This window comes from Legionella lansingensis, assembly GCF_900187355.1.
Lineage (GTDB): Bacteria > Pseudomonadota > Gammaproteobacteria > Legionellales > Legionellaceae > Tatlockia > Tatlockia lansingensis.
The window spans coordinates 2,464,677-2,515,000 of record NZ_LT906451.1 but is presented as its reverse complement, the minus strand read 5'-3'; the positions used below and the strand labels follow the sequence as shown (position 1 = coordinate 2,515,000).

Sequence of the window (50,324 nt, the reverse complement as noted above, 5' to 3'; positions counted from 1 at the left end):
CCCGGAGATAGCTGGTTCTCCCCGAAAGCTATTTAGGTAGCGCCTTGTGGGTGATTGCTGGGGGTAGAGCACTGTTTCGGCTAGGGGGCTGTCATGGCTTACCAAACCGATGCAAACTCCGAATACCGGCCAATTGAACCACAGGAGACACACGGCGGGTGCTAACGTCCGTCGTGAAGAGGGAAACAACCCAGACCGCCAGCTAAGGTCCCGAAGTGATGGTTAAGTGGGAAACGATGTGGGAAGGCATAGACAGCCAGGAGGTTGGCTTAGAAGCAGCCATCCTTTAAAGAAAGCGTAATAGCTCACTGGTCGAGTCGGCCTGCGCGGAAGATGTAACGGGGCTAAAACCATCCACCGAAGCTGCGGATGTGTAGAGATACACGTGGTAGGGGAGCGTTCTGTAGGCTGATGAAGGCAGATTGAGAAGTTTGCTGGAGGTATCAGAAGTGCGAATGCTGACATGAGTAACGATAAAGGGGGTGAAAAACCCTCTCGCCGGAAGTCTGAGGATTCCTGCACGACGTTAATCGGAGCAGGGTGAGTCGGCTCCTAAGGTGAGGCTGAAGAGCGTAGCTGATGGGAACCAGGTTAATATTCCTGGACTTTCTATAAGTGGTGATGTGGGGACGAAGAAGGCTAGGTGAGCCGGGCGGTGGTTGTCCCGGTACTGGCATGTAGGCGGAGAGACCTGGCAAATCCGGTTTCTTGTTAACGCTGAGGTGCTGAGTGGTTCTGACCCTTCGGGGTGCAGAGAAGTCATTGATGCCCTGCTTCCAGGAAAAGCTGCTAGCCATAACTTATAGAGAACCGTACCGCAAACCGACACAGGTAGACAAGTAGAGAATACTAAGGCGCATGAGAGAACTCGGGTGAAGGAACTAGGCAAAATGGTACCGTAACTTCGGGAGAAGGTACGCCTTTTTTGGTGAGTTGCCTGCGCAATGAGCTGAAGAAGGCCGCAGAGACCAGGTGGCTGCGACTGTTTATTAAAAACACAGCACTCTGCCAATTCGAAAGAAGACGTATAGGGTGTGACGCCTGCCCGGTGCCGGAAGGTTAATTGATGGGGTTATCTTCGGAGAAGCTCTTGATCGAAGCCCCGGTAAACGGCGGCCGTAACTATAACGGTCCTAAGGTAGCGAAATTCCTTGTCGGGTAAGTTCCGACCTGCACGAATGGCGTAACGATGGCCACGCTGTCTCCACCCGAGACTCAGTGAAATTGAAATCGCTGTGAAGATGCAGTGTACCCGCGGCTAGACGGAAAGACCCCGTGAACCTTTACTACAGCTTTGCACTGGACTTTGATGATGACTGTGTAGGATAGGTGGGAGGCTAAGAAGTGCGGACGCTAGTTCGCATGGAGCCGACCTTGAAATACCACCCTGTTATTATTGAGGTTCTAACTTGGTCCAGTAATCCTGGATGAGGACAGTGTATGGTGGGTAGTTTGACTGGGGCGGTCTCCTCCCAAAGAGTAACGGAGGAGCACAAAGGTACCCTCGGTACGGTCGGACATCGTACCAAGAGTGTAAAGGCAAAAGGGTGCTTGACTGCGAGACTGACGGGTCGAGCAGGTACGAAAGTAGGTCTTAGTGATCCGGTGGTTCTGAATGGAAGGGCCATCGCTCAACGGATAAAAGGTACTCCGGGGATAACAGGCTGATACCGCCCAAGAGTTCATATCGACGGCGGTGTTTGGCACCTCGATGTCGGCTCATCACATCCTGGGGCTGAAGCAGGTCCCAAGGGTATGGCTGTTCGCCATTTAAAGTGGTACGCGAGCTGGGTTTAGAACGTCGTGAGACAGTTCGGTCCCTATCTGCCGTGGGCGTAGGAAAATTGAGAGGAGCTGCTCCTAGTACGAGAGGACCGGAGTGGACGAACCTCTGGTGTACCGGTTGTGACGCCAGTTGCATTGCCGGGTAGCTAAGTTCGGACGGGATAACCGCTGAAAGCATCTAAGCGGGAAGCCTCCCTCAAGATGAGTTTTCCCCTGAAGCCCGTTGAAGACGACGACGTTGATAGGCGAGGTGTGGAAGCACAGTAATGTGTGAAGCTAACTCGTACTAATTGGCTGATTGTCTTGACCATATAACCTGAATTGCTTTGGGTGTATGGCCAAACAATAAAAGACAGAAGAAAAGCTTGTGTTACCGAATATTATCTTTACCAACCTGACTGGTGATTAAACCAGCAGAATACCGTTTTTCCTGGCGACCATAGCGGTTTGGAACCACCTGACTCCATCTCGAACTCAGTAGTGAAACAGACCAGCGCCGATGATAGTGTGAGGTTTCCTCATGTGAAAGTAGGTCATCGCCAGGGCTTTTTACTAGCGGCCCTCGTGCCGCTTTTTTTTTCCAAAAAATACTTAACAAAGAACACTACTTAGCTTGCGGTGAAAAAAATGAATAATAATGATTCTCAATTTCATTGTTTGTGGTATGCTGCGAGAATAAAAAGAGTACACGAATGAAGCTCGTAAGTTTGTGATAAATACAATAGAATTAATTACCATTACAGGATGTAGAGCAGTATGTTAGTTAGTCGAGTTCATGAATTTATCAGCGCTTTGGTAAGCATTGAACAGCAATTAGGAACAGCAGACAAAGCTTTACTAATAGCCTTTCAAACTAAATATCCTTTATCTAGTAATGTCATTTCAGAGCAAACCCTTCCTGAACGCGATCCGAATGATAGTTTAAGTGAGGAGGAGCTTTGTTGGATTCGAGATCGTTTTGCTGAGCGATGGAAGGAAATAGCTGACAAGCAAGATGACTACACCTTCGATCCTAGAGGTAATAATGTAGAATGGATTCGTTTAGCTAAGGACTTAGCTCTTGAGCTCAAGCAGCAACATTATTTTGTCATACTCATTCCGGTGATTACCAATAAATCCGATCCTGATAATTTTTCTCGTTTGGAGCAAGATCAAGATCCTCGTTCTATTTATCTTTCCGATGATGGAACTTGGCATAGAATTCAGGGGCTCTTTGAAAGATTACAACAACCCGCAGCTGTATTTTTAACTTATGACCATAAAAAAACGAACCCTCGTGCATTGACACTAAAAGAAATGTTTAGAATTCGCTCTAAGAAAGGGGACGAATTAGCCAAACAAATCGACAATGAGATCTATGCCAATTTTTGGGACTATTTGATACGCCGCATTGCACCCACATGGCAACAAAAGGGTAAATGTCCAGAGCATTTGTTGCCTACTCTGCTAGGGGTGATTGAAAGTTATTTTGATGCCAAGGCGACAAGGAGTGATTCAGGAGAGTTTAAAAAGAAATTCGATGCTTTCATTAAGGAATTAGAGTCTTGTCCCTTGCAGGAAATTAATCACTTCTATGGGATAGAAATCTACGGTAAGAAACGTAATTATTACCTAATTGATGCTTTATTGGATTGCTTACAAAGTACTGAAGGCTTGGAAGAAAAGCTTATGGACGTAGCGAGATGGTTATGTCGACGCGATCCAACGCTAATCAGTCAATGTAAAAATTTAATGCCCATATATGAAACATTAAAAGTAGGACAATATTTGGATGTTACACATCTAACTCAATTGGTTTCCAAATTGGATTTAGGAATAGAACCGGTCAGACACAAAGTAAAACAACTGATAAAAGCTCTGCAGCAAACAGGACAAATAACAGAAGAAATTATTCAAAATATAAAGGAGATATATCGTTTACGCTGGGAGCATATTATCGATAGCCCAAAAGATTATCTGCGCAAACAAGATGGCGAAAATCGATCCTGGATTCGCTTAGCGCAGTATTTAGCGGGGGCTGGTTTTATTGATGGTAACTACTATAAACTGCTAATTCCGACCTTAAAACGGGATACTGATCCTGTGACGTTGGAAAATATAACCAGTTATCCTTTGTCTTATTTTATTTTATCCGAAGATCAAACTGAGCTAATTTATCTTCCAAATTGTGTTAGAAATCATCAGTCAAACGGTACTTTTTATTGTTGTACTGCCGATACACCTCGGATGTTATCCACGAAAGAGTTAAGTCGTTTGCCATTCGCAGCAGTGGAAGTGTATGAATATTATTTACAAGTTGTCGCTAACGAGGAAATTGCTCCTCCGATAAGTAAGCGGACAGTTCTTGCATTGAGAGATCTGGTTAATGGGACTTTAAATCCAAAGGCTCTTCGTTTGGGCCATAAGATCACAAAAGATCAAGAAAAAATTGCTGAGGCGTCATATCTTAAATTTGCGGAATTTGTTAATGCTCTGCCTGCTGATGAATTTGCGCGACTTTATGCACATACAGTTGTGTGGCGGGGTCAAAAAAAGCGTGTCTCTGAAATCATCGCAGCCATACAAGATCCTAACGAGGATCCCACTGAGAACTCTGAGGGACGTGAATGCATTGCTGTGGCAAGTCAATTTTTTGCCAAGCTAGTCATTGACTATGATCCTGAAATTAAATTCCGTCTGGATATAGAAGAAGCGCCCTTGGCAGCTCTTAATGAGATGCGTCTTGCTTCGGCTAAACATGTTTTTCGTGATTGGGATCATATTAGTGAAGAAGAGGCTACGAAGCGAGCTCTAAGCATTGTTGTTTCTTTGATGACACATAACTTTAGTTATTTGTGGCTTACTGGGGTTCCGCTTCATATTAGTGGTCATAGCAATACAACGACAGAAACAGGAAGCGAATTGCTGAAAGCCGTACAGTTGGCACTTGAGCTTGGTGACTTAAGTAAAATGCGCTTTATTTATACTTACGTTATCAATCGGATAGTTGAAAAAGCGCTTGCTCAAACGGATTTGAAGACTAAATATACACGTTATGAAGATACGATATCGTGGTTAAAATCGATCAAAGATGAAAGCATGTTTAAACCAGAAAAAAGTCTTTGTTTTGACCCTAAGCTTATTTTGGTTGTTCTTGTACCATCTCTAAGTAAAATTAAGGGCAAAGCCCTTGTAGAAAAATTCCTAGAGAGATTAATCCAAACGCTGCTACAACCGCAAAATGATTGTTTAAAATGGGTACATATTAATATTGAATTTAATAAATTGTTGAATTCTGATGTCTTATCGTTTAAGCATCGACAGGAGATACTTGGTACCTTAAGAAGAACCACTGGCCCTGTAAGTGAGGGTGATTTTATCCAACAGCTTAGCAATTTTTTAGTTCATAGATTATCGGCACTCGGTGTGCGTAATAATACGTCCCAAGGGCTATTTGGGGTGGATCCAGGAGTATACAATCTAAGCTTCAAGGCAATAAAAGGATTGTTGCACAGAAGCCTTTCTATGTCTCATACCATCGATGCGACACAGAAAGACGCCATCAATAAGGTGTTTGCATTATTAAGAGAGTGCATTCAACATCCGGAATTATTTGAGGCTAATTCGGCGTTGTGTGATTATTTAGATTCGTTTGATAAGAAGCGAGTCACTATTCCAAAAGCTGAGAAAAATATAACTGTGCCTGAACTTCCACTTGTTCAACAACTTTTTTAGAAGATAAGTTTATTGATTTAAGGACGTTATCTAATAATTTTTTTAAGGGAAATTCATGGCATGGATTTATTTGATTCTAGCTGGAGCTTTTGAGGTGGTGTGGGCAATAGAATTGAAATATACCGAAGGGTTTTCAAAGCTTTATCCTTCTTTAATAACAGTTTTTGCCATGTTATTAAGTTTTACATTTCTTGCTCAATCATTAAAAGAACTGCCTATTGGAACTGCTTATGCTATTTGGACGGGTATTGGAGCAGTTGGAACAGTACTTTATGGTATTTATTTTCTTGGCGAATCTACTAATTTCACGCGAATTTTCTGTATCGCTCTTATTGTTATTGCGATCATTGGGCTAAAATTTACTAGTCGCTCATAACTTAAAATAGCAGCAGGTGTGGCTACTGGACGAAGATCATTTATTTCATAAATTGTGCTGTGATCCTAACAAAATTCTCATAACGTTTTCGACCTATATCTCCTCTATCAAGAGCTGTAATGATGGCACAACCTGGGGTTTGTTTATGATCACAATTACGAAATTTACATTGTCTAAGAAAAGGCCTGAATTCTCGATATCCTTGCGCTATTTCGCCTAATGGCATATGCCACAGGCCTATTTCTCTTACTCCTGGTGAGTCGATCAGTGCTCCGCCGCTAGGAAGATGATATAGCCGCGAATTACTTGTGGTATGACAGCCTAATTCGGATCCTGAAGAGATCTCTGCAATTTGAATGTTTGATTCATGTGGCAAAATGGCAGCAATTAAGGAAGATTTGCCAACTCCTGACTGTCCAACAAATATGCTGATCTGCCCATTAAGTGCATTTTTCAACGGTTGGTGATGATCGCTCTGCTCCTTACTGGTCAGAATAATGGGGTAACCCAATGGCTGATAAACATTTAATAGCTCTTGTTGGATCGCATCACAAGGTAAATCAATTTTATTCAGTACAATACAAATTTTGAGTTGTAAGGATTCCGCCATGATGAGATAACTATCCAATAGCGTCCAGGATAATTCAGGCTTAGGAGCAACCACCACCATGAGTTGGGTAATGTTCGCAGCAGCGGGTTTAAAATCCCCTCTTTTATCGTGACGGCCAACGATTGATTCACGAGGAAATCGACTAACCACAACGCCTTGGTCAATGCCTTTAGGATGCCAGACAACCCGATCGCCAGCAACGATGGAGTCAATATTAGGACGGATGGAACAGTGAATTCGCTTTCCATCACTATCCTCAATTTCTGCATGTCGACTAAAACGTGTGAGCACTAATCCTTGTAGAGAAGAGGAGTCTGTCTCTGGTGATTGGCGATAGTTGGCTTGCATCTTTTGAATGCGTGCCGATTGCTGTTTATTTACTCGTCTTTTACTCATCGTTAATAAAAATAGTCTATAATTGCCAGCGATCCAAAGAGTTGGCCCTAATGATTTCTTCTGATAATTTTATCATACAAGTTGATTTCTTTGTTCAGTCCTTAATATATTGCATTTGTTAGCGGTTAAACCCGTCAAAACGTGAGGCAAAACCATTAAATGAAAGTGTATTTGGTAGGTGGAGCTGTTCGAGACAAATTATTAGGTTATCCAATCAAAGAACGTGATTGGGTTGTGGTTGGGGCAACTCCTGAACAGCTGTTGCAATTGGGTTATCAGCAAGTTGGACGTGATTTTCCCGTTTTTCTGCACCCCGAAACAAAAGAAGAATATGCTTTAGCCAGGACTGAACGAAAATCGGGTCCAGGGTATTACGGTTTTAAATGTGAGTTTCATCCTCACGTTAGTCTGAAGAATGACTTACTTCGCAGGGATTTAACGATTAATGCGATGGCCATGGATACAGACGGCCATTTGATTGATCCTTATCATGGACAGGCTGATCTACAAGCCAAGATCTTAAGACATGTGTCCCCCGCTTTTACGGAGGACCCTGTGCGTGTTCTGCGTATTGCTCGTTTTGCTGCACGCTATCATCATTTAGGATTTAAATTGGCGGATGAAACACGAGCGTTAATGTACGCTATGGTTAAACGGGGTGAATTGACACATTTGGTGGCTGAACGTGTGTGGCAAGAGTGGTATCGTAGTTTGCAAGAAAAAAATCCTGAAGTCTTTATTACCACCCTTAGAGACTGTGGTGCTCTTAAGATTGTTTTACCCGAGATAGACGCACTTTTTGGTGTGCCAAATTCAGTAAAATATCATGCTGAAATCGATAGCGGTGTCCATAGCCTCATGGCGCTAAACATGGCTGCTGCTCTTTCTTCAGACCCCATGATACGTTTTGCTGCCGTTGTACACGATCTTGGAAAAGCAGCAACCCCAATGAGCAAATGGCCAAGCCATATTCGGCATGAAGTGCGAGGTGTTGCTATTATTAAAGAATTATGTGAGCGCTTGCGCATCCCGGCGGATTATCGTAAGTTTGCCGAAACGGTTTCTCGCTTTCACTTAAGTATTCACCGTTTATTTGAGCTTCGCGCAAAAACCAAGATTAGAGTCCTTGAGCAAGCAGATGCTTTTCGGCGTCCATATTTGTTTGAGAAACTTCTGCTTGCGTGTGAAGCTGATGCCAGAGGACGAGGATTTGCAACAAAAGAGTACAAGCAAGCTGATGGTTGGCGCCATTTACTCAAAGAATGCACAAAAATATCAGCACAAGCATTAATTGCGCAAGGCTATCAAGGTGAAGCGATTAAGGACGCGCTTCATAAACAACGTGTTAGCTGTGCTGAACAAATTTGGAAACAAAATGAAAAACAATGACAATTTAATTTGGATTGATTTAGAAATGACGGGTCTAGATCCTGACAAGGATCATATTATTGAGATTGCCACAGTGGTTACTGATGCACAATTAAACATCTTGGCTGAAGGCCCCATGCTTGCAATCCACCAAGATGAAGCTTTACTTGCTGGTATGGATGAGTGGAACACAAAGCAACATAATCAATCTGGCTTGATAAAGCGAGTCAAAGAGTCACAAATAACTGAAGCAGAAGCGGAGCGCCAAACGCTTGATTTTCTAAAAAATTATTTGGACAAAGGGAAATCACCCATGTGTGGTAACAGCATTTGTCAAGACAGGCGCTTTCTTTATAAATACATGCCTGAATTAGCTGCTTATTTTCATTATCGCAACCTCGATGTGAGTACACTTAAAGAATTAGTAAAACGCTGGCGTCCAAAATTATTAAATGGTGTCATCAAGGAGTCAAAACATTTGGCGCTTGAAGACATCAAAGATTCAATTGCCGAGCTTGTCTATTATCGCCAACATTTTATTGTAGGTAACGACCAATGACTGAACGAGAAAAATTAGTACTGCCTCACGGGGCGGATAAATTATTGCTTCATTCCTGCTGTGCCCCTTGTTCTGGTGAAGTCATGGAGGCATTGCTATTCTCAGAAATCAACTTTTCGATTTTCTTTTACAATCCCAATATTCATCCTGTGCAAGAGTATGAAATAAGAAAGCAAGAGAATATCGCTTTTGCCCAAAAGCACCATATCCCCTTTATTGATGCCGATTATGATAAAGACAATTGGTTTGCGCGCATTAAAGGACTTGAATGGGAACCAGAGCGAGGTAAGCGTTGTACGGTTTGCTTCGATATGCGCTTTGAGCGCACCGCTCTTTACGCCTATGAGTATGGCTTTTCACTGATTAGTAGCTCCCTTGGGATCTCACGTTGGAAGGATATGAACCAAATTAACGATGCGGGGATCCGCGCGGCTAATCGATACCCAAATATGGAATACTGGACTTATAATTGGCGTAAGAATGGTGGTTCTGAACGCATGTATCAAATTGCTAAACGTGAAAATTTTTATAAGCAAGAATACTGTGGTTGCGTTTACTCCTTACGCGATACCAATTTGTGGCGCAAACAGAATGAACGAGAACGCATAAAGATAGGGATCAATTATTATGGGTCCGATGATTGCGAAAACCAGGAGAAGGAATGATTTTTGGTCAACAAGAAGAGGAAGAACATAGCCATTCACATGCTCATGGCCATCATCATGCTCCCGTCGAATTCAGTCGCGCGTTTTTGATTGCCATTATTGCTAATGGTGTATTTGTTCTCTTGCAAATTGTCTTTGCTTATATTGCCAATTCAACCAGTTTGCTTGCTGATGCCGTACATAATCTTGGGGATGTTCTAAGCTTGGTTCTAGCCTGGATTGCTAATAATTTATTAAAGAGGATTCCCACCAACCATACCACTTATGGCATGAAAAAAACGTCTATTCTTGCAGCTCTGGCTAACGGTGTACTTTTGGTGTTTAGCTGCGGGGTTATTGTCACCGAGGCGATGTATAAATTATTTTCACCAACAGACGTACAAGCGATCTCGGTAATCATTGTTGCCAGCATTGGTATTTTAGTCAATGGTGCAACTGCTGCCTTGTTTTTACGTGGCTCAGATGACTTGAATATTCGAGCAGCTTTCCTTCATTTGGTATATGATGCCTTAATTTCTGTTGGTGTGGTCGTTTCCGCAACCATTCTGTACTTTACCCACTGGCATTGGATAGATCCCGTGGTTGGTCTACTGATTGCTGTACTCATCATGAAAGGCACCTGGGCTCTATTTGCTGATAGCTTCAAGCTGATTATTGATGCCGTACCACGTGGTATCTCGTGGATGAAGGTTCGTGAATCTCTACAAGCTGTGCCTGGTGTCATAGAAGTTCATGATCTACATATTTGGGCTATAAGTACGAAGGAAAATGCTCTATCAGTGCATCTCTTGATGCCCGCAGAGCCACTAACAGATGAAGCTAGACAATCTATAGTAAAGATGCTCCATGATAAATATCAGATTCATCATGCGACTATTCAAGTAGAGCGTAACCTCGATTTTTGTGAGGATGCGTGCAAGCCGATATTGGAATAGTGGCAAAGCCCCATCTCGAAGGCCTTGTGCCGAGACTTCAAGACAGCGCTTCGCGCTTCCTCAGTCCGAACGATTCAAGCGTAGACTGGATCAAACGCATTTTTCAGTCTAAATTTTGTGAGGATCTCTCAGCCTCCTTCCGCGCCACCCCTCGTTTGAGATCGTTATCTGTCAAAATTAGTAGTACCGATTGATTAACCGTAATGTTGTTCTTTTTGGATACTTAATACCAACCCTTGCCGATATGCTTCACAAGCTCCAGGTTGATCATTGAGTTTTTCTAGTAGTTTCCCAAGCTCGGCATAAGCCTCTGGTGTTTGTCTTAGGCTAATGCTTTTTTCAAAGTAGCCCCTGGCTTTACCCCAAAGATGATTAGTTACACTTAAACGTCCAAGAGAGAGATAAAGGATGGATGAATCAGGATTTTTTTTAATCAAGGATTCAGCATAGATTAGAGGTGCATCGCCTAATTTGAGTTGGCCATATAAACCTATCAATTTTTCATTGAATTCCTTTTTTAAGCATTGATGTAGTATGTGCTCGGCTTTGGCATTTTCCCCTTGTGTGATTAGAAAGGAGGAATACACAGCCATGAGTTCTGGATCATAAACTAATGCCTTAGGTAATTTAGCAACCATCGTGGTTAAAGCTTTCGGATCGGAGGCTCTTGCAAGCTCTAACATGGCTTGAAGATAAGTGTTATGACGCAATTTTTCAAAATCCTCGCCTGAAATCACATGGTTTTTCTTTAATTCTGGTAACAAAGCGATTAATTGAGGCCAATCTTTAATTTCTTTGTAAAGACGCATTAATAATTTTAAAACATAGGGGTGTTGGGGGGCTAAATCTTGCAAATGCCTGAGCGTAGCTAAGGCTTGTTCCCATTGTTTGTTGGCAAGTTGCAATTGTGCCTGTGTTAATTCGACAGCAATTTTTGCGTCGGGCATGGATTGCTGGGCTTCACGCAGATAGTTATCGCGTAATTTGTTATCTCCCATTTCCTGGGCGGCACGTGCTGCAGTTAGATAATTCAGCAAAGGGGAATCAGTATCCGGGAGCGCTTTAATTAGGTGATTTTTAGCCTGCATCCAGTAGCCTTCGCTAAATTCAATTAAACCTTTTTGTGTTTTGGCTTGTGCTTTTTGCATGCGACGTTTGGCTTGCCAATCCCGTAAGGCGGCAGGACTTTTGATGACTTTTGCCAGGATTAATAAGAGCGCATGCAGTAAAAAAAAGATAAGAATTAAGCCTACTATTGCTACCCATAATGTTGTCTCTACAGTCCAATGATTGAGGGCAATGAGAAGGTATCCAGGATCGCGATTCAATTGAATCCCAACCAATACCGATGCAAGTAAAACTAAAAAAACAATCAATAGCCGTATCATTACTGATTATCTCCTTCCTTGGGCATAGATAATGTTGGAGAATGGTTACTCTCTATAACTTGGTTAAGTAGAGGAAGTGATTTATTGATGACAGGTCGCGACAATAGCAGCTTTTTCTGTTGTAGGTTTTGCAATTGCGTAAGTAAAGCTTGCGTGGGTGTAGCATCCACATCAAAAGCACGCTTGATGTTCTTTATGGCTTGTGTAAGAGCAGATTGATAAACAGCAGGGTTATTTTGCAAAATAGCCCATTGCGCTTCTTCCAAATTCATACGGATTGTTTCTTGCAGCATCGCTTGATGTAGTGGGGATAATAAGGGTTGAATACTTCCATCATGACGTCTAATGACGACCAATTTTTCGAGAGAATTAATGCTTGCACGCAATTGCTCTTTCCAGTCGGAGGAGCCCTGTTTCAGACCGTTTTGAGCCATATCAGGTTGCATGCTATTTAACGGTTGTTTTAAAGGCAATTTAGCGACCATGTCTTGTGCTGCATCAAGCTTACTCAAAAGACCAGTAATATCCGTCTTAGGTAGGGCTTGTAATTGCGCTATTTCTTGGGCAATGGCTTGGCGGACGGCAAAAAGCTGCTGACCGGATACATTCGTGAGCAAATCGTCAGCGGCTTTTAACATGGCAATGGTTGTTTGTTGATCATCGCTCCAGTGAGCGTTGATCTGTGCTAATTCTAGATAATAACGTGCTTTTAGCAAAAGCCAGTCTTCTTTTTTATACAGACGTTGCTGCATGGCGATTTGCAACCCTTTTTCGACAGTTTTGAGTTGATTTTGTAGCTTGGCCTGTGCTTGTTTTAAGCTTGTCACACTGTCTTCAATGCCTTGTGTCTGCAGTTGTTGCTGTCTGAGTGTATCCAATTCTGAAATAACGTTTTGAGTCTTTTCTGTTATTACTTCTTTTAAGTCACGGTTAGCCTTCAGACTGTAGAGGGAACAAAAAAGAGCAATTACTGCCAAGATGATTGCAACAGTAACAAGGGTATGAAAGGAAAAACCTTTGGTTGATGGTGTAGTGGCAATGGGAGCTGCTGGTTGAGTAACTTCCACTTTAGTTTTTGGCGAAGTTGGTGTTGGTTTTACAGAGGATTTTTTTTGTTGTTCTTCATTGCTATTTGCCATGAACTAGTCCTTGGTTGAAATGATGAAGCGTATCTATGATGGCCTCTGGTTTACTCACAATGATTTGTTGCATCCCTAGTAATGAGGCGGCTTTGGCCAAGCGCTTACTAATCACCAAACAGGGAGTAGTACAAAGCCAGCGATAAGCCGGTTCCCCAAACATGGCGAATATGTTTTGCATGGCTTGCTCACTTGTAAACAGTATAATATCGACGGCTTGTTCTTGCCACAAGGAATAAAGGTATTCCTTATCATGCTTGGGCATGATGCGTTTGTAAACCTCTAAGATACTTAACTGAGCACCCCGTTGAGTCAGGGTGTCTGCAATCAGGCCTCTACCTTCCTTACCTTTAACTAATAGAATATTTTTACCTTCTATTTTCTGTAGCGAGGGTAGTGTTAGTAAGGATTCGCTATTTGATTCTTCAGGAATGTCTGTGACTCCAACGCTGTATTGCCGAAGAGCATTAGCCGTACCCTGACCAACGGCTATCACATGATGAATCGTTGATGGCCAATGAATGTCTCGTTGCAACAATCTACTGAAACAATAAGCAACAGCATTGGCACTGATGAAAATGGCTTGTTCGAAATGTGTTAACACAGGGAGTAAAAACTCTACTCCTTCAATGGCGAGGGCAGGACATTCAATAGCAGTGCCGCCGGCGTTTTCAATGGCATAACTTAATGTCTTACCCTGAGGCAATGGCCGAGTGTTTAATATACGTAAACCTTGCAATGCATGGCTCATCATGACTCACAAAGCAATTTTTTAGCGCCTTTCGCGAGCAACGCCTGAACACAATGATCAGCTAGCAACATGGCTTCAGATTGTGAACCTCGTTGACTATCTTCGATGACTGTTTTGCCATCGAGACTCAATACTCTCGCGCGTAAAAAGACGTCTTGTTTATCAAGTGGCTTGCAGTAGACAGCAAGAGGAACATGACAATTCCCGCCTAAAAGGGCATTGACATGGCGTTCAGCACGCACACAAAGTGATGATAAAGGATCATTCACAGTAGCAAGGAGCTGTTGCAAAGCGACATCATCCTCTCGGCATTCGATTCCCAGCGCTCCTTGTCCGCAGGCGGGGATCATCACTTCTTCACTTAAAATTTCACTAATGACTGCTTCCATACCCAAACGCTCTAGACCTGCAAGTGCGAGCACAATAGCGTCGTATTCTCCATTATTTAGCTTCTCGAGGCGAGTATTTACATTGCCTCTCAAAGGTTTAATGGCTAGATCAGGACGAAAGGCCAAGAGCTGGGATTGTCGCCTTAGGCTTGTTGTACCAATCACAGCTCCTTTAGGTAATTCTTGTAATTTTTTATGATCCTTTGAAATCAGTGTGTCTGAAGGTTTGTGCCGTTCACTAATGACATTAAGACACAAACCCCCGGGAAAAGTGGCTGGAACATCTTTCATTGAATGCACAGCAATATCTGCTCGCTTATCAAGCAGAGCTTCTTCGAGTTCTTTAACAAATAATCCCTTGCCCCCGATGGCTTGTAATTTATCTTTTTGAAATTTATCGCCTGAAGTCACCATAGGCACTAATTCAATCCTTATTGCGGGGTGGAATTCTTTGATTTTGCCAGCGATAAAATTAGCCTGCCATAATGCAAGTGGACTTTTTCTCGTGGCAATACGTATTGTCTCTATGGTCATCATTATCTCTCAGTTACTTTGTGCCGCGATCATAGCACTAATTGACGCTCAAGAAACGGGCAAAAGTAGCTTATCCTTAAGCTCAGCTATACAATATAGTTATCAAGGACGTTCTGAAAATTTCAGGCATGAAAAACTTAAAAAAAATTATCAATTACCTCGATAATTCGATGCAGCGTAGTCTGTCCAATGCTGCGCATCAACTCGTTGCTGTAGGGGCAATTGCATTCTTTGGCTTTCCCTTGCTTTATTGGATATGGACAGAATGGTTCCCCCAGCCTTATGAAACGCTTTGGCTGCGTTTAGTAGGGAGCTTACTTGGTTTAGGTTTGATGTTAACCCCTTATTGGCCTAATGTGAGTAAGCCTTATCTTCCGGGCTATTGGTTTTTGACCATTTTATACACCCTTTCCTTCTTTTTTGCTTTCTCATTTTTAATGAATCAGGCCAGCGTGATTTCGGCAATGTCTTTGTTGTGTAGTGTTTTTTTACTTGTTTTATTGGTTGATCTGCTTAGTCTAATCGTGATTTTAGTCTTGGGATGGGGATTGGCTTTAATTTGTTATTATGTTGTTTCACCAGAACTTTATTTCGGTGAAGAACATGTTGAAATGACCCTTGTTTTGTTCTTCGTAATCATTGCAGGTTCTACGGTAAATTATAAAACGACGATGTTGCAACAGCAGCGTTTGGCGGGGATGGCAGCTGCAGCTGGTATGATAGCTCATGAACTGCGAACGCCTCTATTGGGGATCAAAAGTGGTGCAAAAGCAATGGCTCACTATTTGCCACAATTGTTTAAGGGGTATCAATTGGCAAAGGAGCATGGGCTATTAAACGTCACTATTAGGGAGAGTCGGTTACAGCAATTGGAAGAAATCAGTGATCGAATCATTTGTGAGATTAATTATGCAAATACCATCATTGATATGTTGTTAATTAAAGCCGGCCGCGAAAATTCTTTGCAGAATTGTATCTTAGAGTCGTGTTCAATGGCTGAATGTTTAACAGAAGCTATGAGTCGGTATCCTTTCAAGTCTCCGCACGAACGTTCCTTAATTACCTGGCAAGGGGATTTTAGTTTCACTGGCTCAAAATTATTGATGCAGCATGTTCTTTTTAATCTTTTAAAAAATGCTCTATATGTTATTGCTACTGCTCAAAAAGGAGAAATCAGTATATGGACTGAAAGAGGTGAGAAGTTTAATATCCTTTACTTCAGAGACTCGGCCAAGGGGATGACCTCCCAGCAACTCTCTAGATTGTTCAATCATTTTTACACAACAACGTTTATGGGGACTGGAATAGGCCTATCATTTTGTAAATTAGTAATGGATCGTTTTGGTGGCGATATTCGTTGTGAATCAGAGGAAGGAAGTTATACACAATTTGCCTTATTATTTCCTGCAATGGATTAACTCTAGGGAACGTCCCTAGTCATCTTTGGTGCGATTAAAAGTGCGGTTTTTTTAATTTAAGGTTTAATTCCCAATAATTCTCGACGTCCCGCGGCTTGACCGCGGGGCGTCGACCAAGAAAACCGCACTTTTAATCGCACCCGTCATTCTTGATTTATTTTGGAAAAAAATATACTCATGTTATTTTATAAAGATAAATGCTTGTTTGATCGATAGTTAATCCAAACTTTTGCATATAGGAACGCCGCTCAGGAGGAGCTATGCAACATTTCTCTATACCAACCTGCTATTTTCCGAGCACGGCCTTGTTTATCGACGATAGCCGTGATTTTTTATTAAATTTTGTATTGCAATTGGATGAAGGCCTGGCTTATCGTGTTTTTGACTCTCCTTTTGATGCACTGGAATGTATCCATAAGAATGGCTGTGAACTTGACATGCTTAGTCAACGCTGTCTGACTGAATATACTGAAGCCCAAAATTGCCCATTAACTAATCATACAGTGAATCTAAATTTAGCGGCGATCCATGCTGAAGTATATAATCCTCGGCGGTTTTCCGAGATTTCAGTCGTTGTTGTGGATTATGCTATGCCTGGAATGGATGGCATTGAGTTTTGTCGTCGTATTGACAATACAAAAATCAAAAAAATTCTTTTGACGGGGCAAGCAGACGAAAAGCTTGCTATTGAAGCCTTTAATGAAGGATTAATTCATCGCTATATTCAAAAAAGTGATCCCCATGCATCTGAATTGATTACTAAGAGTATTTATGATCTGCAACTGCAGTATTTTCAGGTTATGTCAGATACGATTGTGCGCATGTTGTCAGTCACATCCCCAAGTTGTTTATATGATAAAAAATTTGCGGAATTTTTTTTGCAATTGTGTCAGGAAAGAAGAATTGTTGAATATTATTTGGCTGATAATTCAGGGAGCTTTTTGCTGTTAGATGAAGATGCCAATGTGAGTTTCCTTATCGTCAAAAGTGAATCGGATATGCAATTACACTATGATTTAGCTCTAGATAATGGTGCTAGTGATGAAGTGCTTGATCAACTTGCTAATGGTGAAAAGATTCCTTGCTTTTGGCAAGCAAATACCCAAACTCCTGCGTGGGATGATTGGTCAAGTTGCTTGGTTCCTGCTCAGCGTTTTGTTTCTGATGAAGTCTACTTCTATGCCTACGCATCGGGACCTGCTCTATTTGAAGTACAACAGAATAAAATCCGTTCTTATCATCACCATCTGGAAGAATTAGATGCTGAGGAATTGCTTCTTGTTTAGATCCAATCGTAGATAAACTGGAAATACACTCTACTTGTCGGTATGATTTTTCAATTCCGAAGTAAAAAGGTTAGATATGCATTTTCGTGTATTGGCATTGCTCTTTTTTGCAGCAGCATCCCTCTATGCTAGTGAGGATTTTGATCGTCAGCAGATTGAGCAACGAATTAAACCTATTGGTAGAGTAAATATAGAAGGACAAAAAACATCTGTGCCTAGTTCCACACCACCTAAAGAAGAAACTCAAACTGTCGCGCAAACGGCTAAAGACGAGCCTCCAGGGAAAGCAACCTATGAGCGCTATTGTTCGGTTTGTCATCGAGATGGGGTTGCTGGGGCACCAAAATTTCGTGATGCTGCACAATGGAAGTCACGTTTAGACGCAAAGAAACTTGCAGGCCTGACCACTACAGCAATCAAAGGTCTAAATGCTATGCCTCCCAAAGGGACCTGCATGGATTGTAGCGATGAAGAAATTAAAAACGCGGTTCAATACATGTTGCCACAATCATGACAAAAGTTAATTTTCAGCGTTGGCAAATTTTACTTTTCTCTCTGAGCCTGGTAATCCTGGCTAGCTCTTTTTATTTTCAATATGTACAGGGATTACAACCATGTCCCCTATGTTTAATGCAACGTTTTTGTGTCTTTTTATTAGTGATAATTGGTCTTTTAGGCATGTATAGCAAGCAAATAACTAAGGTTAGAATTCTAGCTATTTCGCAAATCATTGTGGCTGCTGCTGGATTATTTTTTGCTGGCCGCCAGCTTTGGCTGCAATCTTTGCCAATGAGCCAGGTTCCATCCTGTTTGCCGGATCTAGAGGTGTTGCTCCGTTATTTTCCCTGGAGAGACGTATTTCATGCTCTTTTTTGGGGAGCAGGTGATTGCGCTGAAGTAAACTGGGAATGGCTTGGCTTATCGATGCCTGCCTGGTCAGGTTTATATTTCATTTTCATGTTTCTAACCGGTGTATTCTTCTTTTGGACTCTACGCCGGGAAACGTCGGCTTCTGACTACTCAGGTTAGCAAAATGTCAACAAACGCTAGTAAATAAACAATCACTTGGCTATCATCCATTTCCAAATGGCGTTAAGTTAGGCGATTTCGAATCCCCGCGGCATCGACCGCGGGGCCCATCGTGTCAATCTGGTTATGGATACCGCGGTCAAGCCGCGGTAATTCGAGGATAGATAAATCGTTAATGCATCCATTCCCCACAGTCAAGAAAGCAGGCTATGAGCAATACATTTCGTTGTGAAGTTGTAAAAAATCATTCCCGAACCCAATCGCGGGTAGTTCGTGTTACTACTCCACATGGGGTTTTTCTCACGCCTACGTTTATGCCGGTGGGTACGCGTGCAGGGGTTAATAATATGATGCCCCAGGAATTGTTAGCCGCTGGCAGTCAAATTATTCTGGGGGGCAATACTTACCATATGCTCTGCTCTCCTGGTATGAAAGTTATTCAAGAGGCTGGGGGGATGCATCCCTTTATGGGCTGGCATGGTCCTATGTTGACAGACAGCGGCGGTTTTCAGGTGTTTAGTTTGTCTAAAAATAAGGAAATTTGCACCATTGATGAAGAGGGTGCTCATTTTAAATTACCCGGTGGTGAGCGCTTGATTCACATGACCCCAGAAATGTCTATGGAAACGCAAAAGATTATAGGTGCTGATATCATCATGGCTTTTGATCAATGCACACCCGATCATTGTTCGCGAGATGAAGTGCAGCACATCATGGCTCGTACACATCGTTGGCTTAAACAGTCGGTTGCTTATCATCAACAATACCCTACGTCTCATTATGGTTTACCTCAAGCCTTGTTTGGTATTATTCAAGGCGGGGTGTTCGCAGATCTGCGCCGCGAAAGTGCAGAGTTTATAGCTTCTATGAACACCGATGGTATTGCCATTGGTGGGGAAACAATAGGCTTTAACATGGAAACAACCGTTGAGGTCATTCGTTGGGTACGTTCTGTCCTCCCTGAAAACAAGGTGCGTTATACCATGGGTGTAGGTATGTCTCCTCAAGATCTGCTTGCGGTAGTTGCTGAGGGAATTGATATATTTGATTGTGTCGCTCCAACACGCAATGCACGCCACGGGGCTTTATACTGTGGCGAAATTGTTAAACATGGCAATTGGTTAAAATTTGAAAGCCCTTACGAAAATGAACGAATTCAGATTAAAAAAGCTTGCTTTGCAAACGACTTAGAGCCCGTCATGGCCAATTGTTTATGTTATACTTGCAAAAATTATTCTAGAGCTTTTTTACATCACTTGGCTAAGCAAAAGGCTAGCTCATTTACCGCATTGGCAAGTATACATAATATCCATGTAATGCATGATGTTTGTGCTAAGATGCGCGATCTGATCCTGACCGAAATTTAAAAATATAGGAGATTTTTAATGATTTTAATTAGCACTTCAAAAGGCGATATTCGTTTACAGCTGGATGAAGAAAATACCCCCACGACAGCTCAGAACTTTCTTAGCTATGCTCGTAGCGGATTTTACAATGATACAATTTTTCATCGTGTCATTGATGGTTTTATGATCCAAGGTGGTGGTTTGACTTCGGATATGATGCAAAAACCAACTCAAGCAGCTATCCAGAATGAAGCTAAACATGCTAAACCAAATAAACGCGGTACCATAGCCATGGCAAGAACCATGGATCCTCACTCTGCAACGTCACAATTTTTTATCAATGTTGCTGACAATGCCTTTCTTAATTTTACTGGAGAGCATGCGCAAGGTTATGGTTATTGTGTATTCGGAGAGGTCGTTGAAGGCATGGATGTTGTGGATGCGATTGTGAAGGTCAAAACAGGCCAACGTATGGGGCATGCTGATGTACCTCTCGAAGAAATTGTTATTCATGAAGTTCGTGAAATTTGACATCGTTTGGCAAACATTCTCCGGTTTAAGGCAGCTTTCTTAGCTGCCCTTGTTAGGACGCTCCCCTAATATATTTAATCCAATTTTCGTCGCCGTTTGCGCAAGCTTTTTGAATAGTCAAATTTTGGTATTTCAATGTGAAATGTAATTGCTAAGACTCGCGTAGTAAAAATGGCAAGTAGAGTAATTACAATATTGATATCCCTGGGAACATTCAAGTGTGTCAAAATAATAAATAATAATGCTCCGCCCAAGGCGATGACTGCATATAATTCTTTACGCAATACCAAGGGAATATTGTTGCAAAGAATATCCCTTAACATGCCTCCACAAATTCCAGTGGTCATGCCACTGATGATCGCTACGCCTGGGGAGTAACCATTCGCTAACATTTTTTGAGTGCCCAGAATCACAAAAGCTGATAATCCTAGGGCATCAAGAATAAGAAAAACCTTCATAATGCGCGCTAAGGAATGGGCAATAAAAATGGTTAAAAAGGCAAATCCAGAGGTATAAAGTAAATACTGTGGATGAGCGACCCAGGTGAGAGGATATGTATTAAAAAGCACATCGCGCACAGTCCCCCCTCCGAGGGCTGCAACACAAGCAATAAGCATAACTCCAAAAAAGTCCATTTTTTTTCGGCCCGCTGCGATAGCACCTGTGATTGCTTCCACACAAATGCCCATGATAAAAAGATAATGTAACAACATGATTGTGCATGGCGCTGAAAAAATGCAATGATAGCATCCTTTGCACGCTTGGCGAAATATAGTCGATACGCTAGGCTTATACTAATAAGCTATGAGAGGGGATAATTAATGAGTGATGAACATAAAGAGTTTACATTTTTAGACTCTATTGATGATGAAATGCATGAGAATATCCTGCGGTTGGATCAAAAGCTTAAAGGATTACAAGCTGAAATTGCTGTAAAAATTGATGCGCTAGCAACCCCCAAAGATGAAGCCGCTAGTGAGCGAAAAGCCCAATTAATTATGCTCTCAGAAGAGGTAAACAAAGCTATTGATAGTATCAAAACATTGGTAAATACGGTTATTGCTGAAGATATATCTCCTAAAGAATTTCAGAAAATAAACCAGGAGACTTTAGATAGTTTACGAGAGATGTTTAAAGACAATGTTGACAAGATATCAAAAATAAAAGAGAAGTTTTGAAAAAAGCTACTCACAAAATGCTTTCTCGTGAAATAATGAACTCCAGGCTTTATGCCCCCCTCATCGATGATGTAAATTTATGATTAGTAGCAAACGATCTATGAATAAAAATTGGTACTTAGTCTTAGTGATTTGCGTTCTTTTTTTCCCGCTGAAAATGATAGGCGCTGCTTCACCAGAAATAGAGCAAGGCATTGATAAAATTATCACATCCAACATGCAGCAATATCGAATTCCAGGCCTAGCTATTGCTATTCTAAAAGATGGCAAACCCTGGCTTATCAAAGGCTATGGTTATGCTGATGTCCAATCGCAGCAACCAGTGACACCGCAAACGTTGTTTGGGCTTGGTTCAGTTTCCAAAGTGATTACTGCATTTGCCTTGATGACCCTAGTACAACAAGGCCAGATTGATCTGGATGCTTCCGTTTTAAGATATATCCCAGAAGCACCACAGCAATGGCAGAATGTCACCATCCGGCAATTGCTTTCACATTCCAGTGGTATCCCTCAGCACCAAGGGCCTTACCTGCCTTGGGAAAATATTTGGCGTGTCATGGCCAACAAGCCAATGCAATTTTCTCCTGGTACAGCGGTCAAATATAACAATTTTGGCTACATCGTTCTTGGACGGGTCATTGAAAAAGTAAGTCAGCAAAATTTGGGAACTTATTTGGAGCAAACAATCTTTAGCCCTCTACATATGACACAGACAGGATTCCCCGCGAGTCCATTCCCACAGGGTTTAGCACTGGGGTATCGCTCTAAGTCTGGTGTGATTACACCAAGCCCAAACAAAAAACCTTGGGTACAAATGTGGGGTTCTGGAGGGATAGTTTCCAATGTTGCTGATATGGCAAAATGGGATGCAGCGATGTCTGCAGGTAAAATCCTTACGCCTTCAAGCTATAGGCAAATGTGGACGCCAGTATTTTTAACAAATGGTGATCCTGCGGGACATAAAAATTGGGCCTGGTCATTAGGATGGCAGGTTTCTTACGTGAGAGATCAATTGGTTGCTCGAAAAAATGGTGCTATAAGAGGTTACAGTAGTTGGATGGTGCGTCGTATCGATAACCATGTCAGTATCATTATTTTGGCTAATACGAATAAAGTGCCATTAAAACGGATCGCAAATATGGTTTTCAAGTACATGGTTCAAAGCGGTATACGCTCATGAATCTTAGCTCATGGTATTATCCTTCTCTTGTTGCACTCTTCCTTTATGGTGCCTGGGGATATTGGGGTACAAGGGCTTCAACCTTAATCAATCCTCTTTCCATTACCTTCTATTCAAGTTTGGGTGTATTAATTTCGGGTATTATTGCCTTGGCACTGCTCGATTTTAAACTCGAGTTTTCTGTAAAGGGTGGTTTCTATGGGTTTTTAAATGGCTTAGCTAATGGTATCGCCTGTATTTTTTTTATTGTGGCCTTGCGCAGGGGCCCGGCTATGCCTGTTGTCTTAATTACATCCATGTACCCACTAATTACATTGGCACTGTGCATGTTTTTCTTAAAACAAGGTTTAACGTTAAAACAATGCATTGGGATGATTTTTGCAGTTGTTGCTCTCATTTTATTGGCTAGTGATTAGGAGTCCCTGTCATCCCGAGCATAGTGAGAGATCTCCACAAGATTCAAGAGATTTTTCGCCGTGCTCAGAATGGCAGGAAAAATGATCGGGGGTTAACAATCTTTTCGATGCTTTGCAAAAATCAATCAATAAGGTTGAAAAAAATGCAATATTAGGGTAAAATTCTTCGTCTTTTGGTAATAAAATCCGTCATTTAAAGAAAAAACATTTTTATAGTTTAAATTTTCAAAATTTTGGTGCACACTACAGTGAGCCTACTAATGTTACTTTAAATGATTTTAAGTCCGAACTAACAAGAAGGGTCTTTGAATGAAAAAATTAGCAATAGTAATCAGTTGTTTATTTCCTTTATTATCATTCGCTGCCAATGTCGATAGCGACAGAGCTTTAGATACGGTTCAAGAGTTATGTGCTAAAGAAAAAGATCCTGTTAAGCGGCAAAATTATTGCAACATTCTTGATCAACAAAGCCACTCTCAAGCTAATCTTGTTGATCTTGCAACGGATACAGTTATCGTTTGATTATTGCCCCATCTTGACACCAAGGCTCATATTCAATCACGGGAATCATTCGCTGAATTTGAGCTTAGTGTCATCTTATCATTGATTTTTTGAACACCCTTGACTGCTTTAACAACCTTCATAATTAATGCTTTTTCCTTGACTGAAGCCACTTGTCCAGATAAGTAAACTTGTCCATTTTTGGTTTCAATATCCAACGTCCAAGCAAGAATATCTCTTCCCATGATATCTTCTCGAATAAGAGCTCCTCTAACTTTTGCAGTTATATAGCTGTCATGTAAAGGTTGCTTGCTGCCTTTTACACTCAAGTCGTCAACATTGACGTCTTTGACTCCTTGCGTAGATTCCACTAAAGTGACGACTTTTTCGTAATCAGTCTTGGAGTCTAATTGGCCTGAAAGATAAACAATCCCATTCGAAACCTTCATCTTTATCTTACTCATTGAATCCTCTTTGCACCACACGCGCTTAGGGACGTTCCCTAATTCTTATCGCTTATTATATCCTTGTTATCAGCTTTACCCGCATAATATTCAGAGGTGGATAAGCTGTTTTGATTTGTGGTTGTTGGGTGAGCTTGAAGCAATTGTTGGCGTTTTTTGCTCATCGCGTTATTCTCTCATTAGTAAATGGCAATTGATGAGTGACAAAGAGTTTTTTCATCCAACATGCGTATAAATCGACCGACCGAACACTTAGGGAAAAAACAGAATGATAAAGGATATCTTATATTGTTTATGGTTGTCGTGCCTTGTTATGGCTGTTTCTCATGCAGCGGAGACGGTTTATCATGGTGATAATCAGCAACTTATTGAACAGATGCTGGAACATCATAATGCAGGTTTTGTTGGGCTTGAACACCAAGAATATGGGGATACAGTACAGTTACATTGGGAGCCGTTAACAAAACCTCACCCCTTAGGGAGATTACACTTACCCAATGGTCTTGAATTGAGTTATGGAGATATTGTCGCACTGGGTGGTGATTTATTTGGCGATCCATCTTGTGTCATTTCAGATAGTAAGCCTGAGCAACGAAACAGTTGTTTCAAACGTCACTTTGCCGATTTGGCTTTACCACAAGATACGAACAACCCAACAGTGCAAGCTATTGCTTTGCTCTCTTATTTTTCTGCTCTGAGCAAACAACTTGAGTATGCTCGTGAACAAGGTCAAAGCGATTGGCAATTTTACGGAGAGTTGGGTTCAGAGTTTAATAAGCAATTGAATCGTCTTACTGGTGGCGGAAGCCTCATCAGTTCCTATTTGCCTTTTGGTCAATATCTAAAACTTGCTCAGGTAAATTTTGATCATTTTGTCCCTGACTCTCTCATTGCCTATCAGGTAGGGCACCGTGTTGCCCTGGGGACGGCTCAGCACGCGCATGCGTTATTCATCGAAGGAAAACTCTCTGACGCAAGCCTGGCTTTACAGCTTGCTTATGCACAAAATGCGTTTGCCAATCATTACTTAACTGATTCCATGTCTTCCGGCCACATGCGTACTCCGAGACGTGCTATTCATAATGAGCTTTTTCTTCCTGCTATCCTCAAATTGTTGATTGCCAATTTAATGCATGATGAAGACTCTCAATTCGGTTTGATGGTGTGGCTTAAGTTGGCAAGCCTATGGCGATGCATATTTAAGGCACCCCGATGCTGTTACCCAGCGAGAAATTTTAAAAAAAATCATGCAACTCTCAGTTGACAGTATCTATGAAACGTTTCGAAGCGGCAGCCTCCCCACCATTTATGAGGAGCTGAGCTGGTTACCCAATTATGACAATATAGAGCAACTTGGGAATTATTCACCCTTATTTAAATATGAGAATGGGGTTTTGCTTAAACGTGCTAAAAACTACGATCGCTATGATTATCATTGGACTCCCTATTGGAGCGGTTTGATTACTTTACTTGAGTTCACCACGAACTCAAAGAAGTCATAACCAGAATATTTACGTGGGAAACAGCGTACTTAGGCGATTAACACAATACTCACCTATCTGATGAATATTCTCGATCTGTTCCCTGAATACTTGGTGCAGATGCTCACTATAACCTTTGCTAGCGAAAGAATAGATAAAATTCGTCCCATCAATTGTTGTCCCAAGCGAATAAGCAATGGGGTATTGATGTTTAATTTGTTTAATATAATAAAGTTCGTCATAACGCTCTGGTGTATATAATGTGGACCATTCGCTATGCTTACCTGAGAGAAACCATGAGGGCGTATACATTTGGTCAAAGGACCAAAGCTTATCCTTAAAAAGATTAAATTCTAGAGCAGGGGTGGAGGAAAAAGCTAGGATCTCACCAGCTTCAGTAATTCGCGTGATTGCAATGTGATTGGTGTCATGAAGACCAAGCACATCATTAAACACACTAAAGATCTTGCCTCTCGCAGTGAAAAGTAACTCAAGGAATTGCGGATGGGGTCTAACATTCATGCTACTTCTTTCCATAATCAATGTTTAAATATCCATGTTATCGAAAATGCCTGGCTGAGGCTAAGGCTAAGTCGATGATTTGTTTTGATTGTTCTTCAGTTGTATTCATTTGACTAATGTTATCAATCAAATCCAGGAGAAAATCAGGGGTATCATCACCTAAGCGAGGGTTATTATATAGAGCCGCTGCTTGACTGAAAATATAATGTAACAGATGTTTGGAAATAGTGATTTTGTTCCTTTCAAATCCTTGGTGATTATGACTTTCCCCAAATAACAGCCATCCAGGCGAAACATTAAGTTTCGTTGCTATCTCTACCAGCTTGACTGGCTCGGGTATGACTTCTCCGCGCAGATATTTCCTACAAATTTGCACAGAATGGCCGGTAATTTCCGCTAATTTATGGATGCAAACACCTGAAGTTGACCGTTGAGAGTTAAACCCAGCTGCAATCATGGCATCTCGCAGACGATGGGCAAACTGCTTTGTTAAGTCAACTTTTTCCATGAAAGGCATACCAGAACGTAAATTATTGTTAGTCTAACAAAGCATCTATTATACTTCAATTAAAACATTTAGAAATAATTTGTTTCTAATAGAAACCAATAGTTGACATTAAAATGTAATATGCAATAATGCATAACGAAACAAAAAGGAAATTGTTTCAAGTCCACAAAAAAGGAAAACCTGATCACCTCTGATGGATCAGTGGGTGTCAGAGAGTCCGAACGGAAGGAAGTGGTGTAACCATAGTAGTTGACCTCGCAATTGGCTTGAACAGTTATAACTGTTCAAGCCTTCCTTTACGTTTTTTGCCGAAAACTTAGCTTGTTACCGCTCTGAAGACTCATGGGTCAGTAAGGATTCCTGAAAATACCTATCAGACATTGCTTTGTGGTTACGGCTTTTATATAATCAACGCCTATTGTGAATTCAGAACGAATAATAGGCACGTAGCTCAGTGGTAGAGCACCACCTTGACATGGTGGTGGTCGGTGGTTCGATCCCACTCGTGCCTACCAGCTAACCCTGCTCGACAGGGTTTTTTTTTCTGCGTTTGACAGTGGATATAGGGCTGGCTATCCATAGCTATTGCAACTATGATTAGACTTCTTTTCGAGACTCGCTGCGGTAGAGTTTCGAAATAAGTCTATTGATGAATTTATCTGCCATGAGGGATGGAGATTCCAAAGATGCCAAACATTCAATTGCCCGATGGGGGCGTTAAACATTTTGAGCATGCTATATCAGTTCATGATGTTGCCCAAAGCATCAGTGCAGGCTTGGCAAAGGCCGCGCTTGCAGGAAAAGTAGATGGCAAATTAGTGGATACCAGTTACGTGATAGAACGAGACTGCGATTTGGTCATCATTACTGAGAAGCAAGAAGAAAGTCTTGAAGTCATTCGTCATTCCACAGCTCATCTTTTAGCACAAGCTGTTAAAATTTTATTCCCTAGTGCTCAAGTAACCATAGGTCCCGTTATTGAGGATGGGTTTTATTATGATTTTGCTTTTGGAAGAGCATTTACACCTGAAGATTTAGAACTTATCGAAGCCAAAATGTACGAATTGGCTAAAGCTGATTATCCTATCACTCGACGAGAAATACCGCGCGATGAAGCGATCGCTTATTTCCGTAGTTTAGGTGAGGAATATAAAGCAAAAATTATTACCGATATTCCTAAGGATGAAGTTCTTTCTTTATATAAACAAGGTGATTTTGAGGATCTTTGTCGTGGTCCTCATGTTCCTTCGACAGGTTATTTGAAGGCATTTAAGTTAACCAAAGTAGCTGGCGCTTATTGGCGTGGTGATTCAAATAATGAAATGCTCCAACGGATTTATGGTACCGCCTGGAATGACAGAAAATCACTTGCCGCTTATTTGAACCGTCTGGAAGAGGCAGAAAAACGGGATCACCGCAAATTGGGCAAGGCTTTGGATCTTTTTCATTTTCAAGAAATCGCTCCTGGCATGGTTTTTTGGCATCCCAAAGGATGGCAAGTTTATCAGATATTAGAGCAGTATATGCGTGGTAGACTTGCAGAGTTTGGTTACCAAGAGATTAGAACACCGCAATTAGTTGATAAAGCATTATGGGAAAAATCAGGTCATTGGGCTAATTTCCGTGATGAAATGTTCGTAACTGAAACTGAGAATCGTGAATATGCAGTGAAACCGATGAATTGTCCTTGCCATATTCAGATCTATAACCAAGGATTACGAAGTTACCGTGAATTACCCATGCGTCTGGCAGAGTTCGGTAATTGTCATCGTTGTGAGCCTTCAGGAGCCTTGCATGGTCTGATGCGTGTTCGTAATATGGTGCAAGATGATGCCCATATTTTTTGTACCGAGGAACAAATTCAATCTGAAGTGGCAATGATGCTGGAGTTAGTACAATCGGTTTATGCTGATTTTGGTTTTACGGAGATAAAATATCGCTTGGCTCTGCGCCCGGAAAAACGTGTGGGTGGTGATGCGGTTTGGGATAAAGCTGAAGATTCCTTAAAACGTGCTATGCTTGACAGAGGTATTGCATGGGTGGATGCTCCCGGCGAAGGCGCATTTTATGGACCAAAGATAGAATGTTCATTATCCGATTGCCTAGGTAGAATTTGGCAATGTGGGACAATTCAAGTTGATTTTTCCATGCCAGAGAGACTTGAAGCGCAATATGTTGCTGAAAATGGAAGTCGGAAAACGCCAGTCATGTTGCACAGGGCCATCCTGGGTTCATTTGAACGTTTTATGGGGATTTTGATCGAGCATTATGCAGGGCGTTTCCCATTATGGTTGGCACCTACTCAGGCAATGGTGCTTACTATCAGTGAAAAACAACAGGAATTTGCCACAAAAGTAACGCAAATTTTGCAAAAGAAAGGCATTCGTGCAAATTTTGACTTGAGAAATGAGAAGATTGGCTTTAAAATCCGCGAGCACACTTTGCAAAAAGTACCTTACCTTCTGGTTATAGGTGATAAAGAAGTTGAAAATAACTCTGTAGCTGTGCGTACGCGTGACGGTAAGGACCTGGGTGTGATGAATATTGATACAATTTGTAATACCTTGCGCCAAGAAATTGCCGAAAAAGGTTAAATTTAACGTTTGGAGGATTGAACTATTACTGCATCAAATAAGCGTGATAACGATCGCGCGCGAGTTAATGAACAGATTAATGTACCTGAGGTACGCTTAATTGATGTCGATGGCAACCAGGTGGGAATTGTATCAACGCGAGAAGCTCTGCGGGCAGCAGAAGAAAGTGGTTATGATTTGGTGGAAATTTCGCCAACAGCTAAACCTCCTGTTTGTCGCATTATGGATTATGGTAAATTTCTCTTTGAATTGAGTAAGAAACAAGCTGAAGCAAGAAAGAAGCAGAAGCAAATTCAAGTTAAAGAGCTGAAATTCCGTCCAACGACGGAAACTGGAGATTATCAGGTCAAGCTACGCAACCTGATTCGTTTCCTAAATCATGGTGATAAAGTCAAAGTCACGTTACGGTTTCGTGGACGTGAAATGGCACATCAAGAAATTGGCATGAAACTCATGGAGCGGCTGTTGCAGGATACCGCGGAATATGCTGTGGTGGAACAGCAGGCCAAACGTGAGGGACGTCAATTATTGATGGTTTTAGCACCCAAGAAAAAATAGGGTTTGTTGACAAGCCTTGGTAGTTATAGAACAGCTACATTTTGTTTCAGTAGCAGAACAAATGCGGAGTAATATGTTATGCCAAAATTAAAATCCCATCGTGGAGCACAAAAGCGCTTCCGTAAGACAGCTAGTGGTGCTGTCAAGCGTCGTGGTGCTTATAGAAACCATATCCTCACCAAAAAAACCACCAAACAAAAACGCCAACTTCGTGTTAGTTCAGGCACATTGCAACCATGTGATGCGCGCTTAGCCAAGCGTATGTTGCACGGTAGTTAAGAGGAGGATAAAAAATGCCAAGAGTTAAACGTGGTGTGACGGCTAAAGCACGTCATAAGAAGATTTTAGATCAAGCCAAAGGTTATTATGGTGCTCGAAGTCGGACCTACCGTGTTGCCAAGCAAGCTGTAATTAAAGCTGGCCAATATGCCTATCGTGATCGTCGTCAAAGAAAGCGCCAATTCCGTGCATTATGGATTACTCGTATCAATGCACAAGCACGTGAGTGTGGTTTATCTTACAGCCGGTTGATTGCTGGTTTAAAAAAAGCTGCAATTGAGTTAGATCGTAAGGTATTGGCTGATATGGCGGTATACGATAAGCCTGCTTTTGCAGCGATCGCTGAAAAAGCAAAAGCAGCACTTGCATAATAATGATTGTCGTGGTAACTAAGAACTTATTAGCATTCTCAATTGATTAAACAACACCTCTCAGAGACGTAGTCATCCCGAACGTAGTGAGGATCTCCCAAGAATCAGGAGCTCCTTCATTCCTTTCAGGATGACAGATGCCCTGGAAAAGGGCCGAGATCAATTGGTTGTTAAAGCTAACAAGGAGGCACTTTGGCCTCCTTTTTTACATGTGGGTTTGATCATGCAAGATATTATTCTGTTACAGCAGCAGGCTACTAATGCTATTGCTCAGGCAAAAGATCTTCCAACCCTGGAAGCGATTCGCGTTGATTATTTAGGAAAAAAAGGACAACTCACCGAAATTCTAAAAGGATTGGTTGACTTAACAGCAGAGGAAAGGCCTAAAGTAGGTCAGTTGGTTAACCAAGCTAAGAGAGAGATCAGTTCCTTAATCGAAGAGAAAATGCTTAAGATTAAGGAAGCCGGGTTGCAGAGCAAACTTCATGCTGAACGAATTGATGTGACTTTACCTGGACGTCAGTCTAAACATGGCTCATTACACCCCGTTACCCAAGTTAAGCAAACTGTCAACGATTATTTTAGTCGTTTAGGTTTTGATATTGTTACAGGCCCAGAGATTGAGAGCGAGTTTTATAACTTTGAGGCATTAAATATCCCAAGTCACCACCCTGCTAGAGCCATGCATGATACATTCTATTTTGGTGATGGTCGCTTATTACGAACGCATACGTCTCCGGTACAAATACGAACCATGGAAGCACGCACACCTCCCTTGCGATTAATTGCACCTGGTCGAGTATACCGCTGTGATTCGGATGTCACACATACACCAATGTTTCATCAAGTTGAAGGTTTGTTGATAGATAAACAGGCTACGCTTGCTGGTCTTAAAGGACTGCTACAGGATTTTTTTGCCTACTTTTTTGGTCGTGAGCTTGCGCTTCGTTTTAGACCTTCCTATTTTCCATTTACAGAGCCATCGGCGGAAGTAGACATTGAGTGTACACAGTGCTTAGGTGTAGGTTGTCGCTCTTGTAAATTTACTGGATGGTTAGAGGTATTAGGCTGTGGCATGGTTCATCCTAATGTACTGACAGCAGTTAATATCTCTCCTGATGAATATCAAGGTTGGGCTTTTGGTATGGGTATAGATAGACTTGCCATGCTTTATTTCGGTATTGATGATCTGCGTATGATGTTTGAAAACGATGTGACCTTTTTAAGGCAATTTTAGTTAACTTAGCGGAGCATATAAATTTATTTACTAAATCGATAAGGTCCACAAGACCAAACGTCTTGTTACTAAACAACCGATGTGCAATTTTTCTGAAACCACGAATTGCCGCGGCTTGACCGCGGCATCCAAATGACTAGGGCGCAATTTATGGACCCCGTGGTCAAGCCACGGGGATTCGAAAAGTTGCACATCACGTTAAGCAGGTATTTGCAATGAAAGTTAGTGAATTATGGTTACGTGAATGGGTAAATCCTTCATTATACGGGCAGCAGCTGGCTGCACTACTAACTATGGCAGGGCTGGAAGTGGATTCCGTTAGCCCTGTTGCTGGTGAGTTTAATGGCGTCATCGTTGCAGAGGTGACTAAGACGGCTCCTCACCCTCAGGCAGATAAATTGACATTGTGTGAGGTAAATAATGGAACCGGAAAATTTTTGCAAGTGGTTTGTGGAGCGACAAATGTTCGTGCTGGATTAAAAGTAGCTCTTGCTCAAACTGGTGCTAATTTACCTGGTGGTTTAATAATAAAAGAATCCATGCTACGAGGTGAATTATCTCAAGGCATGCTATGCTCTCTTGCTGAGTTGGGGCTGGCCGAGCATGCTGACGGAATAATGGAGTTAGAATCCGATGCCCCTGTGGGCACTGATTTAAGAAGTTATCTCGCTTTAAATGATTTAGTCTTTGATATTGATTTAACACCGAATCGTGCTGATTGCTTTAGTGTGCTTGGGGTTGCTCGCGAAATAGCAGCATTAACACAATTATCAGTGAAGTCTATCCCTAACAATGTTGTACAACCCTCGATTGATGAAAAAATTTTGATTAAATTATCAGTAGCTGAGGGATGTCCGCAATATGCTGGACGAGTTATTCATAACATTAATCCGCAGGCGCGCACACCGACATGGATGGCTGAGCGATTACGGCGCTCAGGCGTTCGACCTATACACCCGGTGGTTGATGTAACCAATTATGTCATGTTGGAGATTGGCCAACCTATGCATGCTTTCGATTTGGCTGCCCTTCAAGGGAATATTACCGTACGCTTTGCTAAGGCAAATGAAACACTGGAATTACTTGACGGCCAAAAGGTGGCTTTGGATGAAAAGGTTTTGGTTATTGCTGATGATGAAAAAGCACTGGCCATGGCTGGAATCATGGGCGGTGAAGCCAGTGCAGTCCAAGAGCATACCACGGATGTCTTTCTTGAAAGTGCATTTTTTAATCCGATCATGATTGCTGGTGTAGCAAGAAAATATGGTTTGTGTACGGACTCCTCACAGCGTTTTGAACGAGGTGTTGATCCTGAGTTACAAGTACTAGCACTGGAGCGAGCAACCGCTCTCCTGCTTGACATTGTCGGAGGTGTGGCTGGACCTGTTTCAATGGTCAGAAAAGCAGAAGCATTGCCACAAAAGCGAACGGTTGCATTCAATCCCGCCAAGGTTGAACAAGTAACAGGATTAAAAATAACTCAAGATGAAATGGCCCATATGCTTGAAGCCTTGCATATACGGGTCGACAGAAGTTCTGTAATCTGGAAAGTGGCGGTACCTTCTCATCGCTTTGATGTCAGCTTAGATGTTGATTTGGTTGAAGAGATAGCGCGCTTGTATGGCTACGACAAGCTTACTGGTCAAAATATGGTTACTGAGGTGCAGGCTGGGACCATTAACCCTCTTGAAGTTCAAGCTTTACGTGTTTCACAATTCTTTATTTCTCGAGGTTACCATGAAACCATTAGTTATAGTTTTGTGGATCCAGAGCTACAAAATGCTCTTTACCCCGAAGTAGATACAATGCAGCTACTCAATCCCATTTCTTCGGAGTTATCACAAATGCGAGTGGGAATGTGGCCAGGATTATTGGCTTCAATGATTTACAATGTCCACCGACAACAAACTGCCATTAAATTTTTTGAATCTGGAGTGATATTTGATTTACAGGGTGGGAGTTTAAAAGAATATCCTTGTGTTGCTGGTTTATTAATAGGGGAACAAGGCGCGCTGAATTGGAGTGAAAAAACAGCAAAATTTGATTTCTTTGATGCCAAGGGGGATTTGCAAGCGCTTTTCGCTTTATTGCAGTTAACAGATGTTTATTTTGTTGCAGCCGAACATCCTGCGCTGCATCCAGGTAAATCAGCCCAAATCAATATGGCTAATGAGCTAGTTGGCTGGTGTGGGGTTTTGCATCCAAGAATCGCAGATGCTTTGGACATCCATGAGGAGGTAGTCCTGTTTGATCTTCGTTTAGCTTCACTTATTAATAAAATTCCACCAAGATATCAAGCCATTTCCAAATTTCCCCAAATACGTCGGGATTTATCTTTAGTGGTTGATGAGGAAATAAGTGCCGCAGCAATAGAGAAGGCTATACGGGAGGTAGTGAGCGCGGAACAATTGAAGTCATTTGACGTTTTTGATGTATATAAAGGCGAAACTATTCCTCAAGGCAAGAAAAGTCTGGCTATTGCGCTTACTTTGCAGGATGATAAACGAACGATGATTGATACCGAGATTAATACAATAATCAGTGCTATAATCAAAAAACTTAATGAAGAATTTGCCATTATATTGAGGGACTAATCGTGAATGCTCTGAGTAAAGCAATGATTGCGGAAACTTTATGTAATGAACTAGGATTGGGTAAACCCGACGCCAGAGAAATGGTAGAGCAGTTCTTTGAAACCTTAAAACATGCTCTTGAAAGCGGACAACATGTGAAGCTATCTGGCTTTGGTAACTTCATATTACGAGACAAACCTCAGCGTCCTGGAAGAAATCCTAAAACAGGACAGGCTATCCCTGTAGTTGCTCGACGTGTGGTGACGTTTAAACCAGGCCTGAAATTAAAAACAAAGATAGAAGAGCGAAAATAACGGATTAGATGGGTAATTGAGAATCTCGGTAAACGGTCGGATTTGAGTGCAGGTTGAACGGAAATAAGTCTTCAAAAAGCGGAGCATAGATGGCTATGTGAGCATTTTGAAGGCTTATTTCCGTTCAAGATGCATCAAATGCGGCCGTTCCAGACAGGGGTTGACTTATTAGGAGCGGGGGTAAGTAGTTCGTTGGCGCATTATACTAAACACGTTTTTTTATGCACAAATCAAAAAATGGCTGGCAAACAGTGTTGTGCAAACACTGGTGGCGAGCCATTTTTTGATTACATGAAAACCAGGTTATTGGAACTGGACTTGCATGGGCCAGGGAAGGTGAGAGTGAGTAAATCTGGATGCTTGGGGCGCTGTAGCATGGGGCCCTGTATTGTCATTTATCCTGAGGGAATATGGTATACTTACGCGACCATGGCGGATATTGATGAGATTATAAATACTCATTTAATTGCTGGTCGTAGGGTTGAACGTTTGTTAATCCCTAATTGAATTTTAAAGAGTTCGAAGTTTCTCAAGTTAATTTGATGATTTAAGAGGAGAAATGATTTAGGTCTTATTGTCTAGGCGATAGATTTTTACCTCATCAAGTAAAATTAGCATAGAAAAATGGCAAAAGCTTACAAGAATTTACGGTATTAGACTTGTAGGTTCTTAAGGTTTTGGTTAAAATCGCCCGCTCATGATTGAAAGAATACCAATGAAGGCGGTACGGAGTTAATTTAATGAAGACATTTAGCGCCAAGACACATGAAGTCAAACGTGACTGGTATGTGATCGATGCTAGCGACAAAGTTTTAGGTCGTCTTGCCAGCGAGATTGCTCGTCGGTTACGTGGCAAGCATAAGGCTGAGTATACCCCCCACGTTGATACAGGTGATTATATTATTGTAACCAATGCGGAAAAAGTAACTGTTACTGGCCGTAAATTTAAAGAAAAGATGTATTACCACCATTCTGGTTTTCCTGGTGGTATCAAATCAATTTCTTTTGATAAGTTGCAGAAGAAAAATCCTGTTCGAATCATTGAGCTCGCAGTGAAAGGAATGCTTCCTAAAAATCCTTTGGGTAGAGAAATGTATCGTAAGCTGAAGGTTTATGCGGGTAGTGAGCATCCGCATGCAGCGCAGCAACCTAAGCAACTTGAGATTGAGGAATAAGTATTATGGCTGAAAGACAGCAATACTATGGTACTGGTCGTAGAAAAAGTTCAACGGCTAGAGTATTTTTACGCCCTGGTAAAGGTGAGATTAAAATTAATAACCGTTCGCCAGAAGATTATTTTGGTCGTGAAACGGCATGTATGATCGTGCGTCAACCTTTAGAAACCGTTGATGTAGTTGGCAAGTTTGATATTTATATAACTGTAGCTGGCGGCGGAATTTCTGGTCAAGCAGGTGCTGTCCGTTTAGGTATAGCCCGAGCATTAGTGGCTTATGATGAATACGATTTAGCTGAAGATGCTGAGCCAAACCCGCATTCATATCGCAGGAAACTGCGCGCGCGTGGTCTATTGACTCGTGACTCAAGACGCGTAGAAAGAAAGAAAGTTGGTTTGCACAAGGCGCGCCGCGCGACCCAGTACTCAAAACGATAATTCAATTTTCTTACCCCTCTGGGGTACTGTCATTAAGTTAAGCGATTTCGAATTCCCGCTCCCGGACTTTATCCGGGATCAGGCGGCGGGATCCATCCTGTCAGTCTGAACATGGATACCGCCACAGTAATTCGGTTTTTGATTTGTCAAAATTAAAACTTGAGATCGAGTTAAAGTATTCTTTTCATCTTTTTTTTCACTGAGCTTGTAAGCTGTCATTTTCAAATGCCTAATTCTTTGTTATAACTGAATTAAATTTTTTAGCAGGTTAGGGACAAACCAGGACAAGAAACGTGATTGATAATGATCCCACCACTAATGAGAATGTGACCGAAGAAGAAATTGATGAGCAAAGGCGGAAGTTTTTATTAACAACCACAGGCATCTTAGGCGGTGTAGGTGTGGCCTGTGCATTAACTCCTTTTATTTCTTCTTGGCTACCCAGTGCACAGGCAGAGGCTGCTGGGGCTCCCGTAGAAGTTGACTTGAGTAAGTTGGAACCCGGTCAACAAGTGACAGTTGAATGGCGAGGAAAGCCTGTCTGGATAATCAGGCGCACAAAAGAGATGTTGCAAACCCTAAGTGGCAAGGAAAATGAGTTACGTGATCCTGAGTCATTGGTTGAGCAACAACCCTCATATGCGAAGAACAAATTCCGTTCGATCAATCCCGAATACTTGGTTTTGGTTGGCATTTGCACACATTTGGGGTGCTCACCAAAATATATGCCCATCCCTAATGAACTTGGTCCATACTGGCCTGGAGGTTTTTACTGTCCTTGTCATGGATCCACCTTTGATTTGGCTGGTAGGGTATTCAAAGGAGTTCCTGCGCCCATTAATTTAGAAGTTCCTCCTTACTATTTCGTTAATGAGCACGTGATTGTAATCGGTGAAGAGAAGAAACAAGGATAATGCGGTATGAATGGATTGATAAATTGGCTTGATTCGCGTTTTCCACTGCTTAGTACTTGGCGAGCGCATGCCAGTGAGTATTATGCCCCTAAAAACTTCAATTTCTATTATTATTTTGGCTCTCTAGCTCTCGTTGTTCTTATTAATCAATTGGTAACTGGTTTATGGTTGACAATGTTCTACACGCCCACCGCCGCTCAAGCCTTTAATTCCATTGAATACATTATGCGTGACGTGAATTATGGTTGGCTACTGCGCTATATGCATTCCACAGGAGCTTCAGCATTTTTTATTGTTATCTATCTACACATGTTTAGAGCGTTGCTTTATGGTTCCTACCAAAAACCAAGAGAGCTACTTTGGATTATAGGCATGGTCATTTTTATATTGCTAATGGCTGAAGCTTTTTTTGGTTATTTATTACCTTGGGGACAGATGTCTTATTGGGGAGCCCAGGTTATTACTTCGCTTTTTGGCGCCATTCCCTATTTGGGCGAGACAATAACAACTTGGTTGCGTGGTGATTTCAATGTGGCTAATGCTACCTTACAGCGCTTCTTTGCCTTGCACGTTATCGGTGTGCCTTTATTGCTGCTTGTACTCGTTTTTTTACATATCGTTGCTTTGCATAAGGTAGGGTCTAATAACCCAGAAGGAATAGAAATTAAAAAGTCCCTCGGCGCTGATGGCAGACCGTTAGACGGTATCCCGTTTCATCCTTATTATACGGTCAAAGATTTTGTTGGTATTATCCTATTTTTGATACTTTTTTTTGCTGTTGTTTTTTTTATACCTGAGTTGGGTGGTTATTTTTTAGAACACGCTAACTTTACACCAGCAAATCCTCTAGTTACCCCAGATCATATTGCCCCTGTATGGTATTTGACCCCATTCTATGCCATGTTGAGAGCTATCCCCGATAAATTACTGGGGGTTATCATTATGGCAGCGGCTATCTTCATTTTGTTTTTCATGCCTTGGTTGGATAGAAGCCCTGTGCGATCGATGCGCTATAAAGGTTATTATTCAAAATATGCTTTGGCAGCCTTTGTCATTAGCTTTTTTCTTCTAGGCTATCTTGGTACGGTGATTATGACGCCGGCTAAGCAATATCTAGCACGAATTTGCACCGCAATTTATTTTGCTTATTTTTTATTTATGCCGCTGTATACGCGTTACGAAGGTCACAAAAGAGTGCCCGAGAGGATAGGCGTATGAATAAAAATCCATTTTACTGTCTTTTGGGATTAATGCTGACTTCGCTAGTATGGGCTGACACCAATGTTGCCATGCTCCCTGTGCACATCGATGTGCAAGATCCAGCAAAGTTGCAGCGTGGTGCAAAAATATACATGAATTACTGCTCGGGCTGCCATTCTTTGCGTTATATGCGTTATAACCGCATGGCAAAAGACTTAGGGTTGACTACATTTGCTGGTGATATTGACCAAGACTTATTATTCAATAATCTCGTATTTACGAGTGGGAAAATCCACGACCCTATTCAAATCGCTATGCCTAAAACAGATGCTATTCAATGGTTTGGGGTGGTGCCACCCGATCTGTCGTTAACGGCCCGCGAACGTGGTCCTTCATGGATTTACACCTACTTGAAAAGTTTTTATGTAGATAAAAAGAGGCCTTTTGGCACGAATAATTTATTGGTACCTGATGTGGCCATGCCAAATATTTTTGAACCTCTTATAGGCCAAGTAGAGGCAGTCACTGAGGGTCAGAAACCAGGAGCACCAATATCACATCTTGTTCTGGTGAAACAAGGTGAAATGAATTCAAGACAATTTGATAGCACCCTAGAGGATTTGATTACTTTTCTCACCTATGTGGCTGAACCAGCAAGATTAGAACGCTATCATATCGGAGCTATTGTGCTTGTATTTTTGTTTATTTTCCTTATCGTGGCTTATCAGTTAAAGAGGGTATACTGGACAAAAATACATTAGGTAAAACAACGAGTAAGAAAATTGTCTTATATCTATCATCACCCTGAGCAAATTTGTGATAAAATGAAACCCCTTTGACATACCGAAAAGTATGATTAACAGCTGACGAGGAGTTTGTTGATGGCTATTGTGGCAAAACGCACGATTATGTCTTTATATTCTGATAACGATGATATTTATAGTCATCAGGTTCGTATCGTTTTGGCTGAAAAAGGGGTAAACGTCGAAATTCTTCATGCCAAACAAGGTGATGTTTCCAGCGATCTGCTTGCTATTAATCCTTATGGAACTATTCCTACACTTCTAGATAGAGAATTAGTGCTGTATGAAGCTCGTATTATCATGGAGTATTTGGATGAACGCTTTCCTCATCCGCCGTTATTACCGGTTTATCCTGTTGCACGAGCAGAAGCGCGAAAAATGATGCATCGAATTGAGCAGGATTGGTATTATTTATTGCAAAATATTAAAGCAGGTCGCGAAGTTGAGCAATCACGTCAATACTTGCTTGAAAGCTTGACTAATCTTGAACCAGTCTTTGCTGACAAAGCTTATTTTTTAAGTGATGAGTTTTCTTTATTAGATTGTGCCTTAGCTCCATTATTATGGCGTTTACCTCAGTTGGGCATAGACATCCCAGCAAAGGTAAAAGGCTTGAATGCCTATATGCAGCGTTTGTTTAAGCGCGACTCTTTTCAAACCAGCCTGACCGACGCTGAGAGGCAATTAAGGGCAGCCTAATGATGAAAATGACTTCTAACAGGCCTTATCTTATTCGTGCGATATACGATTGGATCGTCGATAATGAGTTGACTCCTTACATCCTTGTAAATGCCAGTTATCCTGGTGTTCAAGTCCCGCAAGAATATGTCAAAGGCGATCGAATCGTATTGAATATTTCTCCTAAAGCGTGTCGCGGCTTACATCTTGAGAATGACAGAATTATCTTTACGGCTCGTTTCTCTGGTGAAAGTATGCAAATCTTTATTGTCCCTGCGGCGGTTTTGGCTATTTATGCCAAGGAAAATGGGCAAGGCATGGAATTTGGTGAGGACCTCAATGAGCCACCTCCGCCAGCAAAGACAGGAACAGACTCCAAAGCACGCAAACCTGCTTTAACTCTGGTAAAAAAGAAGGAGTAGCGTTCAATGACGCGATGCCCTTCAAATAGTTTATAAACATGACTGAGGATCAGTCTGAATCTAAGAAGAGTTTTTGGTAGGGCATAATGGAGTATATGAAGACTATGACAAGTGCAAAGATTCCTCTATACCAGGTAGAGCATATTCGCTTATGCGAGCAATTAGTAACTGCCGATCTAGGTCTTTCAGAAGATGAGCTCATGGAGCGTGCAGGTTCTGGTGCTTTTTTTACGCTGACCCAGCTTTTTCCAAAAGCAAAACATTTGACGATATTTTGTGGCAGCGGAAATAATGCTGGTGATGGTTATGTGCTTGCTCGCCTTGCTCATGAGCAAGGCTATTCTGTGATTGTCAATCAGCATAAAACAGCAGAAAACTTACCTCCCGCTGCATGTCATGCAGCTCTAGCTGCAATAGCTGCAGGTGTGCATTGCCAACCCCTTGATGAACCAATTGACGGTGATACTGACTTGGTTATTGATGCCTTATTAGGTATAGGCTTGCAAGGGGATGTTAAAGGACCTATTGCGACCGCAATCAATCAGATTAATGATAGCCAAATTCCTGTACTCGCTTTGGATATTCCATCCGGTTTGAATGCTGATACAGGAAGTGTTTTAGGAGTATGCGTTCGTGCTACAACAACGGTTACTTTTATAGGACGAAAATTAGGTCTGTTCACCTTGGATGGTCCTGATTATTGCGGGACAATCGTTTGTCATAGTCTAATGTTGGATCATCATTTATCAACAATTCCGGTAGCAGCTTATTTGCTCGATCAGAGTTTGCAACTGGTGTTACCCAAACGCCCAAAAAACTCGCACAAGGGGCATTTTGGGCATGTCTTAATCATAGGTGGTGGCCATGGCATGCCGGGTTCTGTTTGTCTGGCAGCAAAAGCTGCATTACGTGTAGGAGCAGGGCTTGTTACGATAGCCACAAGACCAGAATATGCCAGTCATGTTTTACCTTCTTTGCCTGAAGCCATGCTTTATGGTATTGATGAAATTAAACAGCTGTCTTCTTTGATCACTCGTGCCACGATATGCATTATTGGGCCTGGATTGGGAGAGGACGAGTGGGCTCAAGCCTTATTTACTAAGGCAATTAGTTCCCAATTGCCCATGGTTATTGATGCTCAAGCGCTACGCATTTTAGCAAACAACCATCAGCATGATGATAATTGGATTTTGACACCGCATCCAGGTGAGGCAGCGTCGCTGTTACATTGCTCGACTGCTGAGGTTCAAAAAGATCGCTATCAGGCGGCAGTCTTATTACAAAACCAGTATGGAGGAAACGTCGTTCTTAAGGGAGTTGGAACAATTATCTGTTCTGATGAGTCGAAGGTTTATTTATGTAGTGCTGGCAATCCGGGTATGGCAAGTGCTGGGATGGGAGATGTTTTGAGTGGAGTCATTGCTGGTTTAGCCGCTCAAGGACTCTCTCTTGCCGAGGCAGCCAGATTGGGGGTATGGATTCATGCCATGGCGGGTGATGCAGCAGCAGCAACTTTGGGAGAGCGCGGTCTTTTGGCCAGTGATTTAATGCCCTACTTACACCAGCACGTGAATCAACCAATAGGTAGTAGCGAATGAGCCAACTTGATGTCATTCTTCCTCATGAGACTCACAGTGAATTGTTAGCTGCTAGCTTGGCCAACTGCTTAACTCCTCCATTGATTTTAACGTTTAGTGGGGAAATTGGCACAGGAAAAACCACTTTTATAAGAGCCATGCTAAGAGCTCTAGGAATCGAGTCAGCAGTGAAAAGTCCCACTTTTTCTCTTATTGAAAGCTACCAATGTAATAACGCCCAAATACATCATTTTGATCTTTATCGTATTCACGATGAGGCAGAGCTGGAGTATATTGGTTTCAGAGATTATTTTCGTGAAGATTCCGTATGTTGTATTGAATGGCCAGAGCGGGCTTGGAATTTCTTGAGGGCGAGTGATATTAACTTTAATTTTGCCATCAAGGGGAGTGGGCGTTTGCTAACAATAAAAGCATTAAGTCCCACTGGAGAAAGAATTTTGTCATGCCTTGCAGGTGAGAGATGAGTGTGCGCATTCTTGGATTCTGTTTACTTTTGGCAGTCTCCTCCATCGCCATGGCCGCAAAATTGCTGTCTATAGACATAAAGCAACAAGGAGCCCAGCCTACAGTGCTTTTCACTCTTGATAGTGCAGTGGCTCACAAAGTATTTACGTTGACAAACCCTAATCGAGTTGTTATTGATTTCGAAAATACGGATTTAGCTGTTAACTTAAATCGTGTTAATCTTGGTAAGGAGTTAATCAAATATATCCGCAGTGGACATCCTAACCCTCACACGTTGCGATTGGTCTTTGAGGTCAATCGGCTCGTTACTACCAAAACCAAGCCATTACATAAGTCAGCCGCGGCAAGACACAGTTTTTCTTTGGACCTAACGGCCAATGATAAGTTAAGAAGAACACCTGCTGCTATCAACCCAACTATAAAAGGTTCGGCCATAAAAAAAGCGTCTAATCCAATCGTGGTAAAGCATGCCCCGCAAAAAGCATTGCGCGATGTTATTGTGGTCCTCGACCCTGGTCATGGGGGGAAAGATCCTGGTGCCAGTGGACCAAGGAGAACGGCAGAGAAAAATGTGACCCTGGCGATAGCTCGCAGACTCAAGCAAATTATTGACAGGCAACCCGGGATGAGGGCTGTATTGACGCGTAATGGCGATTATTATATCGGATTGCGTGAGCGCCTGAATATTGCCAGGAAGTATAATGCGGATATTTTTATCTCTATCCATGCTGATGCTTTTATTAACCAGCATTCAAGCGGGGCATCCGTGTTTGCTTTATCACAATCAGGGGCAACGAGTGAAGCGGCCCGTTGGCTTGCTGAGAAAGAAAACTATTCTGAATTGGGGGGGGTCAATTTAGCACAACTGGATGATCAAAGTGGCCTAGTACGTACGGTGCTAATCGATTTATCTCAAACAGCTACAATAGGCGCCAGTTTGCATATGGGAGAGCGCGTATTGCGTCATTTGAATCGAATCACCCATTTACATAATCAGAGAGTGGAGCAAGCACGATTTATGGTATTGAAATCCCCTGATATTCCTTCCATTTTAATCGAAACAGGCTTTATCTCTAATCCACGAGAAGAAAGGAATTTAACCAATCCCAATTATCAGATACGTTTAACCCAGGCTATTTTTGAGGGGTTAAAACGTTATTTCTGGGATTATCCTCCTCATGGAACACGTATTGAAGCATTAGCTGGCAGTGGTCCTGATAGGGGTAATATTCATTTGGTACAAAAGGGGGAGTCTCTTGCAAAAATTGCAGCCAGGTATCATGTTTCAGTTACTGCTATCCAGGCAGCCAATCATTTGTCAGGAGACCAACTTAAAGCTGGTCAACGATTGATTATTCCTGCTGTCACATGAGAATCCAGCAACTACCAGTGGCAGTGGCTAACCAAATTGCTGCGGGAGAAGTGATCGAACGCCCTGCGTCTGTAGTAAAGGAATTACTAGAAAATGCACTCGATGCTGGCGCCAGCATTATTCATATTGACATCAGTCATGGGGGAGTGAATCAAATTAAAGTCAGTGACAATGGTGTAGGCATCATTGCTGAGGATTTGCCACTCGCTATTGCCCCGCATGCCACAAGCAAAATCCGCAAACTACAAGATTTATATTCAATCGCAAGTATGGGCTTCAGAGGAGAGGCCTTAGCTAGTATAGCCTCAGTTTCACGTCTGACTATCAGTTCAAAACCCCCAGAGCAACAAGATGCCATGAGACTAGTGAGTGACGGCCAAACAATAAACATTCAGCCTTGTGCAAGATCTCAAGGAACTACGGTTGATGTTCGTGATCTTTTTTTTAATGCTCCAGTTAGAAAAAAATTCTTAAAAACTGAACGTCTTGAATTACAAGCAATAGAAACAGTCGTGAAACGTTTTGCACTGAGTGCTCCTGAAATTACAATAACCTTGAATCATAATGATAAAAAATTATTACATTTGCCTGGTGCTCATAACGATCAAAGCAAGCAAGCTCGTATTCGCAGGATATTTGGTAAAAGCTTTCTCGAACAATCAGCATATATCGAAGTAGAGCATCTGAAGATGCGGCTCTTTGGATGGATAGGTAGGGGAGAATTCCAACGGAGTCAAAATGATAAACAATGGATTTATATTAATCTGAGGATGGTGAAAGACAAATTGCTTAGCCATGCTGTTAAGCAAGCGTATGAGGGCTTATTACACCCCGGTCGTTATCCAGCCTATTTGTTATACTTAAGCCTTAACCCAGAAGACGTTGACGTCAATGTTCATCCTACCAAGCATGAGGTGCGTTTTCAGCAACCGAGATTAGTGCATGATTTTGTGAGTTCTCAAATCCAGCGGGTATTACAAGCACCGGAACAAATAGACTCATATAAGATAATAGAACAAACGATAGAAGATAGATTTTCAATTAGAGAGCCACGTTTTTCATCCTCAATCAAAGATCATAAAAATGATTTGGATACCCTTATATGCAAAAAATGGATTACTTTACATGACTCTTTTGCTTTGGTGATGATAAATGAAAAACCGTACTTGATCGATGTCTTGTCCTTACAACACGCTTGGTTAAAGTCTATTCTAATGAAGCAAAAATGGCCCTTGGTGCGACGTCCCTTATTGGTTCCAGTTACACACAGTATTGAACCATCTAAGGCAAATCATTTTCATCGGTATGAAAGTCAACTAAACCAGATTGGGATTGAGATCGATTTAATGAGCGAAAATACCTTTTTAATCCGTTCTTTACCGATCGTGGTTCCCTATTTGAACCTTAAACAACTCTTAACTGCTATATTTAAAGAATATAACTTGACGAATTTGGAATTAATGGAGTTATTGATTACACATCAAAATTTTGAGCCAAAACTTGCTTCTCAAGAAGAAAAGGAAGCATTGCTTGTTTATATGCACAGCGAAGAAGCGGATGCTCAGCGGCATAAGTGGAGCAAGCATTTGTCCACAAAACTCTGTTGGGATTTGTTCAATGCCTAAGACTGTTTTTTGTTTAATGGGGCCAACAGCTTCAGGTAAAACAGCATTGGCCTGCGAATTACTGCGATTGTTCCCCTTTGAGATCATTAGCGTTGATTCAGCCATGATTTACAAAGAAATGAATATTGGCACAGCGAAGCCATGTCCTGAGGAATTGAAAGTCGCCCATCATCATTTGATTGATATTTTAGACCCCCCGGAAAGTTATTCAGCCGCTCAATTTTGTGAAGATACAGTAGAGCTTATTGAGGCCATTTATGATCGAGGTAACCTTCCTTTATTGGTGGGTGGGACGATGATGTATTTCAATGCTCTACAGCAAGGTCTAGCCATTTTACCGCAAGCTGATGAGGCTATTCGAGTGGAGCTTCTGCGGCAGGCTGAAGATCATGGATGGTCTTATTTGCATGAGCAATTAAAGAAAATTGACCCCTTATCAGCAGAGCGGATTCATCCCAATGACACGCAGCGAGTTCAACGGGCTTTAGAAGTATTCCAATTAACGGGTAAGCCTTTATCTTTTTTCTGGTCTGAGCAAAAAGGAGCGGCTAAATATCGTTTTGTAAATATTATCTTATTCCCTGAATCCCGGGATTGGCTACACCAACGGATCGCTTTGCGTTTTGAGGAGATGTTAGCAAAAGATTTTGTTAGTGAAGTTGCCCAATTATTGCAAAAATGGCAGTTACCGCCGACTTGCCCATCCATGCGTAGTGTTGGTTATCGACAGGTTATTAATTACCTTGCTGGCGATTATGATTATGACACGCTACGCCATAAAGGCATTGTGGCCACACGTCAACTGGCAAAAAGGCAGTTGACTTGGCTTAGGAACTGGCCACATGGGGTTTTTTTTGATTGTGAGGACTACGTAGACATTAAAAGCAAAATCATAGCACTTCTTCATGAAATATTGGATAATAAGACTCCGGATTCCTGATAGCAATCTTGAGATTTAGAGGAACAACGATGTCTAAAGCGAAAAAAAAACCGGCGAGTACAAAAAAAAATTATACTGTTCGTCACCGTGATTTACCGTTGAGTTGTCCGACGAATGAGATGGAATTATGGAATGCCCATCCCAAGGTTTATTTACCTATTGAGAAAACAGGAACTGAAGTTTGCCCTTATTGTGGCGCCTGCTTTGTCCTGAAAAATGATTAAATCGATTTGTGTTGTGCGCTTATCAGCATTGGGTGATGCGCTGATGCTAGTGCCATTAATTCGCACTTTGCAAGCCAATTTACCCAATGCTTCAATTACCTGGGTTATCTCTCGCCCTGCTTATGATCTCGTTGAGGGAATGGATGGCATTGATTTTATCGTTATCAACAAGCCAAATAATTTGGCTGACTATTGGCGATTTAAGAAACAATTAAGGGGACGGTCGTTTGATGTGCTTCTAGCAGCGCAAGCAAGTTTGCGTGCTAATCTTTTATACCCATTCATTCGCGCATCGCGAAAAATCGGCTTTGATGCACATCGGGGGAAAGATGGACATCGGTGGTTCATTAAAGAAACGATCGCAGCAGGAAACGATCATACGCTCGAAGCTTTTTTGAAATTCGCTCAAGTTTTGGGCTTCCAGGATTTAAAGCTACACTGGGATTTACCCATTACGCAGGCAGACTGTGAGTGGGCAAGAGCTCATTTACCTGCACAGGGGCCTATTCTACTTATAAATCCTGCAGCGAGTAAGCCAGAAAGAACTTGGTCTGTGGAGCGTTACGTTGCTGTGATAAAAGAGGCACAGCAACGTTGGCAAGCTCAAGTTGTTTTAACGGGTGGACCTGGCTCTTTTGATAGGACATTGGCTGATGAAATACTCAAACAAGTGTCTTGCCATGATCTCGTAGGCAAAACGAAGCCAAAACAATTACTGGCTGTTATTAAACAATCTCAAGCTGTGCTATGTCCCGATACAGGGCCATCTCATATGGCGACAGCAGTGGGAACACCTGTGGTGGCATTACATGCGGTTACCAATCCTGAAATTTCAGGACCCTATACGTTTAAGCACCTTGTTGTTAACTGTTACCCGCAAGCAGTAGCTACGATTCTTCATCAATCTAAAGATAACTCGTGGGGTACCAAAGTTCATGGGGAAGATGCGATGAAATTAATCCAGGTTGATGACGTGCTAGACAAGCTTGCTATAGTGATGTCTTGAGTGTTGCAACAACGCGGTCAAGAATGAAGCAGCTTTTGCAATTAATTAACAATTTATCGGTTGCCTTTAATGCTGTAGTAGCTTATTTTTTAAGCATAGATGGTATTTCTTGTCCGGCTAACAGGATTATCTAGGGGCCAGACTTGTAGATGTGGTGTGCAAGCTTAGAGTTTATTAAGAAGCCTAAAGCATCTCAGGAGGCGTCCATCGTTCTAAAATAGAACTGAGACAAGAATACTATCTATTTTTTTAAGCTCAGCATCAAAACGCTCTTAGTCCTTGCGATTCCTCCATCCTAGTTAAAATTACTACAAATATTCGCATGGTAAAAAAGAGTTTACTGTTGTCCCTTTTGTCTTGCAAACTAGCAGAATATCCGTATGTAAATTAATAGTGAATCTAGAGTTATTTGGAGGATATGTGCCGGGGCAACTGGAGGGGCGGTTTCGTGATTATTTTACTCGCTGGCGCTTAAAAGAGGCTAAAAATGAAGAATTAAGATTAAAGACTGCTGTTGAAATCGCTAACTATGTGAGTAGCGCTCTTAATATAGAAAAAATCAATCAAGAGCTGAAGGACAGCTATTCCCCTCCATATAAAAAGTTTGCTTCTTATGGGGAACTAAATTATGGTTCTTTGCTTTACTGCAAGCTCATACTGGAAGTTTATATAGAGGATTCAGGACTCTTACGTCTCGAAGAGTCTGAGGAAAAGATTCTATTAGAAAAAATCACGTACAATATTGCAGGACTTTATCTTGAAAGTCGTGTTCAAACACAAGAAAAATTAGAGGGATTGGTAAAAAACTCAACATTATGGCTGGAAAAATTCACCGCAAATCGCAATAACCCTGAGCATGTAAAATACCTATGCTGTGCTTTCTATGTTTTCTTAAAAACATTAACTATTTCGTTAAGTCAGTATTACCCTTGGGCAAAAAAAGCAACTGCTAAATTAGTAGGTATTGAACTGGACGTATTTGAGGAGGCACTTAAAGATTTGCTTGAGCAAATCAGCAAGAAGGTTAGTCAGCTCCAAACAGAGATTTTACCTACTGTACTTTCTTCACCCCAGACAGTAGCTGAATATCTCAATGAACGGTATTTGCAACTTCTAAAGCAAGAGTCCATGGAGGATGCGGATTCTGTTTTGCAAAAGATAGATACGCTGAAAGACTATGTGCTAAAAGTGATGACATTAGTTACCACCCTTCAAAGAAATCACGAACTTAGATCACAAATCGCTCTTGCTCAGACAATCCTTACTATCTTACATACAAACGAACATCAGGTCACCGGAAGAAAATACTTTTTAGAACTTTTACAGAATAACGAAGATAGCTTTAAGCTATTTATAGCTAACCTTGAAGAAGACTCAAGAAGAGAAGTACTTAAAAAAATTGATCAATTAAAGAAACCGGATGGCTATCAACAAATGTCTGCTTCTATTCAGTATGTAGGAAGTTGGTTGACAGCACTGCCTGCTTCAACAATGCGTTTGACCATGTCTGAACAAACGCAAGATGCAGTGATTAGTATTCTTCCTCAGACCTTGGATAGTGAGTGCAAAGCTTATGTGAAATCTTTGGCCACAAGCTACATACATAATCTAGGGCAAGCGTTAAATCAAAACGAGGACCAGCTTAAAAAGTTAATAAAGACATTGTCTGCTGGTCAATCGGAGTTTGAGAAATTATTAACTAATCTCTCGGCTGAAGTACTCCCCTTAAGAGCGGCTACTGAAGGTACGATAGCTAGCTTAGAAGCGTATAAGCAATTACTGCAACTTGCTAGTAATAGACAGGAGAAGCTTAGAGAGATTGAAAGCTTGGATATAAAAGCTGCAGCGTTTCTAAGTGCACATGATAGCTTTCTAATAAAACTCTGCAAATTTCTATCACAGTTCTTTGGCTGTTTTGCTATAAAAGAAGTTGAGCAAGTTGATGTAATTAAAGAAATTAAGCGAAAACTAGGGTTATTACGGGAAGAATATCACGACTTTTTTATGAAAGAAATTGAGACATTTAAAGAGACGTCTACGTTGAGCTTAAATTTAAAGAACCACATCGTAAAGCAGCTTGAAATGAGGAATTCAATAAATCCTGGTGAACCCGTAACTAACTTATTGAGTGAAGACTGTACACGATCATATACAGCCATTACGCAAAGGTTTTTTAAGCTAAGGCAAGAGCTCTCGGAGGATGATAAGGAAATGAGAAATGATTCGAACATGGGGATCCTAGACTAGCTACATGGAACTCACATGTCGACTCTGTTTTCACTGTTTAGGGAACGATCCTAAGGGACTTATTTGCTTCCATTAGGAGTAAAAGGCACTAAACCATATTTTTCATCAAAAACCTGTTGAGCAGTCTTTGACTCACCCTTAATTTGTTCGAGCTGTTCTTGTGGCAAGGATTTTAAAAATTCGACGATTTCTCTATGTTCTTTGGCCGGAAGGTTATCTGCCGCTTTTGCAAGCAACTGCAAATTTTTTTCCATCATCAATTTTTCAAGACGATTCATTGAAGGCACAAAGAAAGAATAAGGGCCTTTGCCAACACAGTTGGGGGCAACAGTTTGCAAATAGGTAGGTGTTACTGCCACATGAACTATTGCTAGGCTTGAGCTTTGAAGATGCTCAACAGGCAATTTAGCAAGTTGTAGTGGATTAGAATGTAATTCACTTACCGTACATCGAAATAAGATGATACATAATTGATTTCCAGCAGCATTATTAGGAATGAGCTGTGCTAATATTTTGACTGAACGCGCACCTTCTTTGAGCTCCCCATCCAGAGCAGCTTTTAAAACCGCATTATAGTAATTAACAAGAATTTTCATACATAAATGAGTATCTTGCTTACTTACAAATAGATTACGTGCATACTCAGCACCAGTAAAATAATCTTTTGTTTGAGAAGAATACCTCTGTTTGGTTTCGTCCGCATGCCAACTTGGTAAATTGGTAAATACTCTCACCAGGCTTTTAAAATGATAATAACCATATTGAACGCCGTTAATTTCAACTTCCAGAGCTGGTTTTTTATCATTATTAGCTAAGGTTAAGC

General features: G+C 41.6%; 51 protein-coding genes, 1 tRNA gene and 2 rRNA genes (2 of these 54 cut by a window edge). 44 read left to right on the top strand and 10 right to left on the bottom strand.

Translation table 11 applies throughout. The annotated features are described in order from the left end of the window. From CKV79_RS11535 to sugE, 4 genes are all read left to right on the top strand, one after another. Positions 1–2,096, top strand: a 23S ribosomal RNA gene (locus tag CKV79_RS11535) (it extends 797 nt beyond the left edge of the window). A gap of 118 nt (positions 2,097–2,214) precedes the next feature. Further along, a 5S ribosomal RNA gene (rrf, locus tag CKV79_RS11530) occupies positions 2,215–2,330 on the top strand. 211 nt (positions 2,331–2,541) lie between these two features. After that, positions 2,542–5,499: a hypothetical protein gene (locus CKV79_RS11525; protein ID WP_028373219.1), complete on the top strand. Its 2,958-nt coding sequence runs from the start codon at positions 2,542–2,544 to the stop codon at positions 5,497–5,499. Between the two features lie 55 nt (positions 5,500–5,554). Continuing rightward, positions 5,555–5,875 carry a quaternary ammonium compound efflux SMR transporter SugE gene (gene sugE, locus CKV79_RS11520; RefSeq protein WP_028373218.1) on the top strand — a complete coding sequence of 107 codons (321 nt, stop codon included), beginning with the start codon at positions 5,555–5,557 and terminating at the stop codon, positions 5,873–5,875. Positions 5,876–5,915: 40 nt separating this feature from the next. Here sugE and rsgA read toward each other — a convergent pair whose 3' ends face one another. Next, positions 5,916–6,881, bottom strand: a complete 966-nt coding sequence (gene rsgA, locus CKV79_RS11515) for a small ribosomal subunit biogenesis GTPase RsgA (RefSeq protein WP_028373217.1) — start codon at positions 6,879–6,881, stop codon at positions 5,916–5,918. 159 nt (positions 6,882–7,040) lie between these two features. Between rsgA and CKV79_RS11510 the strand changes: the two genes are divergently transcribed. The 4 genes from CKV79_RS11510 to CKV79_RS11495 are packed head-to-tail and all read left to right on the top strand — an operon-like array spanning position 7,041 to position 10,408. Beyond that, a complete protein-coding gene (locus tag CKV79_RS11510) occupies positions 7,041–8,270 on the top strand; it encodes a multifunctional CCA addition/repair protein (protein ID WP_028373216.1) in 1,230 nt (409 codons plus the stop codon). Further along, positions 8,257–8,808 (top strand): oligoribonuclease, encoded by a 552-nt coding sequence (orn, locus tag CKV79_RS11505; protein ID WP_028373215.1) that lies wholly within the window; start codon positions 8,257–8,259, stop codon positions 8,806–8,808. Before CKV79_RS11510 ends, orn begins: the two co-directional genes overlap by 14 nt. Then, positions 8,805–9,473, top strand: a complete 669-nt coding sequence (locus CKV79_RS11500; protein WP_028373214.1) for an epoxyqueuosine reductase QueH — start codon at positions 8,805–8,807, stop codon at positions 9,471–9,473. The genes orn and CKV79_RS11500 overlap by 4 nt, the downstream gene beginning before the upstream one ends. Further along, entirely contained in the window at positions 9,470–10,408 is a 939-nt protein-coding gene (locus CKV79_RS11495; RefSeq protein ID WP_028373213.1) for a cation diffusion facilitator family transporter, read from the top strand. The genes CKV79_RS11500 and CKV79_RS11495 overlap by 4 nt, the downstream gene beginning before the upstream one ends. Positions 10,409–10,602: 194 nt before the next feature. Here CKV79_RS11495 and CKV79_RS11490 read toward each other — a convergent pair whose 3' ends face one another. From CKV79_RS11490 to hemC, 4 genes are read right to left on the bottom strand one after another with little or no spacing between them, the layout of a single operon-like run. After that, on the bottom strand, positions 10,603–11,796 hold the full coding sequence (locus CKV79_RS11490; RefSeq protein ID WP_028373212.1) for a heme biosynthesis HemY N-terminal domain-containing protein: 1,194 nt from the start codon (positions 11,794–11,796) through the stop codon (positions 10,603–10,605). After that, positions 11,796–12,935 carry a uroporphyrinogen-III C-methyltransferase gene (locus CKV79_RS11485; RefSeq protein ID WP_028373211.1) on the bottom strand — a complete coding sequence of 380 codons (1,140 nt, stop codon included), beginning with the start codon at positions 12,933–12,935 and terminating at the stop codon, positions 11,796–11,798. The genes CKV79_RS11490 and CKV79_RS11485 overlap by 1 nt, the downstream gene beginning before the upstream one ends. Then, entirely contained in the window at positions 12,925–13,689 is a 765-nt protein-coding gene (locus tag CKV79_RS11480; protein WP_231950117.1) for a uroporphyrinogen-III synthase, read from the bottom strand. The genes CKV79_RS11485 and CKV79_RS11480 overlap by 11 nt, the downstream gene beginning before the upstream one ends. Beyond that, entirely contained in the window at positions 13,686–14,609 is a 924-nt protein-coding gene (gene hemC / locus CKV79_RS11475; protein ID WP_028373209.1) for a hydroxymethylbilane synthase, read from the bottom strand. The genes CKV79_RS11480 and hemC overlap by 4 nt, the downstream gene beginning before the upstream one ends. Before the next feature lie 128 nt (positions 14,610–14,737). Here hemC and CKV79_RS11470 point away from each other — a divergent pair, with 128 nt between their 5' ends. From CKV79_RS11470 to CKV79_RS11445, 6 genes are all read left to right on the top strand, one after another. Beyond that, positions 14,738–16,027: a sensor histidine kinase gene (locus CKV79_RS11470; protein ID WP_028373208.1), complete on the top strand. Its 1,290-nt coding sequence runs from the start codon at positions 14,738–14,740 to the stop codon at positions 16,025–16,027. Positions 16,028–16,287: 260 nt separating this feature from the next. Next, a complete protein-coding gene (locus tag CKV79_RS11465) occupies positions 16,288–17,313 on the top strand; it encodes a response regulator (protein WP_028373207.1) in 1,026 nt (341 codons plus the stop codon). Positions 17,314–17,389: 76 nt separating this feature from the next. Continuing rightward, positions 17,390–17,827, top strand: a complete 438-nt coding sequence (locus CKV79_RS11460) for a c-type cytochrome (protein WP_028373206.1) — start codon at positions 17,390–17,392, stop codon at positions 17,825–17,827. Continuing rightward, the gene (locus CKV79_RS11455) at positions 17,824–18,342 is read left to right on the top strand and encodes a disulfide bond formation protein B (RefSeq protein ID WP_028373205.1); all 519 of its coding nucleotides are present in this window, start codon (positions 17,824–17,826) and stop codon (positions 18,340–18,342) included. The genes CKV79_RS11460 and CKV79_RS11455 overlap by 4 nt, the downstream gene beginning before the upstream one ends. A 209-nt stretch (positions 18,343–18,551) precedes the next feature. Next, the gene (gene tgt, locus CKV79_RS11450) at positions 18,552–19,709 is read left to right on the top strand and encodes a tRNA guanosine(34) transglycosylase Tgt (RefSeq protein WP_028373204.1); all 1,158 of its coding nucleotides are present in this window, start codon (positions 18,552–18,554) and stop codon (positions 19,707–19,709) included. Between the two features lie 18 nt (positions 19,710–19,727). Then, positions 19,728–20,219 (top strand): peptidylprolyl isomerase, encoded by a 492-nt coding sequence (locus CKV79_RS11445; protein WP_028373203.1) that lies wholly within the window; start codon positions 19,728–19,730, stop codon positions 20,217–20,219. A 74-nt stretch (positions 20,220–20,293) separates the two neighbouring features. Here the strand turns inward: CKV79_RS11445 and CKV79_RS11440 are convergent, their stop codons facing one another. Next, positions 20,294–20,932, bottom strand: a complete 639-nt coding sequence (locus tag CKV79_RS11440; RefSeq protein WP_028373202.1) for a trimeric intracellular cation channel family protein — start codon at positions 20,930–20,932, stop codon at positions 20,294–20,296. A 108-nt stretch (positions 20,933–21,040) separates the two neighbouring features. On the opposite strand from CKV79_RS11440, the gene CKV79_RS11435 reads away from it, so the two are divergent. From CKV79_RS11435 to CKV79_RS11420, 4 genes are all read left to right on the top strand, one after another. Then, positions 21,041–21,397, top strand: coding sequence for a hypothetical protein (locus tag CKV79_RS11435; protein WP_028373201.1), 357 nt, complete (start codon positions 21,041–21,043; stop codon positions 21,395–21,397). Between the two features lie 100 nt (positions 21,398–21,497). Then, on the top strand, positions 21,498–22,577 hold the full coding sequence (locus CKV79_RS11430) for a serine hydrolase domain-containing protein (RefSeq protein ID WP_028373200.1): 1,080 nt from the start codon (positions 21,498–21,500) through the stop codon (positions 22,575–22,577). Then, on the top strand, positions 22,574–22,993 hold the full coding sequence (locus tag CKV79_RS11425) for an EamA family transporter (RefSeq protein ID WP_028373199.1): 420 nt from the start codon (positions 22,574–22,576) through the stop codon (positions 22,991–22,993). Before CKV79_RS11430 ends, CKV79_RS11425 begins: the two co-directional genes overlap by 4 nt. 309 nt (positions 22,994–23,302) lie before the next feature. After that, positions 23,303–23,515, top strand: a complete 213-nt coding sequence (locus tag CKV79_RS11420; protein WP_035915478.1) for a hypothetical protein — start codon at positions 23,303–23,305, stop codon at positions 23,513–23,515. A gap of 32 nt (positions 23,516–23,547) precedes the next feature. Here the strand turns inward: CKV79_RS11420 and CKV79_RS11415 are convergent, their stop codons facing one another. Continuing rightward, positions 23,548–23,958, bottom strand: a complete 411-nt coding sequence (locus CKV79_RS11415; protein WP_058387153.1) for a BON domain-containing protein — start codon at positions 23,956–23,958, stop codon at positions 23,548–23,550. Between the two features lie 268 nt (positions 23,959–24,226). On the opposite strand from CKV79_RS11415, the gene CKV79_RS11410 reads away from it, so the two are divergent. Further along, entirely contained in the window at positions 24,227–25,222 is a 996-nt protein-coding gene (locus CKV79_RS11410) for a phospholipase (protein WP_231950116.1), read from the top strand. Then, positions 25,206–25,460 (top strand): hypothetical protein, encoded by a 255-nt coding sequence (locus CKV79_RS14030; protein ID WP_231950114.1) that lies wholly within the window; start codon positions 25,206–25,208, stop codon positions 25,458–25,460. Before CKV79_RS11410 ends, CKV79_RS14030 begins: the two co-directional genes overlap by 17 nt. 9 nt (positions 25,461–25,469) lie before the next feature. On the opposite strand, the gene CKV79_RS11405 is transcribed toward CKV79_RS14030, so the two are convergent. After that, on the bottom strand, positions 25,470–25,961 hold the full coding sequence (locus CKV79_RS11405) for a hypothetical protein (protein ID WP_081778068.1): 492 nt from the start codon (positions 25,959–25,961) through the stop codon (positions 25,470–25,472). A gap of 37 nt (positions 25,962–25,998) precedes the next feature. Beyond that, complete coding sequence (locus tag CKV79_RS11400; protein ID WP_028373197.1) at positions 25,999–26,469, bottom strand: helix-turn-helix domain-containing protein; 471 nt, start codon at positions 26,467–26,469, stop codon at positions 25,999–26,001. 440 nt (positions 26,470–26,909) lie between these two features. On the opposite strand from CKV79_RS11400, the gene CKV79_RS11395 reads away from it, so the two are divergent. The 24 genes from CKV79_RS11395 to CKV79_RS11280 all read left to right on the top strand — a co-directional run bounded on the left by CKV79_RS11395 (position 26,910) and on the right by CKV79_RS11280 (position 49,501). Continuing rightward, positions 26,910–26,984 (top strand) — tRNA-Val (locus CKV79_RS11395). Positions 26,985–27,155: 171 nt separating this feature from the next. Further along, positions 27,156–29,063 (top strand): threonine--tRNA ligase, encoded by a 1,908-nt coding sequence (thrS, locus tag CKV79_RS11390; RefSeq protein ID WP_028373196.1) that lies wholly within the window; start codon positions 27,156–27,158, stop codon positions 29,061–29,063. Positions 29,064–29,087: 24 nt separating this feature from the next. Then, positions 29,088–29,621 carry a translation initiation factor IF-3 gene (infC, locus tag CKV79_RS11385; protein ID WP_035915475.1) on the top strand — a complete coding sequence of 178 codons (534 nt, stop codon included), beginning with the start codon at positions 29,088–29,090 and terminating at the stop codon, positions 29,619–29,621. A 78-nt stretch (positions 29,622–29,699) separates the two neighbouring features. After that, positions 29,700–29,900 carry a 50S ribosomal protein L35 gene (rpmI, locus tag CKV79_RS11380; RefSeq protein ID WP_028373194.1) on the top strand — a complete coding sequence of 67 codons (201 nt, stop codon included), beginning with the start codon at positions 29,700–29,702 and terminating at the stop codon, positions 29,898–29,900. Positions 29,901–29,914: 14 nt separating this feature from the next. Beyond that, entirely contained in the window at positions 29,915–30,271 is a 357-nt protein-coding gene (gene rplT / locus CKV79_RS11375) for a 50S ribosomal protein L20 (protein ID WP_028373193.1), read from the top strand. A gap of 223 nt (positions 30,272–30,494) precedes the next feature. After that, the gene (gene pheS, locus CKV79_RS11370) at positions 30,495–31,508 is read left to right on the top strand and encodes a phenylalanine--tRNA ligase subunit alpha (protein ID WP_028373192.1); all 1,014 of its coding nucleotides are present in this window, start codon (positions 30,495–30,497) and stop codon (positions 31,506–31,508) included. 215 nt (positions 31,509–31,723) lie between these two features. Further along, complete coding sequence (gene pheT, locus CKV79_RS11365) at positions 31,724–34,102, top strand: phenylalanine--tRNA ligase subunit beta (RefSeq protein ID WP_028373191.1); 2,379 nt, start codon at positions 31,724–31,726, stop codon at positions 34,100–34,102. Positions 34,103–34,104: 2 nt separating this feature from the next. Next, positions 34,105–34,395, top strand: a complete 291-nt coding sequence (locus CKV79_RS11360; protein WP_028373190.1) for an integration host factor subunit alpha — start codon at positions 34,105–34,107, stop codon at positions 34,393–34,395. A gap of 138 nt (positions 34,396–34,533) precedes the next feature. Beyond that, positions 34,534–34,902, top strand: a complete 369-nt coding sequence (locus tag CKV79_RS11355; RefSeq protein WP_193787161.1) for a (2Fe-2S) ferredoxin domain-containing protein — start codon at positions 34,534–34,536, stop codon at positions 34,900–34,902. Positions 34,903–35,135: 233 nt separating this feature from the next. Next, a complete protein-coding gene (rplM, locus tag CKV79_RS11350) occupies positions 35,136–35,570 on the top strand; it encodes a 50S ribosomal protein L13 (protein WP_028373188.1) in 435 nt (144 codons plus the stop codon). 5 nt (positions 35,571–35,575) lie between these two features. After that, a complete protein-coding gene (gene rpsI, locus CKV79_RS11345) occupies positions 35,576–36,007 on the top strand; it encodes a 30S ribosomal protein S9 (protein WP_028373187.1) in 432 nt (143 codons plus the stop codon). A 296-nt stretch (positions 36,008–36,303) separates the two neighbouring features. Continuing rightward, positions 36,304–36,921, top strand: a complete 618-nt coding sequence (gene petA, locus CKV79_RS11340) for a ubiquinol-cytochrome c reductase iron-sulfur subunit (RefSeq protein ID WP_051546155.1) — start codon at positions 36,304–36,306, stop codon at positions 36,919–36,921. 6 nt (positions 36,922–36,927) lie between these two features. Then, entirely contained in the window at positions 36,928–38,139 is a 1,212-nt protein-coding gene (locus CKV79_RS11335; RefSeq protein WP_028373185.1) for a cytochrome b, read from the top strand. Positions 38,140–38,171: 32 nt separating this feature from the next. Beyond that, positions 38,172–38,882: a cytochrome c1 gene (locus tag CKV79_RS11330; protein WP_408606926.1), complete on the top strand. Its 711-nt coding sequence runs from the start codon at positions 38,172–38,174 to the stop codon at positions 38,880–38,882. Between the two features lie 120 nt (positions 38,883–39,002). Next, positions 39,003–39,623: a glutathione S-transferase N-terminal domain-containing protein gene (locus CKV79_RS11325; RefSeq protein ID WP_028373183.1), complete on the top strand. Its 621-nt coding sequence runs from the start codon at positions 39,003–39,005 to the stop codon at positions 39,621–39,623. A gap of 2 nt (positions 39,624–39,625) precedes the next feature. Then, complete coding sequence (locus tag CKV79_RS11320) at positions 39,626–40,024, top strand: ClpXP protease specificity-enhancing factor (RefSeq protein ID WP_028373182.1); 399 nt, start codon at positions 39,626–39,628, stop codon at positions 40,022–40,024. Positions 40,025–40,128: 104 nt separating this feature from the next. After that, on the top strand, positions 40,129–41,622 hold the full coding sequence (locus CKV79_RS11315) for a bifunctional ADP-dependent NAD(P)H-hydrate dehydratase/NAD(P)H-hydrate epimerase (protein ID WP_028373181.1): 1,494 nt from the start codon (positions 40,129–40,131) through the stop codon (positions 41,620–41,622). Continuing rightward, positions 41,619–42,086, top strand: coding sequence for a tRNA (adenosine(37)-N6)-threonylcarbamoyltransferase complex ATPase subunit type 1 TsaE (gene tsaE / locus CKV79_RS11310; protein WP_028373180.1), 468 nt, complete (start codon positions 41,619–41,621; stop codon positions 42,084–42,086). Before CKV79_RS11315 ends, tsaE begins: the two co-directional genes overlap by 4 nt. Then, complete coding sequence (locus CKV79_RS11305; protein WP_028373179.1) at positions 42,083–43,459, top strand: N-acetylmuramoyl-L-alanine amidase; 1,377 nt, start codon at positions 42,083–42,085, stop codon at positions 43,457–43,459. Before tsaE ends, CKV79_RS11305 begins: the two co-directional genes overlap by 4 nt. Next, positions 43,456–45,084 carry a DNA mismatch repair endonuclease MutL gene (gene mutL / locus CKV79_RS11300; RefSeq protein ID WP_028373178.1) on the top strand — a complete coding sequence of 543 codons (1,629 nt, stop codon included), beginning with the start codon at positions 43,456–43,458 and terminating at the stop codon, positions 45,082–45,084. Before CKV79_RS11305 ends, mutL begins: the two co-directional genes overlap by 4 nt. Next, complete coding sequence (miaA, locus tag CKV79_RS11295; protein WP_028373177.1) at positions 45,077–46,024, top strand: tRNA (adenosine(37)-N6)-dimethylallyltransferase MiaA; 948 nt, start codon at positions 45,077–45,079, stop codon at positions 46,022–46,024. The genes mutL and miaA overlap by 8 nt, the downstream gene beginning before the upstream one ends. Positions 46,025–46,053: 29 nt before the next feature. After that, on the top strand, positions 46,054–46,248 hold the full coding sequence (locus CKV79_RS11290; protein WP_028373176.1) for a zinc-finger domain-containing protein: 195 nt from the start codon (positions 46,054–46,056) through the stop codon (positions 46,246–46,248). After that, a complete protein-coding gene (locus CKV79_RS11285; protein ID WP_028373175.1) occupies positions 46,241–47,254 on the top strand; it encodes a glycosyltransferase family 9 protein in 1,014 nt (337 codons plus the stop codon). Before CKV79_RS11290 ends, CKV79_RS11285 begins: the two co-directional genes overlap by 8 nt. A gap of 420 nt (positions 47,255–47,674) precedes the next feature. Beyond that, positions 47,675–49,501 carry a hypothetical protein gene (locus CKV79_RS11280; protein ID WP_028373174.1) on the top strand — a complete coding sequence of 609 codons (1,827 nt, stop codon included), beginning with the start codon at positions 47,675–47,677 and terminating at the stop codon, positions 49,499–49,501. A 59-nt stretch (positions 49,502–49,560) separates the two neighbouring features. Here the strand turns inward: CKV79_RS11280 and CKV79_RS11275 are convergent, their stop codons facing one another. After that, a protein-coding gene (locus tag CKV79_RS11275; protein WP_131796058.1) for a hypothetical protein crosses the window boundary here: on the bottom strand, positions 49,561–50,324 show its 3' portion. It continues 904 nt past the right edge of the window; only the last 764 of its 1,668 coding nucleotides appear in the window; its start codon lies off the right edge, out of view; it ends in the stop codon at positions 49,561–49,563.

What these genes read in the sequence shown, in the direction of transcription:
- CKV79_RS11455 (WP_028373205.1), top strand. Translation starts at nt 17,824, where the DNA reads ATGACAAAAGTTAATTTTCAGCGTTGGCAAATTTTACTTTTCTCTCTG.
- sugE (WP_028373218.1), top strand. Translation starts at nt 5,555, where the DNA reads ATGGCATGGATTTATTTGATTCTAGCTGGAGCTTTTGAGGTGGTGTGG.
- CKV79_RS11425 (WP_028373199.1), top strand. Translation starts at nt 22,574, where the DNA reads ATGAATCTTAGCTCATGGTATTATCCTTCTCTTGTTGCACTCTTCCTT.
- tsaE (WP_028373180.1), top strand. Translation starts at nt 41,619, where the DNA reads ATGAGCCAACTTGATGTCATTCTTCCTCATGAGACTCACAGTGAATTG.
- CKV79_RS11315 (WP_028373181.1), top strand. Translation starts at nt 40,129, where the DNA reads ATGACAAGTGCAAAGATTCCTCTATACCAGGTAGAGCATATTCGCTTA.
- CKV79_RS11440 (WP_028373202.1), bottom strand. Translation starts at nt 20,932, where the DNA reads ATGTTGTTACATTATCTTTTTATCATGGGCATTTGTGTGGAAGCAATC.
- CKV79_RS11485 (WP_028373211.1), bottom strand. Translation starts at nt 12,935, where the DNA reads ATGGCAAATAGCAATGAAGAACAACAAAAAAAATCCTCTGTAAAACCA.
- orn (WP_028373215.1), top strand. Translation starts at nt 8,257, where the DNA reads ATGAAAAACAATGACAATTTAATTTGGATTGATTTAGAAATGACGGGT.
- rplM (WP_028373188.1), top strand. Translation starts at nt 35,136, where the DNA reads ATGAAGACATTTAGCGCCAAGACACATGAAGTCAAACGTGACTGGTAT.
- CKV79_RS11460 (WP_028373206.1), top strand. Translation starts at nt 17,390, where the DNA reads ATGCATTTTCGTGTATTGGCATTGCTCTTTTTTGCAGCAGCATCCCTC.
- CKV79_RS11510 (WP_028373216.1), top strand. Translation starts at nt 7,041, where the DNA reads ATGAAAGTGTATTTGGTAGGTGGAGCTGTTCGAGACAAATTATTAGGT.
- CKV79_RS11465 (WP_028373207.1), top strand. Translation starts at nt 16,288, where the DNA reads ATGCAACATTTCTCTATACCAACCTGCTATTTTCCGAGCACGGCCTTG.
- CKV79_RS11355 (WP_193787161.1), top strand. Translation starts at nt 34,534, where the DNA reads ATGCGGCCGTTCCAGACAGGGGTTGACTTATTAGGAGCGGGGGTAAGT.
- CKV79_RS11290 (WP_028373176.1), top strand. Translation starts at nt 46,054, where the DNA reads ATGTCTAAAGCGAAAAAAAAACCGGCGAGTACAAAAAAAAATTATACT.
- CKV79_RS11430 (WP_028373200.1), top strand. Translation starts at nt 21,498, where the DNA reads ATGAATAAAAATTGGTACTTAGTCTTAGTGATTTGCGTTCTTTTTTTC.
- CKV79_RS11415 (WP_058387153.1), bottom strand. Translation starts at nt 23,958, where the DNA reads ATGAGTAAGATAAAGATGAAGGTTTCGAATGGGATTGTTTATCTTTCA.
- CKV79_RS11480 (WP_231950117.1), bottom strand. Translation starts at nt 13,689, where the DNA reads ATGATGAGCCATGCATTGCAAGGTTTACGTATATTAAACACTCGGCCA.
- CKV79_RS11445 (WP_028373203.1), top strand. Translation starts at nt 19,728, where the DNA reads ATGATTTTAATTAGCACTTCAAAAGGCGATATTCGTTTACAGCTGGAT.
- CKV79_RS11305 (WP_028373179.1), top strand. Translation starts at nt 42,083, where the DNA reads ATGAGTGTGCGCATTCTTGGATTCTGTTTACTTTTGGCAGTCTCCTCC.
- tgt (WP_028373204.1), top strand. Translation starts at nt 18,552, where the DNA reads ATGAGCAATACATTTCGTTGTGAAGTTGTAAAAAATCATTCCCGAACC.
- CKV79_RS11320 (WP_028373182.1), top strand. Translation starts at nt 39,626, where the DNA reads ATGAAAATGACTTCTAACAGGCCTTATCTTATTCGTGCGATATACGAT.
- CKV79_RS14030 (WP_231950114.1), top strand. Translation starts at nt 25,206, where the DNA reads ATGCAACTCTCAGTTGACAGTATCTATGAAACGTTTCGAAGCGGCAGC.
- CKV79_RS11325 (WP_028373183.1), top strand. Translation starts at nt 39,003, where the DNA reads ATGGCTATTGTGGCAAAACGCACGATTATGTCTTTATATTCTGATAAC.
- CKV79_RS11330 (WP_408606926.1), top strand. Translation starts at nt 38,172, where the DNA reads ATGCTGACTTCGCTAGTATGGGCTGACACCAATGTTGCCATGCTCCCT.
- CKV79_RS11405 (WP_081778068.1), bottom strand. Translation starts at nt 25,961, where the DNA reads ATGAATGTTAGACCCCATCCGCAATTCCTTGAGTTACTTTTCACTGCG.
- CKV79_RS11400 (WP_028373197.1), bottom strand. Translation starts at nt 26,469, where the DNA reads ATGGAAAAAGTTGACTTAACAAAGCAGTTTGCCCATCGTCTGCGAGAT.
- pheT (WP_028373191.1), top strand. Translation starts at nt 31,724, where the DNA reads ATGAAAGTTAGTGAATTATGGTTACGTGAATGGGTAAATCCTTCATTA.
- CKV79_RS11435 (WP_028373201.1), top strand. Translation starts at nt 21,041, where the DNA reads ATGAGTGATGAACATAAAGAGTTTACATTTTTAGACTCTATTGATGAT.
- pheS (WP_028373192.1), top strand. Translation starts at nt 30,495, where the DNA reads ATGCAAGATATTATTCTGTTACAGCAGCAGGCTACTAATGCTATTGCT.
- rpmI (WP_028373194.1), top strand. Translation starts at nt 29,700, where the DNA reads ATGCCAAAATTAAAATCCCATCGTGGAGCACAAAAGCGCTTCCGTAAG.
- hemC (WP_028373209.1), bottom strand. Translation starts at nt 14,609, where the DNA reads ATGACCATAGAGACAATACGTATTGCCACGAGAAAAAGTCCACTTGCA.
- rsgA (WP_028373217.1), bottom strand. Translation starts at nt 6,881, where the DNA reads ATGAGTAAAAGACGAGTAAATAAACAGCAATCGGCACGCATTCAAAAG.
- CKV79_RS11410 (WP_231950116.1), top strand. Translation starts at nt 24,227, where the DNA reads ATGATAAAGGATATCTTATATTGTTTATGGTTGTCGTGCCTTGTTATG.
- mutL (WP_028373178.1), top strand. Translation starts at nt 43,456, where the DNA reads ATGAGAATCCAGCAACTACCAGTGGCAGTGGCTAACCAAATTGCTGCG.
- CKV79_RS11470 (WP_028373208.1), top strand. Translation starts at nt 14,738, where the DNA reads ATGAAAAACTTAAAAAAAATTATCAATTACCTCGATAATTCGATGCAG.
- CKV79_RS11525 (WP_028373219.1), top strand. Translation starts at nt 2,542, where the DNA reads ATGTTAGTTAGTCGAGTTCATGAATTTATCAGCGCTTTGGTAAGCATT.
- CKV79_RS11490 (WP_028373212.1), bottom strand. Translation starts at nt 11,796, where the DNA reads ATGATACGGCTATTGATTGTTTTTTTAGTTTTACTTGCATCGGTATTG.
- thrS (WP_028373196.1), top strand. Translation starts at nt 27,156, where the DNA reads ATGCCAAACATTCAATTGCCCGATGGGGGCGTTAAACATTTTGAGCAT.
- rplT (WP_028373193.1), top strand. Translation starts at nt 29,915, where the DNA reads ATGCCAAGAGTTAAACGTGGTGTGACGGCTAAAGCACGTCATAAGAAG.
- CKV79_RS11285 (WP_028373175.1), top strand. Translation starts at nt 46,241, where the DNA reads ATGATTAAATCGATTTGTGTTGTGCGCTTATCAGCATTGGGTGATGCG.
- CKV79_RS11335 (WP_028373185.1), top strand. Translation starts at nt 36,928, where the DNA reads ATGAATGGATTGATAAATTGGCTTGATTCGCGTTTTCCACTGCTTAGT.
- CKV79_RS11420 (WP_035915478.1), top strand. Translation starts at nt 23,303, where the DNA reads ATGAAAAAATTAGCAATAGTAATCAGTTGTTTATTTCCTTTATTATCA.
- rpsI (WP_028373187.1), top strand. Translation starts at nt 35,576, where the DNA reads ATGGCTGAAAGACAGCAATACTATGGTACTGGTCGTAGAAAAAGTTCA.
- miaA (WP_028373177.1), top strand. Translation starts at nt 45,077, where the DNA reads ATGCCTAAGACTGTTTTTTGTTTAATGGGGCCAACAGCTTCAGGTAAA.
- CKV79_RS11495 (WP_028373213.1), top strand. Translation starts at nt 9,470, where the DNA reads ATGATTTTTGGTCAACAAGAAGAGGAAGAACATAGCCATTCACATGCT.
- CKV79_RS11500 (WP_028373214.1), top strand. Translation starts at nt 8,805, where the DNA reads ATGACTGAACGAGAAAAATTAGTACTGCCTCACGGGGCGGATAAATTA.